The organism is Microbacterium sp. (assembly GCF_047607465.1).
GTDB lineage: Bacteria > Actinomycetota > Actinomycetes > Actinomycetales > Microbacteriaceae > Microbacterium.
In genome coordinates, this window is sequence record NZ_JASGCY010000067.1 from 1 (window position 1) to 55,918 (window position 55,918).

Here is a 55,918-nt window from a genome sequence, read left to right on the forward strand (position 1 = left end):
GTGACCTCGCCCGAGAACGTGACCTGCGCCGAACCGATCCGCACCCGCGCCGACCACGGCGCCACCGTGTTTGCACCTGCGGTGCCGTACGTGACGTCGCCGGTCGTCGAGTTCTGCGTCGCCAGCGGGTCACCGAAGCTCTGGTAGGCGATCGGGTTGCCGTTCACTCCCACCAGTGACGGGATGGTCGCAGGCTCACCCGTGTACGCCGTCGGCGCCGACAGAGTCTGACCCTCCAGCGTCGCCGACCTCACGTTCACAAGCGTCGACAGCGCCGACACATCGCTGATGTGGTTACGCGCCAACTTGAGCCCCGACAACGCCGTCAGCCCAGCAAGATCCGACACATCCGCGATCTCATTGTCTTCAAGGTCCAAGGTCTGCAGGCTGGTCAAGTCAGCAAGGTCGCTGAGATCGCTCACGCCCGTTGAGTCGAGCTCCAGGTTCGTCAGGTTCGTCAAGCCCGAGATCGGGCCGAGATCGCCATTCAGCGGGTTCTCACCCAGATCAAGGCTCCTCAGAGACGTCGCGAACTCCAACCCCGTAAGGTCCTGGATGCCCCTGCCCCGGCAGTCCAGGCTCGTCAGGCTCGCGATCTGCTGCTCCGTCACCACGGCATCCGATGCCACACCCAACGCCTCGACGATGCAGGCACGCAACTCGCTGTCAGCGATGTCTGCGGGTATCGCGATCACCTCGCGGGTGACCTCGCCGCTGAACGTGACCTGCGCCGACCCGATCGTCACCTGCGCCGACCACGGTGCGACCGTGTTCGCACCCGCGGTGCCATAGGTGACAAGACCCGTCGCAGCATCCTGCGTGGCCAGCGGGTCGCCGAAGCTCTGATAGGCCACCGGGTCGCCGTCAACTCCCACCAGCGTCGGAATCGTCGCAGGCTCACCCGTGTACGCCGTCGGCGCCGACAGAGTCTGACCCTCCAGCGTTGCCGCCGTCACGTTGACGAGAGTCGACAGCGCCGACACATCCGCAATGTGGTTGCGGGCCAGCGAGATCCCCACGAGCGAAGTCAGAGAGCTCAGCGGGCCAACATCCGAGATCTCGTTGTCTTCGAGGTCAAGCGTCAGCAGATTTGTCAGGCCCGACAGGTCACTCAGATCGCTGAGACCCGTCGAGTCCAGCTCCAGATTCGTCAGGCTCGTCAAATCCGAGATCGGCCCCAGGTCGCTCAACGGGTTGTCCCCCAGGTCGAGGCTTGTCAACGAGGTCGCAAACTCCAGCCCCGTGAGGTCTTGGATGCCCCGGTCGCGGCAGTCCAGGCTCGTCAGGCTCGCGATCTGCTGCTCGGTCACAACAGAATCGGATGCCACCCCGAGCGCATCGGCGATGCAGGCACGCAGTGCGTCATCGACGATCGGGGCCGCCACACCGATGACCTCACGAGTCACCTGGCCCGAGAATGTCGCGGAAGCCGTGCCGATTGTCACACCGTGCGACCAGTTCGCCACCGTGTTCGCGTTCGGCGTCCCATAGGTCACAAGCCCTGTAGCGCCCGACTGGCTAGCCAGCGGATCGCCCAGATCCGAATACCCGATCTCCGCACCGGTCGGGTCTGTGATCGTCGGGATGGTCGCAGGATCCCCCGTGTACGCGGTCGGTGCCGACAACGTCTGGTCCTCCAGGGTCAACGACGCGAGGTTGACCAGAGTGACAAGGTCCGACACATCCTGAATGTGGTTGCGTGCCAGCTTGAGCCCCGACAACGTCGTCAGACCGGCAAGATCCGACACATCCGAGATCTCGTTGTCTTCCAGGTCCAAGGTCAGAAGATTCGTCAGACCCGACAGGTCGCTCAGGTCACTGAGACCTGTAGAGTCCAGCTCCAAGTTCGTCAGCGTGGTCAGACCCGAGATCGGCTCGAGGTTCCCGTCAAGCGGGTTCTCGCCCAGATCGAGGCTTACCAGCCCGGTCGCGTACTCCAGTCCCGTCAGATCGACGACGCCCGTTGCTCGGCAGTCCAGAGTGATCAGGCTCGCCATCTGCAGCACGTCGATGTCGGAGTCGGCTGACTGCCCCAGAACTCCGTTGATGCAGGCACGTAACGCGTCATCGGGGATATCGACCAGTTGCCCCCACACCTGGCGAGTCAGCACGCCACTGAAGTTGAAGGTCGTCGCCAGTGCGGGAGACGGCCATGACGTCACAGACCAGTTCTCCGTGGTTCCGCTGCGATGCGGCTGCGTGTACGTGACAGTGTTGCTGCCGGCGCTGTAGGTCCCATCAGCAGCCAATCCCGTCAATGGCACGTTTCCGGTGGGCGACTTCACATCGTTGGCATGCGGCACGTTGATCGTGGCCTTACTGCCGGTTGCCCTCTGATTCGTTGCCGTCACTGCGCGGCCAAAGGTCGAGCCTGAGCTGGTCGTGAAGGTTGGCCGTGCGTCAAGACCCGCCAGAGGGGTGAGATCACTGACCCTGTTGAAATTGATGTTGATGTTGATCAGATACTGCAAGCCGGCAAGCGCACTGATATCGGTGATGTTGTTGTAGCGATTCGTGTCGTTCTGGTTGTTGAGAAACAGCACTCGCAACTCTGGAACCTGAGCGAGGGGTGTGATGTCTGAAACCTTGTTTGACGTCAGATTCAGGGAATTGAGTTTCGTGTGGCCGGCCAGAGGACTGAGATCACTGATGCTCTGGCGAGGAGCCGAGAGCGTTTCCAGAGTCGCGATCGTGGCTACCGGAGAGAGATTCGTAATCGGGCCCTGCGCAGGGTTTGCCGGGCCGTCGATGCTCAGCGTTTGGAGCGCCGGATGATTTGCAAGAGCGTTCAGCGATGCATCAGTGATGTTGGTGGTGCCGACATGCAAGAAGGTCAGCGCAGGGAGCGACTGCGTGAACGTCAAGTCGCTGATTTGTGTGCTGTTCAGGTAGATCGATGTCAGCCATGGCATCTGTGCGAGCACTGGCAGCGTTGAGTCGGTGATAGGGTTTTGGCCAACGTTGACGTAGGTGGTGTTCACCGCATACTGCAGACCTTCAAGGTTCGTGATTCCCTTGTTCGCACAGCTAATCGTGGTCGATGGCGCTATGGGGAACGAGGCCATCTGAGCCTCGGTGATCTCCGCATCCGCCGCCTGGCCGAGGGAGGCGTTCAGGCAGGCGCGGAGGTTCGCGTCGGGGATGTTCACCGGGTCGCTCGGAGCGGCCATCGCCGGCGTCGCGCCGAACACGAGACCGCCAACGACGAGCGCTACCGAGAGCGCAACCGCGCCCGCTCGACGCGCAAACGCACGAATATTCACAGAGTTGCCCTTCAGCCACCGACAGTGCCACCGTCGCATCGCGCAGGCGCGCTCAACGCCCCCGAGCACGGTCGGACTCAACGGTATACGGAGCAGCCCCGCTCATACAAGGCCAAGCTGAAAGAAGCCGATGTTTCCGGAATGAGCGTCCTTCGTCTCGCTGCGCTCGCTCAGGAACCACGCAGCGACGAGACGAAGGGCGCTCAGGAACCGGTTATGCGGGGCGTGGCCGGATCACGGGCCTCTTGCCGCCGGTGATCACGGGAGTGGGGGCAGTGGCCACGATCTCTTCGACGTCGGCGGGTTCGACAGAGACGTCAAGGCGAAGGGCCTGGGTCAGCGCGAGCCCATGCCTGGTCGTGAGGATCAGACGACGGTACCCCTCATCCCCGTCGAGATCGATGATCACGCTCGGCCGGCGGCGACGTATCAGCACGAACTCCATGCTGCCTGCGGCCTTCCATGACCCGGCCGCGACCACCCCGGGGATGTGCGTCCCTGGGTTGGGAACCCCTCGGAGCCATGTCCACGCGTCATCCGTCAACTGCACTTTGGTGATCGCATCGCGAGGGATCCGCAGATTGTCCCGGTGAAAGCTCACGGCGCGCTCGAGCGGCGAGAGCACCACCTCGAGCTGCGTCTGATCCAGGAGCAAGGTCACCATGCCCCCAGTCTGCCAGCGCTTTACCTGCGGATGCCTGGAACTTAGCTCACGGGAAGACAACGATCCGTTGTCGGAATCGTCAGATCAGGCCCGAGCCCCCGCCGCCGCGCGCGCCGCCGCAGGGAGCGCGGCTTCGATCAGCCCCAGCTCCTCGTCGCCGTGCGCCGCAGTGAGGAACCACGCCTCGAACACACTCGGCGGCAGCGCAACACCTTGCTCGCGCATCGAGTGGAAGAACGGTGCGTAGCGGAACGACTCCTGCGCCTGCGCCTCGGCGTAATCACGGGGCGCCGACGGTCGGAACGACGCGTTGAACAGATTCCCCGCCTTCGCGACGGAGTGCACGACCCCTGCCTCGACCAAAGCCCCCTCGATCGCTGCGATCAGACGGGTGGATGCCGCGTCTATCCTCTCATACACCTCCGGTGTCGCCAGCCGCAGCGTGGCGAGACCCGCCGCCACAGACAGAGGGTTCCCCGACAGCGTTCCGGCCTGATAGACGGGACCGAGCGGAGCCAGTAGATCCATAACCTCGGCGCGTCCGCCAAGAGCGGCCAACGGCATCCCCCCTCCGACCACCTTGCCGAAAGTGATGATGTCGGGCAGATACTCCTCACCCGCTGCCGCCTGCAAGCCCCAGTACCCGGCTGGGTGCACGCGGAAGCCGGTCAGCACCTCGTCGAGGATCATCAACGCACCGTGCTCGTGCGCGGTGTCAGCGATGAGCTTGTTGAAGCCGGTAACCGGGGCGACCACGCCCATGTTGGCCGCCGCAGCCTCCACGATCACCGCAGCGATGCGCTCTCCATGTTCGGCGAACACAGCGGCCAAACCATCAGCGTCGTTGTAACCGATGACGAGTGTCTGCGCGGCGATCGGCGCGGGAACACCCGCAGACCCTGGCAGGGCGAGCGTTGCCACGCCCGACCCCGCCTCGGCGAGCAGCCCATCGGAATGGCCGTGGTAGTGCCCGGCGAACTTCACCAACAGATCGCGTCCTGTAGCCCCCCGAGCCAGCCGGATCGCCGTCATGGTCGCCTCGGTGCCCGTCGAGACCAGACGAACTCGCTCGACAGGGCGAGCGTTGCCGAACCGCACACGCTCGGCGATGACAGCGGCGAGCTCCACCTCGCCCTCGGTGGGAGCGCCGAACGAGAGCCCGCGGGCCGCGGCCTCCTGCACCGCGGCGACGACCTCGGGATGCGCGTGGCCGAGCAGCGCCGGACCCCACGAGGCGACGAGGTCGACGTACTCGACGCCAGCGGCATCCGTCACCCGTGCGCCGGAGGCGGATGCGAGAAAGCGCGGCGTGCCGCCGACGGAACCGTAGGCGCGCACGGGCGAGTTCACCCCACCGGGCGTCACGGCGCGGGCGGCGGCGAACAGCTCGTCATTGCGGTCGCTCATGAGGACTCCTCTGTGGTGCGTTTCGATAGTGCGTTTCGTCTCGCTGCGCTCGCTCAACGACCTGCGCTCGCTCAACGACCGTCGCGCAGCCATCCGGCGGCCTCGGTCGCCCAGTAGGTCAGCACAGCGTCCGCACCGGCCCGACGGATCGACAGCAGCGACTCCATCACGGCGGCGCGGCGGTCGAGCCAGCCGTTGGCGGCAGCCGCCTCGATCATCGCGTACTCACCCGACACCTGGTACGCCCACACCGGAATACGCACAGCGTCGCGGACCTCGCGCAGAACGTCGAGGAAGGCCATCGCCGGCTTGACCATGACGATGTCGGCACCCTCCGCCTCGTCGACGAGCGCCTCGCGCACGCCCTCGCGGCGGTTGCCGGCGTCGAGCTGATAGGCGCGCCGGTCGCCCTGCAGTTGCGAGTCGACCGCTTCGCGGAACGGCCCGTAGAAGGCGCTGGCGTACTTGGCCGCGTACGCGAGCAGCAGCGTGCCGGTGAAGCCCTCGCCGTCGAGAGCGGCGCGAATCGCGGCCACCTGGCCGTCCATCATCCCGGACAGGCCGAGCAGGTGCGACCCAGCGCGCGCCTGGGCGAGAGCCATCGCGGTGTACCGCTCGAGGGTGGCGTCGTTGTCGACGGAGCCGTCGGCGGCGAGCACGCCGCAGTGCCCGTGATCGGTGAACTCGTCCAGGCAGAGGTCGGTCTGCACGACGAGCGCGTCGCCCGCCTCGCGCACGACGGCTTCGGTCGCGATGTTCAGGATGCCGTGCGGATCGTCGGCCCCCGAGCCGCGCGCATCGCGCACCGCGGGCACGCCGAAGAGCATGACGCCCCCGACGCCCGCCTCCGCGGCATCGGCGACGGCGGCCTTCAGGGAGTCGATCGAGTGCTGCACGACACCGGGCATCGAACCGATCGCGACCGGCGAGGACAGCCCCTCTCGCACGAACATCGGCAGCACGAGCTGGCGCGGCTCGAGCGACGTCTCGCGCACGAGGGCGCGCACCGGCGCCGATTGCCGCAGCCTGCGCAGCCGCGTCTCGGGGAAGCTCACGGCGCGACCTCGTCGGCGGCGTGCGGCAGCGGGAACTGCGAGACCGCCTCGATGAGCGCGTCGACCGTCTGCCGGTCGGCGATCACCGTGATCGGCAGCCCGGCCTTGCGGGCGTCCTTCGCGGTGCGCGGCCCGATCGCGGCGAGGAGCGTCTCGTCGGGGATCTCGGGGAACTGCTCGCGCACCTGCTGGGCGACCGATCCGCTGGTGATGAGAATGGCGTTGATGCGCCCGTTCTGCACGTCGCGCATGATGCGCTCGGTCACAGGGACCCCGACCGTGCGGTAGGCCACGACGCTGTCGACGCGGTGTCCGGCCTCGGTGAGCTTCACGCTGAGCACGGGCTTGGCGATCTCGCTGCGCAGGGCGAGGATGCTGCGCGGCTTGCGCTCGAGGCCGATAAGCTGCTCGGCCATGCCTGCGGCGGAGTTATCGTCGTCGGGGACGAGGGCGACCTCGTACCCGGCCGCCTGGAGTGCGGCCGCGGTCGTCTCGCCGACGGCGGCGATCTTCGTCGTGCTCGGGACCGTCGCGCGATGCGCGAACATCACGTCGACCGTCGTCGCGCTGGTGACCGTCAGCCAGTCGTACGCACCGGCGGCGAGCTTCTCGAGCGCCGCGTCGAGGGTGGCCTGATCGGTTGTCGGAGCGAAGTTGATGAGGGGAGCGACCACCGGCACCGCCCCGCGCGAGCGCAGGCTCGCGGCGACGCCGTCGCCCCACGGGCCCCCGCGGGGTACGAGGACTCTCCAGCCGTTCAAGGGCCGATCGTGTGTATGTTCAGTCATCAAGAAGCTCTCGGAAGGCGAGATCGGCCGCCCCATGATCGAGCAGCCGACGGGCAAGCGACAACCCGAGCTCGCGTGCCGCGTGCATCGGGTCTGCACCATCGGCAGCATCCGCTTCATTGCCACTGCCGTTGCGACGAATATACCCCCCGTTCAGGTCTTCGGTGACGTCGAGACCGATTCGTTGCGCCCCGTCTGGCGCGTAGACGACGCTCCGCACGCGCACCGACGACCCGTCGACGACGGCGTGGGCGGCCATCGGCGCCTGGCATCCGGCATCCAACCCCTCGAGGATCGCCCGTTCCACCGTCACCGACGTTCGGGTCTCGGCGTGGTCCAGCGCGGCGAGAGCCGCGCGCAGCTCCGGCGCGGCATCCGTCGTCGTCTCGACCGCCAGTGCGCCCTGGCCCGGTGCCGTCGGCCACTCGGCGAAGCCGAGGGCCTCGCCGAACAGTTCGACGTCTGGCGACAGGCGGGCGAGTCCCGCAGCAGCGAGGATGACGGCGTCGAGCTCCTCCGAGAGGACCTTGCGCAGCCGCGAGTCGACATTGCCGCGGATGTCGACGACCTCGGCGCGCGGGGCACGGATGCGCACCTGCGCGATGCGCCGAGGAGACCCGGTGCCGACCCGGCTGCCGGCGGGCAGCTCGTGCAGGGGCGTGCCGTCACGGGTGATGACGACGTCGCGCGCGTCCTCACGCGGCGGGATGGCCGCGACGACGAGGCCGTCGGGCTGCGCGGTCGGCAGGTCCTTCAGCGAGTGCACGAGCAGATCGCATTCGCCGGCGACGAGCGCATCGCGCAGCCGGGTGGCGAAGATGCCCTGGCCGCCGATCTCGGACAGCGACGCGCGATTGGTGTCGCCCTCGCTCGTGATCGGCACGAGCTCGACACGGCGGCCGATGACCTTCTCGAGAGCGGCGGCGACATGGCCGGACTGCGCCTGTGCGAGGGCGCTGCGGCGCGTGCCGAGGCGGATAGGGGTGCTCATGACAGCGGCTACTGCAGAACGTCCGCGATCTCGTCGAGCCGGAGCCGGCGCCCGGTGTAGAACGGCACCTCCTCCTTCACGTACAGACGCGCGTCGGTGTAGCGCAGGTCGCGCATGAGGTCGACGAGCTCGGTGAGGTCGTCGGCCTCGAGCGGCAGCAGCCACTCGTAGTCGCCCAGCGCGAAGGCCGCGACCGTGTTCGCGATGACACCAGTGAACGCGGCGCCCTTGCGGCCGTGGTCGGCGAGCATCTTGCGGCGCTCCTCCTCCGGCGCGAGGTACCACTCGGGCGTGCGCACGAACGGATAGAGGCAGAGCCAGTCCTTGGCGTCGACGCCGCGGAGGAATCCCGGCACGTGCTGGCGGTTGAACTCGGCGTCGCGGTGAACACCCATGACGTTCCACACCGGCAGCAGCGAGCGCAGCAGCTCGGTGCGGCGCAGCCGGCGCAGCGAGCGCTGCAGCTCTTCTGCGGTGCCGCCGTGCAGCCAGACCATGAGGTCGGCGTCGGCTTTGAGGCCCGAGACGTCGTAGAAGCCGCGCACGCTGACGCCGGAGTCCTCGATGTGGGCGACGATCGTCTCGAGTTCGGTGGAGTCGGACTCGGTCACCGCGACATCGGGATTTCGTCGCCACACCGCCCAGAGGGTGAAGCCGGACGGGTTGTCTTCGAGCTCTTCAGACATGCGTCCAGTCTGCCCTCTTTGGGCGGAGCGCGCGAACCGGCTTCAGCGGGAGACGGCCCGCGCGATGGCCCAGACCAGTCCGCCGACGGTCGCGGCGACGGCGACGGCCGCCGCGGCCGCACCCAGCGGGTTGCGGTCGGCGAAGCGGCGCAGTCGCACAGCGGTGCGGGCGGATGCCTGCTCGAGGCGCCGCGGGACGTTGCCCTTGATCTCGATGGCCGCGAGGGCGGCCTTGAGCTCGGCGCGGGCGGATGCGACGGGGTCGGTGATGCCGGCCGGAACGGCCGTCTTGGGCAGAACGGAGTCAGAGTTCGTCACGGTCGGATCCCTTCCCGAGCTTGAGGTCGGTGGCAACGGCCTGCGCCGGATTCTCGCGAGCGAGCACGCGGCGCACGCGCAGGTAGCCGAGCAGGCCGAAGAACGCCACCGCGAGGAGGAGGAGGCCGAAGACGGCCAGCGCCGACAGCCAGACGGGCCACCACGACGAGAGCCCGGCGATCGCGAACACGAGGATCACGGGCACCGCCCAGAACAGGAAGAACAGCGCGATGAGGAACCAGACGGACCCGAGGCCGGCGTCCTTCGCTGTCTTGGACACCCAGGCCTTGGCCGCGTCGACCTCGGCCTTGACCAGGGCGGTGATGAGCTCGGGCAGATCGCCGAGCAGCGTCAGCAGGCTGTCGTCGGCGCGATCGCGGAAGCCGCGGACCATCCCGATCAGCTCCCGGACTTCGTCTTCGACGCCGAGGGCTTCTTCGCCGCCGCGGGCTTGCTGCTGGCGGCCTTCGCCTCGGAGACGGCTTTCACGACCTCTTCCGCCGCGTCTTCACCCGTCTCCAGCGTGGCGTCCAGGCGCTGTCCGGGCGTTCCCGGCGCGGTGGCGGACCTTGCGATCTTGACGACCCCGTTCCAGACCACGCCCGGAACGGCCGCGGCCTTTTCACCGACGTAGCCCCTGACCTTGGCGACCTGATCCTGCACGGGGTCGAGGTGCCAGACCTTCAGCCACTGCGTCTTGATCTGCTCGTAGCGCTCGCGTCCAGCGCGCGTGCCGAGGACGTACCCCGCACCGAGTCCGACGACGAGTCCGATCTTCCCCTTCATGGGGTCTCCTCACGTTGTTCCGGCCAGGATGCCAGTCTCCAGAGTAACCCCATATGCCGTTCTCGGCATCAATCCGTCGTGGCGGTCGGCATGGCGTCGAACAGGAGCCGACGACGCAACCGGTCTGCCTCCTCGACGGCATCCGGGATCACCTGGGCGAGTCCGGTTCCGGCGATCCAGGCGCCGACGACGGCCACGCCGTGGACCGCGTGCGCGGCCGCGCGCGCGGCGCTCCGACGCTCGCCCGACCCGATGATCGACGCCGGCTGCGACTGGCTGAAGCGGGCGCGGTGCGCCGCGACGAGGTCGTCCTCGCGCAGCGGGACGCCGAGAAGAGCGGATGCTTCGCCGAGCGCGAGCCGCGCTGCCGCGTCGTCGTCGAGCGCGGCGGTCGCCGCGGGTTCGCCCTGCGCGCCGAACGACACCCGCACGACGTGCCGGTCGCCTGCCGCCTCGCGCACCCAGCGCCATTTCGCGGTGGAGTGGGTCAGCGCCTTCGCGGTGCTGGTGCCGGGGACCGTGAGCACCCCGGTGCCGCGGGGCGCGGCGTCGAGCGCGGGCGCCCGCAGCAGCAGGGTCACGATCTCGATCTGCGGGGAATCGGCGGCGACCGTCGCGGCGAGTGCGGGCACGGCATCCGCGGCGAGCGCACGGGCGACGTCCTCGGAGGTCGCGAAGACGACGGCGTCCGCGTCGATCTCGATCGACGGCGTGGCGCCATCCGGATCGGCATCGGCATCGGCATCCGCCTCGGTCTCGGGCCCCGCATCCCGCTCCTCGGCGACGACCGTCCACCGCTCCCCGCGGCGGGCGACGCCGGTGGCCGGCGTCGCCGTGCGGATCACGGCGCCGAGGTCGGCGAGATCGGCGACGAGCGCGTCGACGAGCCCGCTCATGCCCCCCTCGATCCCCTCGACCGCGGAGCCCGGGGCCTTCGCCGCGCGGGCGGCGCCCTTGTCGCGGAGGGCCTGCACTGCACCCGACAGCGAACCGGTGCTGGTCAGCTCGGCGTTGAGGCCCGGGGCGGCGATGTCGATGTCGATGTCATCGGGCGAGGCCGAGTAGACGCCGGTGGTGACGGGGGCGACGAGACGGTCGCGCACCTTCGCGCCCATGCGCGAGGCGACGAGACGACCGAGACTGTGGCTGTGCCCGATCGTCAGCGGCGGGCGCACCCGGTCGAGGTAGGCGCGCCACACGCCCGACCAGCCGATGATGCGCCGGACGTCCTCCTGGAAGGGGTTCGCCGGGATGCCGAGGATCCCGCCGACGGGCAGGGGCGCAGCCCCCACTCCGGGGATGCCAGCCAGCCATGCGCCCTCAGGCGCCGGCGCGACGATGCGGCCTGCGAGGCCGAGTTCCTCGGCGAGCGAGCGCACGTGGCCGCCGCGCGTCGCGAAGCTCTCCGCGCCGGCATCCACCACGACCCCGTCGAGCTCCGCCCGGCGGATCGCACCGCCGACAGCATCCGCCGCCTCCAGGACCGTGACCCGCATGCCGACCTTCGCGCACTCGCGGGCGGCGATGAGGCCGCTGATGCCGCCGCCGATCACGACGACGTGGAGGTGGGCGGCGCGAGCGGCGAGTGCGGGCGTGGAGCTCATGCCCTCAATCCTTTCAGGCATCCGCGGGGCTTGCGCCGCCGGTGCGCTTGCGCACCTCGCGCAGCACGATCTGCTCGGGGCAGACCGTCGACAGGAAGTCGCCGACCGACAGCGCCAGCCGCTCCCCGACGAGGGAGTAGAGGATGCGGTTCGCATCGCGCCGCTCGGCGACGAGCCCGGCCTGGCGGAGCACCGCGAGATGGCGCGAGATCGTGGGGCCGGAGGCCGGGAAGCGCGCGGCGATCTCCCCCGCCGCGAGTTCGCCCTCTTTGAGGTCCTGCAGGATCTGCCGGCGGGTGGGGTGGGCCAATGCGGAGAAGATGTCGGAGGCGCTGTCTGCCATGTTTGCAATATAGCACCACTGCTAGATAGCATTTAGTCCTAGAGCTAATGAGCGAAGGAGAGCAGATCATGCGCATCGCCATCACCGGAGGGACGGGGTTCGTCGGACGCAACCTCGCCGCACGTCTCGACGACGCGGTCGTCGTCTCGCGCCGCAGCGGCGTCGACATCACCGACGTCGACGCCCTCGCCCGCGCGTTCGAGGGCTGCGACGCGGTCGCGCACTGCGCCGGCATCAATCGCGAGATCGGCGACCAGACCTTCCAGCGCGTGCACGTCGAAGGCACCCGCGCCGTCGTCGAGGCCGCCCGCCGCGCCGGCGTGCAGCGCATCGTGATGGTGAGCTTCCTGCGCGCACGGCCCGACTGCGGCTCGGCCTATCACGAGTCCAAGTGGCAGGCCGAGGAGATCGTCCGCGGCTCCGGCATCGCGCACACCGTGCTGAAGTCGGGCATGATCTACGGCCCCGGCGACCACATGGTCGACCACGTCACCAAGGCCGTGCGCAGCATCCCCTTCTTCTGGACCGTCGGCTTCCGCGAGCGCACCGCTCGTCCGGTGCCGGTCGACGACGCCGTCGACGTGCTCGTCGCCGCGCTCGAGGGGCGCATCGCCGAACCCACCGTCGCCGTCATGGGCGTCGACGAGGTCACCCTCGGCGAAGCGATCCGGCGCATCGCCCGGGTCGCCGGGCGCCGCCCCGCGTACATCCCGATGCCGGTGTGGACGATCCGGGTGCTCGCCCAGCTCACCGAATGGCTGATGGTGGTGCCGCTCGTCGCGAAGGCGCAGGCGCGGATGCTGGCCGAAGGCGTGAGCGAGGCGGCGCCTCCGGCGCCGGAGCCGCCCGTGGGCCTCCGCCCGCACCGCCCGTTCAGCGACGAGCGCGTGCGCGCCGCGCTCCCCGAAGGGCGCTTCGGACTCGCCGACCTGCGGATCAGACTCCCCTGGAAGAGCTGACCCCCACCTTCGCCCGTTCCGGTCGCGAACCTGGTCCTCGTTCGGCGGAATCCTCGACCAGGTTCGCGACCGGAACGGAGGTCAGGAGGCCGAGTGCACGAGCTCGACGATGCGCGTGAGCTGATCGGGGTCGGTCTCTGGGGGCACTCCGTGGCCGAGGTTCACGATGTGCGCCCGCGCGGCGCGGCCGCGGTCGAGCACATCGCGCACGTGCGCCTCGAGCACGGGCCACGGCGCGCCCAGCAGTGCAGGGTCGATGTTGCCCTGCAGGGTGACGCCGGGGCCCACGATGCGCGCGGCCTCGTCGAGCGGCATCCGCCAGTCCACTCCGACGCCGCTGGCTGCGCCGTCGAGTCGCATGTCGGCGAGGAACGGTCCTGTACCAACGCCGAAGTGGATGCTCGGAAGGCCGATGCCCTCGAGGGCCGCTTTCGAGTGCGGGGCGACGAAGGATCGGAAGTCGGCCGTGCTGAGCGACCCAGCCCAGGAGTCGAAGAGCTGCACGACGGATGCTCCGGCATCCCGCTGGATCTCGAGGAAGCGCCGCGAGATGCGCGAGAGCCATCCGGCCAGGCGGTGCCAGGAACCGGGGTCGGCGTGCATCATCGCGCGGGCACGCAGGTGCTCCTTGGAGGGGCCACCCTCGACGAGATAGGCGGCGAGGGTGAAGGGTGCACCGGCGAAGCCGATGAGAGGGGTGGCGCCGAGCTCGTCGGCGACGATCTTCACCGCGGCGGCGATGGCCTCACCGTCGAGGTCGTCCGGGTCGATCGCCGTGACGCGGTCGACGTCGTCCGCCGTGCGAACAGGGTTCGCAAAGACCGGGCCGCGCCCCGGCTCGATCTCGACCTCGACGCCGGCCAGGCGCAGCGGGATCACGATGTCGCTGAAGAAGACGGCGGCGTCGACGCCGTGCCGGCGCACCGGCTGCAGGGTGATCTCGGCGGCGAGGTCGGGGGTCAGGCACGCGTCGAGCATGCGCGTTCCGACCCGCAGCTCGCGGTACTCCGGCAGCGAGCGCCCCGCCTGCCGCATGAACCACACCGGTGTCTGCGCGGGGCGATCGCCGTTCAGGGCGCGGACGAGCGGGGCATCGGAGAGGACCATCCCCCCATCCTCCCACCCCGGTCACGGGCGCTCCGCCTGACCGCTCGCCCGGGAGCGCCGGTTGCCCCGCGAGCGGAGCGAGACGAAACGCGCAGGCGTCCGCAGGCGCGGTAGAATGCTCGGGTGCTGCTGTGTGTGACGGCGAGTCACAAGACCGCCTCCTTCGAGTTGCTCGAACGCCTGAGCCGCACCCCCGACGATGTCGCTTGCACCCTGGTGAAGCTGGCACCGTGCGTGCAGGGTGCGGTCGTGCTGGCGACGTGCAACCGTTTCGAGGCGTACCTGGAGATCGACGAGCCGGTCACTGCGGCTGGCGCCATCGGCGTCGAAGCCTTGCTCGAAGCGGTGGAGTCCGCGACCGGTGTCGCGGCGACCGAGCTCGATGGGGCGTACGACGTGTACTCCGGCCGCCGTGTCACCGAGCACCTGTTCGCCGTGGCATCCGGTCTTGAATCCGTCGTCCCCGGCGAGGGCGAGATCGCCGGTCAAGTGCGGCGCGCGCTGAAGTCCGCGCGCAAAGACGGCACGACGACCCCCGAGCTCGAGCGCCTGTTCCAGCGCGCCAGCCAGGCCCAGCGCAAGGTCAAGAACGTCACCGCCCTCGGCCGCGCCGGCCGCTCTCTCGTGCGCCTCGCGCTGGAGCTCGCCGACAGCCGCATCGCCGACTGGTCGGCCGAGCGCGTGCTGCTCGTCGGCACCGGCGCCTACGCCGCCGTCACCCTCGCCACGCTCCGCGAGCGCGGCGCCGAGAACATCTCGGTGTACTCGCCCTCTGGTCGGGCACAGATCTTCGCCGCGAAGCACGGCATCCGCCCTGTCGCCGAGGCCGACTACGCGCGTACGGCTGCGCATTCGAGCCTGCTGATCACCTGCACCACCGCGACCGAGCCCGTGCTGGGGCCGGAGCACCTGAGGCGCCCCGTTGCTGCCGCATCCGCCGGCTGCCCGCTCGGCCATCGCAACCAGCTGGTCGTCGACCTCGGCATGCCGCGCAACGTCGACCCTGCCGTGGCCGTGCTCGAAGGCGTCGCCCTGCTCGACCTCGAGACGATCCGCCTGCACGCGCCGCTGGAAGAACTGCAGGCGACGGATGCTGCGCGCAGCGTGATCCGCGACGCCGCCGACACCTTCCACCTCGTCGGGGCGCGACAGAGCGTCACGCCCTCGGTCGTGGCGCTGCGCTCGCACATCTTCGCACTGCTGGACACGGAGATCGATCGCGCCCGTGCCCGCGGCGACGAGGACGGCAAGGTCGAGCAGGCGCTGCGCCACCTCGCCGGCGTGCTGCTGCACACCCCCACGACGCGCGCCCACGAGCTCGCCGCCTCCGGCCGTGCCGACGAGTTCACCGCGGCGCTGGCCACGCTCTACGGCATCGCACCCGAAGAGGGCGACGCCGCAGCATCCGCCACCGCCTGAATCGTCGGCTGGTCGTCGGCACTCACGAGCTCGACGAGGATCGATTCGATCGCTGAGCGGATGCGGGGAAGATCGATCCTGAGGGTGTCCCACGCCGCGTCGTAATCGGTCACCTCGTCATGGTCGGCGGCTACGAAAGCATCAACGACCAGGTCAGCGGATAGTCATGCATGGTGGCCAGGATCGTACGACACCAGCACTGCCGATAGCTGGTCGATCAGTCCTGATCCATACGGAGAGCATCTGCACGGAGCGAACCGACATCGAGATCCCCGACGACCTCGCAGATCCGTGTCGCTGCGTCGATCGTCTCTCGAACGAGGAGCAACTCACGCTGCATAGAGCGGCCGCGCATCGTGAAAGATCGCTGAGCGGAGGTGTTCATTCACGCTGTCACGCGCCACCAGATCAACCGGGCGCCCGAACGATTCCGTCAGTTCGTCTTCCAGTTCGAAGAAAGCGAACCCCAAGCGAGTTGCGGGCTTGAGCTCGTACAGCAGGTCGAGGTCGCTGTCGATGCTGTTCTCTCTGCGGCCAACCGACCCGAACACCTCCAGGCGTGCCACGCCAAAGCGCTCACCGATCTCACGGAGTCGCTCCGCGTCGAAGGTGATGCCGCTCATGCCGCCATGATAGCGATTGCGCCTGATCCTGACATCCCGGGCATGCACACGACGATGCAGTCCGCGAGAGACTGGTCGCATGGCCCTGCACATCACCGGAGGCGCTCTGCTCACGGAAAACCTGCTCGCCCTGCGCGTGGGCACGCCGCGTGACCGCCCGGTGCGTTAGCCATGGACAAGACGTCCCCATCGACCACCGGCGTCATCGCCGAGTTCTGGCACGGGGCGCGAGCGGTCGTTCCCACCCTCCCGGAGACTCCGCCGGGTTCGGATCGGATCTGGGGGCTCGGCGCGACCCCCGAGCAGGCCGATCGACTTCTCCTGCTCGTGCTCGCCGGCACGAAGACGGCAACCGCAGGGTACCTGGAGGAGTACGAGGCAGAGGGTGCGGCCGTCGAGCAGATCGGCGACCTCGACATCCTCCTCGACGGTGCGGGAGCGCCGCGAGCCATCATCGAGACCACGAGCGTCGACATCCGCCCCTTTGACGAGGTCACCGCCGAGCACGCGTTCGCCGAGGGCGAGGATGATCGCACGCTGGCATCGTGGCGCCGTATCCACCGCGACTTCTACGAGAGATTCGTCGCACCGGAGTGCGCATTCCGCAACGACATGCCCATCGTCTGCCAGCGGTTCCGCCTCGTCTACCCTAGGAATTTCGCGTAGTCCTGATCGCGGGAGCGACTCGACAACCCGATTCCTGGCGCACTGACCACTACGGCAACAGAGCGCAGTCGGGAGCAGATGCGGCGAGCCGAACGTCGAGCGTCAGCAGTTGGCACGGCACGGCTCGGGCAAGCACGACATACATCGCGTCGTAGGCGCTGATGTTGTGCCGCAGTGAATAGACAGCAGGAAGCAGAGACATCGTCGGAACCTGCTCCACGCCGAGTTCTTCGAACTCACGGAAGGCGCGCAGCGCCTGCTCGTCAGTGATCTGCCCGCTGAGCGACCATCCGCGGATCACCGAGGCGACTTCGGCGGTGAGGTGCTGCGGTGCGAGGAGTTGGTGCCCCTCGAGCAGAGCAGCGGCTCGGCGACCCGCCTCGGTGCCGAACAGGATTTCGGCGACCGCGGACGCATCGACGACGAGAGTCATCGAACGGGCCGTTGTTCCGCAAGCACCCCGGACGACGAATCGAGCATCGCCTCTGGTCGACCAGCGATGCGCTCAAGCAGTTCTGCGCGACTCGGCCGCGTCGCGATGCGGTCGAGCTCGCGAAGCAGGAAATCACTCAACGAGCGCCCCTCGAGCGCAGCCTTCGCCTTGAGGGCACGACTGGTCTCCTCCGACACGTTGCGCACCTGAATCGTTGTCATGCACTAAGCATAGACTGCATGCCAAATGCATGTTGGCATGTTTGCTCCGCGTGCGACACTGGTCGCATGGCCCTGCACATCACCGGAGACACCGCCGCCGACGCCCTGCTCACCGACAACCCACTCGCCCTCCTCATCGGGATGCTGCTCGACCAGCAGGTGCCGATGGAGACCGCGTTCGCCGGCCCCCTCAAGATCGAGCAGCGCACGGGAGCATCGGATGCCGCCGCGATCGCGAGCATGGATCCCGAAAAGTTCCTCGAGGCGTTCCGACAGAGCCCGGCCGCGCACCGGTTCCCCGGCTCCATGGCCACGCGCGTGCAGACGCTGTGCCAGGAGATCGTCGACCATTGGGGAGGGGATGCCGCGAACCTGTGGACGGAGGGCGACCCGACCGGTGCCGAGGTGCTGAAGCGGCTGAAGGCGCTGCCGGGCTTCGGCGAGCAGAAGGCGAAGATCTTCCTCGCGCTCCTCGGGAAGCAGTACGGCTTCACCGGCGAGGGCTGGCGCGAAGCATCCGCTCCCTACGGCGAGGAGGGATCCTTCCGCAGCGTCGCCGACATCGTCTCCCCCGAGTCGCTCACGAAGGTGCGCGAGCACAAGAAGGCGATGAAGGCTGCGGCTGCTCGGAGCTGACCGGCTTCCGTCACCTCGATCCCGACGGACACTTCCTGCGCCTCACCGACCGAAGAGAACGACGTGCAGCCCACCGTCATGAGCTGATCGACACCTCGGCCCCGCCTCGCTCGGTCACCACCGGCGTCGCCCGCTCCGCCCGTTCCGCCCGAACACCGAGCACGATCGCGAGTACGCCGAGCAACAGCATCCCCGCCCCAGGCACCTCGAACAGCACCCGCCGCACGGGGCCGGCCTCGTCGGTCAGCGGCACGACGGCCACGGCCGCCGCCGATGCGAGCGCGGATGCCGCGGTGACGACCGCCGGCGCCCAGCTGCATCCGTGCGGCAGGGCGCCGATGATGCCGATGAGGATGACGGCGGCCACCGTCAACGCGAACACGGCGAAGAAGTACGGCATCATCAGCGCCATGTACGCGTCCTCCTCCTCGTAGAGATTCCCGGTGTCACGAGGGGCGAGGCCGCTGAGGAACGCCGGCAGCAGCGGGCTCGCGACCGCCACCTGCAGCAGCACGACGATCGATGCGATCGGCCGGCGCGCGGTGATGCTCCCCGCCCGGCCGAGACCGATCACGAGGACCGTCACCGCGAGCGCCCACAGGACGTCCTTCAGGAAGTGGAACCGCGCCAGGTCGAACCGGGCGAAGACGCCCACGAGCGCGGTGAGGACCACCAGCACACCGCCGGTCACCCAGGTGCGGCGGCGCGCACGCGCAGCGCGGTGTTCATCGGTCATCCCCTCACCCTATGCTCCCCGAGACCCCGCGCTACGGCCGAGACCCCCGGCTGTTCACACGAACAGCCGGGGGTCTCGGCGGCAAGACGGGGTCTCAGCGGGCGTGCGAAAAGACGCGCGGGCGTCAGGCGCCCTTCAGGCGCTCGGCGAGGTACTGCGGCAGCTCGGCGATCGCGATGCGCTCCTGCGCCATCGTGTCGCGGTCGCGCACGGTGACGGCCCCGTCTTCGAGCGAGTCGAAGTCGACGGTCACGCAGAACGGCGTGCCGACCTCGTCCTGGCGGCGGTAGCGACGGCCGATGGCGCCGGCGTCGTCGAAGTCGATCGCCCACGAGCCGCGCAGGGTGTCGGCGACCTCGCGCGCGAGCGGCGAGAGCTTCTCGTTGCGGCTCAGCGGCAGCACCGCCACCTTGACGGGGGCCAGGCGCGGGTCGAGCTTGAGCACGGTGCGCACGTCGGTGCCGCCCTTGGCGTTGGGCACCTCCTCTTCGACGTAGGCGTCGACGAGGAACGCCATCATCGCGCGGGTGAGGCCGAACGACGGCTCGATCACGTACGGCGTGTAGCGCTCGCCCGATGCCTGGTCGAAGAACGACAGCGACGAACCGGATGCCTCGCTGTGGCTGGAGAGGTCGTAGTCGGTGCGGTTGGCGATGCCCATGAGCTCGCCCCACTCCTTGCCCTGGAAGCCGAAGCGGTACTCGACGTCGATGGTGCCGGCCGAGTAGTGCGCGCGGTCTTCCTCCGGCACGTCGAAGCGGCGCATGTTGTCGGGGTCGATCCCGAGGTCGACGAACCAGTTCCAGCAGGCCTCAACCCAGTGCTCGAACCACTCCTGCGCCTCGGCGGGCGGGGTGAAGTACTCGATCTCCATCTGCTCGAACTCGCGCGTGCGGAAGATGAAGTTGCCCGGCGTGATCTCGTTGCGGAACGCCTTGCCGACCTGGCCGATGCCGAACGGCGGCTTCTTGCGGCTGGCGGTGAGCACGTTGGTGAAGTTCACGAAGATGCCCTGCGCGGTCTCCGGACGCAGGAAGTGCAGACCCGACTCGTCGTCGACGACACCGAGGTAGGTCTTCACGAGGCCCGAGAACGACTTCGGCTCGGTGTACTGACCCTTGGTGCCGCAGTTCGGGCAGGGGACGTCCGCGAGGCCGTTCTCGGCCTTGCGGCCCTTGCGCGCCTCGAAGTCCTCGATGAGGTTGTCGGCACGGAAGCGCTTATGGCAGCTGAGGCACTCGACCAGCGGATCGGTGAAGGTCGCGACGTGGCCGGAGGCCTCCCACACGCGCTTGGGCAGGATGATCGAGGAGTCCAGGCCCACCATGTCGCCGCGGCCGCGCACGAAGGTCTGCCACCACTGACGGCGGATGTTCTCCTTGAGCTCGGTGCCGAGGGGTCCGTAGTCCCACGCCGACCGGGAACCGCCGTAGATCTCACCCGCCTGGAAGACGAACCCGCGATGGCGGGCGAGGGCGATGACCTTGTCAAGACGGGACTGTTCGGCCACGGTGGCTCCAATGGTCGGATGCGGAGAAGAGACCCGTGAACACGGGCTCGATCATTGTATCCGGGGCAATGCGCGCGCTGTCCGCTGAGCACCCGGCACTCTCCGGAACTTTGTTGTCGTACTCGCGTAATGAATCACGCATCCCGTCGTCTCATAGATGTGAGGAGCCCCACGCTCCTCCCATAGCAACACGAGGAGAGCCCCAGGCTCAGCAACCCCACAAAGATGTGAGGAATCCCAGAGTCCGCACATTCATCACCCCACAGATGCCCGCTCCGATTCGCGAAGGAGCGGGCATCACTGCGTGCGGCCCCAGAATCGACCGCCGAAGACGATCCAGCGGCGAGGCGGAGAGCGGATGCCGGGTGACGGCTCAGGCCTCGGTGAAGAGGTACCCGCGCTCGACGTCGAAGCCGGCGATGACGAGGCTCCGACCGAGCAGCGCCTCGATCTCGGAGCGCAGCCGCAGGCGCCACTCATGCGCAGCATCCGGATCCGTCACCCGGAGAGCCTCGATGTCGGCGGGGATGGCCAGCGTCTCGACGACCGCGTCGGATGCCGGGGGCTTGGCGATGTCGGCCAGCGCCCACTCCACGTCGAGCCGGTCGCTCTCGTCGCCAGCATCCCCTCCTCCGAAGATGCCGTACTGGTTCACCGCGTATCCGGTGACCCTGGCGCCGAGCACGGTGAGGAAGAAGTGCGCGTTACGCGCGACGAGCGGGTCGAACGTCCAGCTGATGCGTCCGACGTCGCGCGAGAACGCCCACTGCCGCTGGTGCTCCTTGAGCTCGCGCCCCCAGCCGCGGCCGCGGTACTCCGGTCGCAGCGCCGTGATGTGCGAGTGCATGGCGCGCCGCGCAGGCGCCCCGAAGAAGGCGATCGATGCGCCGACCATGCGCTCCTCGCCGCTCTCGTCGTCGAAGAGGCCGACGACGTAGTTGCCCGATTGCTGCAGGGCGCGCAGGGTGCCGGCATCGATGACCCGTTCGGGGCCGCGGATCGAGTCCAGCAGCGACTGGGCGTCGATGATGAGTTCTACGGTGTCGAGATCGCGGATGGTGCGCACCCTCACAGTCTGTCCCTCATCGCTCGCGACACGAAACCTTCGCCCGGGGTGTCAGCGGTTCGGGAAGGCTTCGCCGCCTCCCGCGGCGAGCGCGCACGCCACGGTCTCGAGGTTCTCGCGCATCATGTCGTCGGGCATCGCGGGCAGGCACTGCTCCCAGAAGGGGAGGATCGCGCCGCGGCCCTGCATCATGCCGGCCGGCCGTGCGTACGCCCACAGGTGCAGGCGCGCGGATCCGTCGTTCCACCGCGAGAAGTGCACGCGTGCGACAGCGGGAATCGCCTTGCCTGCCTCGGATATCCGCTGCAGGAGGGGAACGAGACCGGCGAGCACCTCGATCGGCGCATCCTCCAGCCGCACGTGGCTGCGGGGCGCGATGGCACCGATGAACGGCAGCCCGCTCGGCCCCGCGAACCCCGCGCTCACGCGCCACTCGTCGTCCTGCCAGATCGTGTGCTCGGAGGGACGGCAGTGCCCGCACTCGGACGGATCGAGCTCGCCGCCGCGCGGCTTCTCGGGAACGAGCATCGGCGCCAGCGGCTGCAGTCCGAAGGCCGCGACGCTCATGCCGGAGAGCCCCTCCAGCACTCCGCTGCTGTCGAGGGTCTCGCCGATCGGTGCCCAGCGGTGCCAGCCGGTGTCAGCCGGGTGCTGTTCGTGATCGCTCATGCGCCCATCGAACCACGCCGGTGCGGTGCGCCGCGAATGGGGCGGATGCTCGGGACACTTCACCGATCCCGACGGCTTCCGCTGGGAGACCGCGGGCGATCCCGGCGAGAGCGGGGAGTTCGTGCTCCCGGCCTGAACGACGGCGCCCCGCCCCGCGGAACGCCGATAGCCTGAAGCGATGGGAGAGAACGACGACCGGGCACGCAGACGGCTGTCGCGCACCCCTCCGAAGTGGGCGATCGTCGCGGTCCTCGCGTTCGCCGGACTCTGCTCGTCGTTCATGTTCACGCTCGTGGTCCCCCTGCAGTCCGAGCTCCCCCATCTGCTGAACGCCTCCCGCGAGGAGACCACCTGAGTCATCACGATCACGCTGCTCGTCGCTGCCGTCGCCACGCCGATCTCCGGCCGTCTGGGCGACATGTACGGCAAGCGCCGGGTCATCATCGTGCTCCTCGCCCTGCTCGTCGTCGGCTCGGCGATCGCGGCGCTGTCGGGGACGATCGTCGGCGTGCTCATCGGCCGCGCCCTCCAGGGCGCCGTCACCGGGGTCGTGCCGCTCGGCATCGCGGTCATGCGCGATGCGCTTCCGCCGGAACGGCTCGGCACCGCGGTCGCGCTGATGAGCGCCACGATGGGCGTCGGGGCAGCCCTGGGGCTTCCGGTCGCGGCCCTGCTCGCCGAGAACGCCGACTGGCACTGGCTGTTCTGGCTCGCCGCCGCCGTCGGCGCCATCGGACTCGTGCTGGTGCTGGTCACCGTCCCCGAAGACGTGCTCCTCTTCCCCGGCAGGCTCGACGTGCTGGGCGCGATCGGACTCGCGGCCGGGCTCACCGGCATCCTGCTGTTCGTCTCCCGCGGCGCCGAGTGGGGATGGACCGCGCCGATCACCCTCGCGTGCATCATCGGCGGCGTGCTCGTGCTCATCGTCTGGGCCTGGTACCAGCTGCGCACGAAGGACCCGCTGCTGGACCTGCGCGTCGCGGCCCGCCCCGCGGTGCTCTTCACGAACATCGCCGCCATCGGCATGGGCTTCGCCCTGTTCGCATCGAACGTGACGTTCCCGCAGCTGCTGGAGATGCCGACCGCATCGGGGGCGGGCTTCGGGCTCGACATGGTGTCAGCCGCGCTCGTGATCATGCCGGCGGGCCTGGTGATGATGGTCATCTCGCCGCTGTCGGGGTGGCTGGAGCGCACCGTCGGCCCTCGTCCGCTGTTCACCTGGGGCGCCGCCGCCATCGTGCCCGCCTACGTGTTCGTGCTGCTGTGGTCGAGCGAGGCGTGGCACATCTTCGTCGCGAACATCCTCATCGGCATCGGGATCGGCTTCACGTTCGCCGCAATGCCGATGATCATCATGCGCTCGGTGCCGGCGAGCGAGACCGGGGCCTCGAACGGCCTGAACGCGCTGTTCCGCTCGGTCGGCACCTCCAGCGCGTCCGCCGTCATGGGCGGTGTGCTGGCCGCGATGAGCGTGCAGATCGACGGCGTCGCCATGCCTACGCGGGCCGCCTTCGACGTGTGCTTCTGGCTCGCGATCGCCGCAGCGGACATGACCGTGGTGCTGTCGCTGTTCATCCCCCGCCAGCGCGCGGCGGAGCAGCATCCGTCGATCCCCGGCTGAACGTCAGCGCGAGATCTCCCGCGGATCGGGGTCGCCGTCGTGCGGCGGGCGCAGACGGTCGGGGATCGGCCAGGCCAAGGTGAACCGCGCCGTCGGCGGCCGCGTCATGTCGCCGAAGTCATCGACCTTCACCACGATCCGGCCGGGCGTTCCCGCCTCGTCGGGTGTCACCTCGACGATGCGGACGCGCAGCGGACGATCAGCCTCCCCCTCCAGCATCCACGGGTCGGCGAGCCAGGCGATGCCGTGCGCTTCGAGGGCGGCCTCGGCATCGAGCCACTCGCCGGGAGCGGATGCCGGGCGGCCGAGCACGTCGACCGCCACCCAGTCGTCGCCTTCGGGGTGGATCCAGCCGAGCAGCTCGCCGTCGTCGCGGCGATGCGGCGTCCAGTCGTCTCGGGGCATGTCTCGACCCTACGCCCCCGGGTCCCGATGTCAGTGCGTGTACTCCATGAGCTCGATCCCGAGCACACGAAAGACGTCATGAGCCCGAAGCCGGTGCGCGATCGAGAGATCGTCGAAGCACACGACGAGCGCGTAGGCCACGCCCGCCCTCGGGCCCGCGAGCACACCGGCCTCGACGCGCACCCCGCGGTCGCGACCGGTCTTGTTGATGAACAGCAGTCCGTGGGCGTCGTGCTCGTGCGCGAACGGATCAAGGCCCGTGGAGGCGGCAGCGAGGCTCAGATCCTGGTTGAGGCTCAGCCATTCGGCGACCTGGGCGCTGACAGCCGCGTCGACCACCTGCGAGTTCACCAGCGCCGAGAAGAGGCCGGCAAGCTCTCTCGTCGAGCCGACCGCGACGTGCGGGGCGTCGTCGGGACCGCGCTGATCGCGGAACCGGTCGAGCAGCGCAGTGCGCCGCAGCCCCAGCGACTCCAGGCGCTCTCGCACCCGGTCGTGCCCGACCCGCTTCAGCAGCACGTTCGCCGCGATCGGGTCGCCGCTCGTGGCCACCAGCACCGCCAAGTCCTCGAGGGGCAGGGCCGGCGCATGCAGATGCCGCCACAGACCAGAGGTCGTCACCTGATCGGCATCGGAGCGCTCGACGATCTCCAGCGGGTCGAGCGTGCCCGACTCGAACCCCGCCGCAACCTCGATGAGAAGCGGGACCACGCCGAGCCCGGCCACGGGAAGGGTCACATGGTCATCGCCGGAGAGGACATGCACATGGGAGTCGAGGTCGACGACGTGCACCGAGACCCGGGCGCCGGCATCCGCGAGCTCCTCCAGCGCGCGCACCGTCGAGGTGAACGAACGCCGCCCGACGGCGGCGCGCCGCGGCAGGCGCCGACTGGCGCGCTGCGCCCGGCGTCCGGGCGTCGCGTCGGAGCCCGACGAGTTGCGGAAGCCTTCGACAGGCTCGGAAGTACCCACGCGTGATCCTTTGAGGGGGAGGGATGTGCGGGATGCGGGGAGGGCGTGCTCCCCAGCAGCATGGTTATCGTAACCCGCCTGCGCGGGACCGCTCACTCCGAGCGCGGAATGCTCACCAGATCGTGACACGCCGTTCAGCCGGCAGCCAGAGGGCGTCGGCCTCGGTCACGCCGAACGCCTCGTAGAACGCATCGATGTTGCGCACGATCTGATTGCAGCGGAACTCGCTCGGGGCGTGCGGATCGATCGTGAGCAGCCGCAGCGTCTCGGCCTCGCGGCTCTTCTGCTGCCACACCTGCGCCCACGACAGCAGCAGCCGCTGCACGCCCGTGTAGCCCTCGATCACCGGGGCTTCCGCTCCACCGAGCGAAAGCTCGTACGCCTTCAGCGCGATGCCGAGACCACCGAGGTCGCCGATGTTCTCACCGATCGTGAGCGCACCGTTGACGTGGTGCTCGGGGTCGAGCCCCTCGGGTACGAGCGCGTCGTACTGGGCGATGAGGGCCTCGGTGCGCTCCTCGAAGGCGGCCCGGTCGGAGTCGGTCCACCAGTCGTCGAGCTTGCCGGTGCCGTCGTAGCGGCTGCCCTGGTCGTCGAAGCCGTGACCGATCTCGTGTCCGATGACCGCGCCGATGCCGCCGTAGTTCGCAGCCGCGTCGCGGGTCGCGTCGAAGAACGGATACTGCAGGATCGCCGCCGGGAAGACGATCTCGTTCATCGACGGGTTGTAGTAGGCGTTCACCATCTGCGGAGGCATATGCCACTCGGTGCGGTCGATGGGCCGACCCACCTTGGCGATGTGGCGATCGTGCTCGAACATCGCGGCGCGGCGCACGTTGCCGAGCAGGTCCTCGCGATCGATGACGAGCGTGGAGTAGTCGCGCCACACTTCGGGGTGGCCGATCTTCGGCGTGAACGCGTCGAGCTTGGCGAGTGCGCGCTCGCGCGTCTCGGGCGTCATCCACTCGAGCGTGGCGATGCTCTGCCGGTACGCCTCGATGAGGTTGCCGACGAGCTCGTCCATCGCCGCCTTCGCGGTCGGCGGGTAGTGGCGCTGGACGTACAGTTCGCCGATCGCCTCGCCGAGGGCGCCCTCGGTGACCGAGACGCCGCGCTTCCAGCGCTCGCGGATGCTGGGCACCCCCGACAGCTCGGTGCCGTAGAACGAGAAGTTCTCGTGCACGAGGTCGTCGGTGAGGTACGGCGCCGCCGTGTGCACGACCTGGGCCCGCAGCCAGGCCTTCCAGTCGTCGAGCCGGTCACCGGTCAGCAGCGTGCCGAGCGCTTCGAAGAAGCTCGGCTGCGACACGACCACCTCTGCGAACGGGTCGGGGTCGCCGGCCTCGCGCAGGGATGCCGGGCTGACGCCCTCCCGCCACGGTGCGAGATCGACCCCGACGAGCGCCTGCAGCTGGTCCCACGTGTTCAGGTTGTACGTCTCGACGGCATCACGGCTGCGCACGTTGTCCCAGTGGTGGCCTGCGAGCTCGTGCTCGAGGGCGATGGCGCGGTCGGCGTCGGCTGCGGCCTCCTCGACCCCGGCGAGCGCGAGCAGGCGCTCGAGGTGCGCGCGGTACTTCGCGCGCGTCTGCTCGAAGGCGTCGAGGCGGTAGTAGCTCTCATCGGGCAACGAGAGCCCGCCCTGCAGCAGGATCGGCAGGTAGCGCTCCGGGTCGCCCGGGTCGCCGTTGACGTAGAGCCCGATGAGGTGCGCGCGGCCGTCGCGGTCGTAGGCGCCCGCGGTGCGCAGGAACGCGGGGATGCCGTCGATCGCATCGATCTCGGCGAAGGTCTCGGCGAGCGGGGCGATGCCGGCGGCCTCGATGCGCGCCGTGTCCATGAAACTCGCGAACAGGTCGCCGATCTTGCGTGCGAGCGTGCCCTCCTCGGCATCCTGCGATTCCTCGATGATCGCGCGGACGTCTTTCTCGGCCTGCTCGGCGAGCATGTGGAACGCACCCCAGCGCGCCTTGTCGGCGGGGATCTCGGTGCGGGCGAACCAGGTGCCGTTCACGTGACGGTACAGGTCGTCCTGCGGGCGGATGTCGGAGCTGAACTCGGCGATGGCCAGGCCTGCGGGGAGAGTCATGCGAACAGCCTATGCGGGACGTGGGACATCCGGAGAAGCGCCGGGGCCGGGGCGGGATCGGACGGATGCCAGGGCGGGCGCGACGGCGGATGCCGGGGCGGCGTCACCGATGTCGGTGCCTCCCCCTAGGCTCGAATGGTGAGCCTGAACCGCGAGATCCTGCGCCTGGCCGTGCCCGCCCTGGGCGCGCTCATCGCGGAGCCCGCGTTCCTCATCGTCGACGCCGCCCTCGTCGGCCACCTGGGCACGACGCCGCTCGCGGGACTCGGCATCGCCGGGGCCGTGCTGCAGACGATCGTCGGGCTCATGGTGTTCCTCGCCTACTCGACCACGCCCGCGGTCGCGCGCCGCTTCGGCGCCGGTCGCCCTGGCGAGGCCGTCAGCGTCGGCATCAACGGCATGTGGCTCGCCCTCGGCCTCGGTGCCGTGCTCGCCGCGTCCGGCGCGGTCGCATCGCCCTGGCTGGTGTCGCTCTTCGGCGCCGACGCGGCCGTGTCGGCCGAGGCGAACGCCTACCTCATGATCTCGATGTGGGGGCTGCCCGCCATGCTCATCGTGTTCGCAGCGACCGGGCTCCTGCGCGGCATGCAGAACACCATGACACCGCTGTGGATCGCGGGTCTCGGCTTCGCGGCCAACGCGGTGCTGAACGCCGTGTTCATCTACGGATTCGGCTGGGGCATCGCCGGCTCCGCGGCGGGCACCGTCGTCGCGCAGTGGGGCATGGTCGCCGCCTACGTCCTCGTCGTGCGCCGCCTCGCCGCCGTGCACAGCGCGTCGCTGCGGGCCCGGCGCGACGGCATCCGCTCCACCGCCCGCTCCGGCGGCTGGCTGTTCCTGCGCACGGTGAGCCTGCGCGCAGCCCTGCTCACGACCGTCGGCATCGCCACCGGCATCGGCACCGAGGAGCTGGCCGGCTGGCAGATCGTGTTCACGATCTTCTCGGCCGCGGCCTTCGCCCTCGACGCCCTCGCGATCGCCGCGCAGGCGCTCATCGGCAAGGAGCTCGGTGCCGGAGACGAACGGCAGGTGCGTCGGGTGCTGGCCCGCACCGTCGCCTGGGGCGCTTGGTTCGGCGTGATCGTCGGGGCGCTCATCGCCGCGCTGTCGGGGGTGCTCGGCATCGTCTTCACCGGCGACGCCGCCGTCGCCGCCCTCGTGCAGCCCGCCCTCCTCGTGCTCGCCATCGCGCAGCCGATCGCCGGCATCGTGTTCGTGCTCGACGGGGTGCTCATGGGCGCCGACGACGCGAAGTATCTGGCGATCGCGGGCGGCATCAACCTCGTGCCATTCCTGCCAGCGCTCTGGATCATCTCGGCCACCGGGGTGGCGGGCGCCGCCGGCCTCCTCTGGCTGTCGGCCGCCTTCTTCGGCGTCTATCTGCTCGCCCGCCTCGGCACGCTCGGGTGGCGCGTGCGCTCGGGGCGGTGGGTGTCGGTGGGAGCGTGAGCACGCTCATTCTTCCTGCACGACGACCCGAATCCGCGCGTTCCGCACAGGCACCGCGACTCCCAGTCCCTCCGCGGTGCCGGACGCGGGAGCCCCTGGCGGAATCACTGCCACCGGATCAGAATGAGGGGGTGATCACCATGACCGAACCGCAGGTGTGGACGCTGATCGGCGTCTTCGCAGCATCGCTGTTCGGAGTTCTCACAGTGATGTCGACCATGTTCGTCCGCATCCTGCGCACCGAGATCGGCGGCGTCCGCACCGAGCTCGAGAGCGTGCGCACCGAGATGCGTACAGAGTTCCAGAGCGTGCGCACCGAGATGCGCGCCGAGATCGGCGGCATCCGCACCGAGATCGGCGGCATCCACTCGCGCCTGGACCGGCTCGACGCCGACGTCAACGCGCTCATGAAGCACGCCTTCGGCATCGATCGCGGCTGACCCGGGCGCTTCAGGCGTAGCGGCGGCACCATTCGTACATGATCACGGCGGCGGCGGCGCTGGCGTTGATCGATCGCGTCGAGCCGTACTGCGTGATCTCGATGCAGGCGGATGCCGCGGCGAGCGCTTCGGGCGAGAGCCCGGGCCCCTCCTGGCCGAACAGCAGCACGCAGCGCTCCGGCAGGTCGGCTCGGTCGACGGGCACGGCATCGCCCACGTTGTCGACGGCGATGATCGGCACTCCGGCATCCGCCGCCCACGCGGCGAACGCCTCGACCGTCTCGTGATGCACGACGTGCTGGTAGCGATCGGTGACCATGGCGCCGCGCTTGTTCCAGCGCCGCCGGCCGATGATGTGCACGGTGTCGGCGAGGAACGCGTTGGCGCTGCGCACGATCGAGCCGATGTTCATGTCGTGCTGCCAGTTCTCGATCGCGACATGGAACGGATGCCGGTGCCGATCGAGCTCGGCGACGATCGCCTCCATCCGCCAGTACCGGTAGCGGTCGATGACGTTGCGGGTGTCGCCGTGCTCGAGGAGTTCGGGGTCGTACTGGTCGCCCTGCGGCCACTCGCCCGGCCACGGGCCGACGCCGTGACCGGGCTGCGGGGAGTCCTGGGTCGCCGGTTCGGGCTGGGTCGCCGGTTCGGGCTGGGTCGCCGGTTCGGGCTGGGCGTCGTCCATCACGCCAGGCTATCGGCGCTCTGCCCCGCGGCTGCACTGCCCCCGGCTACACTGCCGCCGACGCCCCACCTCAGCTGCGACGCCCCACCTGGGCCGCGCAGCTGAGGTGGGGCGTCGCGGCCCAGGTGGGGCGCCGACAGCATCCGATCCGGGCAGGCCCGAAATCTTTAGGTGAGCCGAAAAATCAGCTATGGTTTCGGTATGCCTAAAAATGCCATGACCGTCGGTGCCCCCCGAGCCGCCGCCCCGCGGAGCCTCTGGCTGCTGGGTCCCGCCCTCGTTGCCGGCGTCGCCTACCTCGACCCCGGCAACGTGGCCAGCAACATGACCGCCGGCGCGCAGTACGGCTACCTGCTCGTCTGGGTCGTGGTCGCAGGCAACGTCATGGCGTGGCTGATCCAGTACCTCTCTGCCAAGCTCGGCGTCGTGACGGGACAGAGCCTTCCCGAAGTTCTCGGCACACGGCTGCGCAACCGCTGGGGCCGGCGCGCGTACTGGCTGCAGGCCGAGCTCGTCGCCATGGCCACCGACCTCGCCGAGGTGATCGGCGGCGCGGTCGCGCTCAACCTGCTCTTCGGCGTGCCGCTGCTCGTGGGCGGAATCATCACGGGAGCGGTGTCGATGACGCTGCTCGCCGTGCAGAGCCGCCGAGGGCCGCGACCGTTCGAGTTCGTGATCGTCGCTCTGTTGGCGATCATCACGATCGGCTTCGTCGCGGGGGTCTTCGTCGCGCCGCCGGATCCGGCCGGGATCGCCAGCGGCATGGTGCCCCGCTTCGAGGACACCGGATCCGTCCTGCTGGCGGCATCCATCCTCGGGGCGACAATCATGCCGCACGCCATCTACGCGCACTCCTCGCTCGCCCGCGACCGCTTCGGCGCCGCGCAGCCGGGAGAGGCGGATGCCGCACGCACCGAACCAGCGCGCATCCGCCGGCTGCTGAAGTTCACCCGCTGGGACGTGACGATCGCGATGATCATCGCCGGATCGGTGAACCTCTGCATCCTCCTGCTCGCCGCGGCGAACCTCGCCGGCGTCGAAGGCACCGACTCGCTCGAAGGCGCCCACGCCGCCCTCGCTGCCGGCCTCGGACCTGTTGTCGCCACGTTCTTCGCGGTGGGGCTTCTGGCATCGGGCCTCGCGTCGACCTCGGTGGGGGCGTACGCGGGGGCCGAGATCATGCACGGCCTGCTGCACGTGCGCGTCCCGTTGCTCGCGCGGCGCCTGGTCACGCTGATTCCGGCCCTGCTCATCCTCGGCCTCGGCGTCGACCCGACGCTCGCGCTCGTGCTCAGCCAGGTGGCGCTGTCATTCGGCATCCCGTTCGCGCTCATCCCGCTGGTGGTGCTCACCGCTCAGCGACGTACCCTCGGGGGCTACGCGAACCGCGCCTGGACGACCGTCGCCGGCGTCGTGGCGACGGTCCTGCTCATCGCACTCAACACCACTCTCCTCTACCTGCTCCTCAGCGCCTGACCCTGCCCCCAGGGTTCCGGTCGCGAACCTGGTCGGATTTCCTGCGATTCCTCGACCAGGTTCGCGACCGGAACGGGGCGGGGATGTGCGCTTAGGGTGGAGGCGTGGCATCCCCCGCAGCTGACGACTACCTCAAGACCGTATACGCGCACACGGAGTGGCAGGACGCGCCGATCACGCCGTCGGTGCTCGCCGCGAAACTCGGCATCGCGCCGTCGAGCGTGACCGAGATGGTCAAGAAACTCGCCGCCGCCGGTCTCGTCTCGCACGTCCCCTACGGGGCGGTGCGGTTGACGGATGCCGGCACCGAACGGGCGCTCGCGATCATCCGCCGGCACCGGCTCATCGAGACGTGGCTCGTGCGCGAGTTCGGCTACGGCTGGGACGAAGTGCACGACGAGGCCGAGGTGCTCGAGCACACCATCAGCGACCGACTGCTCGAGGGCATCGACGCGCGGCTCGGTCGGCCCCGCTTCGATCCGCATGGCGATGCGATACCGGATGCTGAGGGGCGCGTCGACCGCGAACCTTTCGTGCTGCTCGCCGAAGCCGTCGAGGGACATGTCGGGCGGGTGCTGCGAGTCGACGACCGCGACCCCGAGCTGTTGCGCGCCCTGGAGTCCGCCGGCGTGAGCGTCGGCCGCACGGTCACCGTGCACGGCGACGGGATCGTTCTCGACGGCGAAGCCGACACGGCGAACGGCACGGCCGACGGTGCCGAGGTGGCAGGCTCGGTCGTACCCCTGACGACCGAGGCCACCGCGATCATCTGGCTCACCGCCTGACGGCAGGGACCGCCCTCCCGTCGCGCCCTGACACTTCGGGAGCCGATGGGCGACCACCGGGCGGGAGCCGTCGTGCACAGACGTGCGGAACCATCGCCGCCGCAGGGCGACGGCCGTAGGCTGGGCGCATGGCGCAACGCGACGACATCGAATGCTGGCTCACCGATATGGACGGCGTGCTCGTCCACGAGAACGACGCCATCCCGGGGGCATCCGAGCTGCTCGCCGGCTGGGAGAGCTCCGGCATCCCCTACCTGGTACTCACGAACAACTCGATCTTCACCGCGCGCGACCTCTCCGCGCGCCTGCGCACGAGCGGACTGCACGTTCCCGAGGAGCGCATCTGGACCTCCGCCCTCGCGACGGCGGACTTCCTCAAGCAGCAGCTGCCCGGCGGCTCCGCCTTCGTGATCGGCGAGGCCGGCATCCTCACCGCCCTGCACGAGGCGGGCTTCATCATGACCGAGACGGACCCCGATTTCGTCGTCGTCGGGGAGACCCGCAACTACTCGTTCGAGGCGATCACGAAGGCGATCCGCCACATCATCGGCGGCGCCCGCTTCATCGTCACCAACCCGGATGCGACCGGCCCCAGCGCCGACGGCGTGCTGCCGGCGACCGGTGCGATCGCCGCGCTCATCACCAAGGCCACAGGCAAGGAGCCCTACGTCGTCGGCAAGCCGAACCCGATGATGTTCCGCTCGGCGCTGAACAAGATCGGCGCGCACTCCAAGCGCACCGGCATGATCGGCGACCGGATGGACACCGACGTCGTCGCCGGCATCGAGGCGGGCCTGCACACCGTGCTCGTGCTCACAGGCATCAGCGACCAGGCCGAGATCGAGAAGTACCCGTTCCGCCCGGACGAGATCGTGCAGTCGGTGGCCGACCTGCTGCCCCGCATCACCGAGACGATCCCGACGATCCCGACGAAGAAGCGATGAGCGTTCGCGATTCGAGCGAGCCCCTGCGCGCGGCGGATGCTGCGGAAGGACGGTGCCCGTGAGCGATCGGGACCTGCTGTTCCTCGTGATCACCCTGATGCTGTCGACCTCGGTGATCCTCATGATCGTGCGGGCGGTCGGTCGGCGCCGCGGCGGCGGTTCCGCCGACGGAAAGGCCGGCTGGTGGGAAGGCCCGTGGGAGGACGACGACCGCAAGCGGTGACGGCCCGCTGCGATGTCGCGGATGCGCGCGACGGCGTTCTCAGCGGCGTGTGCAGAACTCATGCTCTGCACATCTCCGCGATCAATCGGATTCTCCACAGATCCCGGCAGTTCCGCGGATCTCCGCTCCCCCGACAATCGGGCGGTCGCGTGGCGTCATTGTCCGAGTCCGATAGCGGATGCAGAATGGAGGCATGTTCGTGTCGGCAGAGATTCTCGCGATCGTGCTCAGCGCGATCGGGATCGTGCTGAGCCTGGGGACGAGCATGTTCGCCGGTCTGGCCTGGGTCGTGCGACGCATCGATTCCGTGGAAGAGAAACTCACCGCGCGCATCGACGCCGTCGACCTGAGGCTGAGCGCGCGGATCGATGCGCTCGCGGCCGAGACGACAGAGGTCAAGATCGCCGTGGCGCGCCTGGAGGGCCCGCCGCGGCACCTGTACGTATCCGGGCGCTGAGCTTCAGCGATCAGCGCAACACGAACGCGGCGGCGCCGATGAGCGGGCCTTCGTCTCCGAGCCCGGAGCGCACCACGCGCGTGCGGCGCGAATACTCGTGCGCGGCGCTCGCGACGAGCGCCCGCTGCACGAGCTTGACGTAGTCCGCCGACACCCGCGAGAAGCCGCCGCCGATGGCGACGATATCGAGGTCGACGAGGGTCGCGGCATCCGCCAGCGCCTCGCCGACGGCGCGCGCCGACCGTTCGATCGAGGCGCGCGCGATCGCATCTCCGGCGGCCGCGTCCCTCGCGAGGTCTTCGCCCGTGCTCCCCGACCAGCCCTGCGTCCGGGCCCACGCGGCACTCGCGGGCCCCGAGGCGATCTCCTCGAGGGTCAGACCGCCCTCGCGGCGCACCTGACCGAGGTGCCCGGCGTTGCCCGACGCGCCTGGGACGTACGCGCCGCCGACGACGAAGCCGCCGCCGACACCCGTCGACACGACGATCGACAGCGACGAGCGGGCCTCCTTCGTGGCGCCGAGCCAGGACTCGGCGAGGGCGAGCGCACCGCCGTCGTGGCCGAAGACCGTGGGCAGCCCTCGCCCGAGGAGCCCGGACGCCGTCGTGCGCACCGCGTCCGCGAGCGCGTACCCGCGCGCGGCGGGCATGTTCACGGGGAGGATCCGGCCAGCGCTCCGGTCGATGGGACCGGCGCTGCCGACGCCGGCGCCCACAAGCTCAGCGTCGTCGGGAAGACGGGAGAGCGCGTGGGAGATGACCGTCGCGATCGCGTCATCGAGCGACGCGGGGGTGGCGTCCCGGCCCGTCGCCCGGCGGCTGCGGCTCCCCCGCACGAGAGTTCCGTCCGCGCCGACGAGCGCGGCCTCCAGCTTCGTGCCGCCGACGTCGACGGCCAGCGCGAACCCGCTCATGCCGGCATCCGCCCCGCCTCGACGGGGGACGCGCCGGTTCCGGTTGCGGCGACGGCGCCGATTCCGGATGCACGATCGGGGAACGGATGCACGACCGATGCCGGCATCCGGTCGTGCGTCCGTTCCCGGGTCGTGCGCGTGCGCCCGATCACTGCGGGTCGAGGCCGAGGTCGTCGAGATCGAACGCCGCCCGCCACTCCAGGCCATCGGCCTCGATCGCGCCCTGCGCACCGGTCTTGCGATCGACGATCACGGCGACGGCGACGACCTCGGCGCCCTCGCGGCGCAGGGCTTCGACGGCCTTGAGCGCCGACTGCCCGGTGGTCGAGGTGTCCTCGAGGACGACGACGCGCCTGCCCTTGACGTCCGCACCCTCGATCTGGCGGCCCCGGCCGTGGTCCTTCGGCTCCTTGCGCACCACGAACGCGTCGAGCGGGGCGCCTGCTGCGACCGAGGCGTGCATCACCGCGTTCGCGATCGGGTCGGCGCCGAGGGTCAGTCCGCCGACGGCAGCCGCATCGAGATCGGAGATGAGATCGAGCATGATCCGGCCGATCGCGGGAGCGGCGCGGTGATCGAGGGTGAGCTTGCGCATGTCGACGTAGTACGTCGCCTTCTTGCCGCTGGAGAGCGTGAAGTCGCCGTGGAACACCGCCTCGTCAGCGATGAGGGCGAGGAGGGACTGGCGGTCTGCGTCGAGTGCGGTCACGAGAGCAAGTTTACGAGGACGGGTGCTGGATTCGCCGTCGGCCGCGGCCTATCGTGACAGCGAACGAAGGAGTCGACATGTTCTCTTACAATCCGTACGCCGCTCTCGCCGAGCTCCGCCCGATCGCGCCGCTCGAGCTGACGAGCCCCGATTTCGAGGCCGGCGGCCGGCTGCCGCTGTCGGCCTGGTCGACGAGCAGGGGCGGCGATGATCTCGCACCGCGCCTGCAGTGGTCGGATCCGCCGGCCGGCACGAAGAGCCTGGCGCTGTCGTGCTTCGACCCCGATGCGCCGACCGGCTCTGGCTACTGGCACTGGGCCGTGTTCGACCTTCCCGCAGGCCTGCGCGCACTCGACGCCGGAGACGGCTCGACCGACGCGCTGCCCGACGGCGCCAGAGTGCTGCCCAACGAGGAGCGGCTGCGCCGCTTCATCGGGGCGGCCCCGCCCGCCGGCACCGGCGTGCACCGCTACTTCTTCGTGATCGACGCGCTCGACGTGCCTGCGCTGGAGATCGATGCGGATGCGACGCCGGCGGTGCTCGGCTTCAACCGCCACTTCCACGCGCTGGCCCGAGGCATCCTCGTCGGCACCGCCGATCCGACCGAGCGCTGAACTGGACATCCCGCGGTTCGATGTCATAAAGTTCCATCATTCGAAATCGATTATTCGCATGATGGTAGGAGGCACGGATGTCGGCTCACCGGGAGATCTCCGCCCTCACCAGCCGGACGGCGGCGCGCACCGTGACCGTGCAGCGCCTCGGCGTTCGAGCAGAAGGACGGGAATCATGACGTCGTACCTCACCAGAGCAGACCTCTCGGTCGCCACTCCCATCGTCGAGTTCGCCGAATCCACGCTGGCGGACCGCGGCCGTGACGTCGACGCGTTCTGGTCGGGGGCGAGCGCGCTGATCCACGACCTCGTGCCGCGTAACGCCGAGTTGCTGCGCATCCGCGACGAGCTCCAGCAGAGGATCGACGACTTCCACCGCGCGAACCCCGGCATGCCCGACAAGGACGCCTACCGCGCGCTGCTCACCGACATCGGCTACCTAGTGCCCGAGCCCGAGCACGTCGCCGTCACGACCGAGAACGTCGATGCCGAGCTTGCCACCATGGCCGCCCCCCAGCTCGTCGTGCCGCTGCTGAACGCCCGCTTCGCGATCAACGCCGCCAACGCCCGCTGGGGCTCGCTCTACGACGCCCTCTACGGCACCGACGCGATCAGCGAGGAGGGCGATCTCGCCCCCGGTGACGAGTTCAACCTCATCCGCGCCGCCGAGGTCGTCGCGCGGGGCCGCGAGGTGCTCGACGAGATCGCTCCCCTCGCCGAGGGCTCTCACCGCGACGCCACCGGCTACCGCGTCGACGCCGACGGACTCGTCGTCGGCACCGCAGACGGCGAGCGCCGCCTGCGCGACGGCGCCGCCTTCGTCGGCTACACAGGAGAAGCGGATGCTCCCACCGCCGTGCTCCTCGTGCACAACGGCCTGCACGCCGAGATCGTGATCGACCGCGCCGGTCGCATCGGCGAGACGGATGCCGCGGGCGTGCAGGACATCGTTCTCGAATCCGCCGTGACCGCGATCCTCGACCTCGAGGACTCGGTGGCCGCGGTCGACGGCGACGACAAAGCGCTCGGCTACCGCAACTGGCGCGGATTCATGGACGGCACGCTCAGCGAGTCGGTGACCAAGAACGGCCGCACCTTCACCCGCACCCTCGCCGACGACCGCACCTACACGACCGCCGACGGCTCCGAGGTCACGCTCCCCGGCCGCGCCCTGCTGTTCGTGCGCAATGTCGGCCATCTCATGCGCACCGACGCGGTGCTCGACCGCCACGGCGAGCCGATCTTCGAGGGCATCCTCGACGCGATCATGACCGCGGTCGGCACGCTGCCCGAGCTCGAAGGCCCGAACGCCGGCCGCAACTCGCGCACCGGGTCGATGTACATCGTCAAGCCCAAGATGCACGGCCCCGACGAGGTCGCCTTCGCCGCCGAGCTCTTCGGCCGCGTGGAGCAGCTGCTGGGTCTGCCCGCGCACACGATGAAGGTCGGCATCATGGACGAGGAGCGCCGCACGTCGGTGAACCTCGCGGCGGCCATCGCCGCGGCATCCGATCGCGTCGTCTTCATCAACACCGGATTCCTCGACCGCACCGGCGACGAGATCCACACCTCGCTGCACGCCGGCCCCTTCCTGCCGAAGGCGCAGATCAAGCAGCAGCCGTTCATGGAGGCGTACGAGGACCGCAACGTCGCCATCGGCGTCGCCTGCGGCCTCGACGGCCACGCGCAGATCGGCAAGGGCATGTGGGCCGAACCCGACCTCATGCACGACATGCTCGAGAAGAAGATCGCGCACCCGCAGTCGGGAGCATCCACCGCCTGGGTGCCCTCCCCGACCGCGGCGACCCTGCACGCGCTGCACTACCACCGGGTCGACCCGTTCGCGGTGCGCCGGGCGCTGCCGCCGATCGGCGACGACGCCTTCGATGCCCTTCTCGTGCCGCCGCTGGCCGGCAAGGGCGACCTCACGCCCGAGCTCGTGCAGGGCGAGATCGACAACAACGTGCAGTCGATCCTCGGGTACGTGGTGCGCTGGATCGACCAGGGCATCGGCGTCTCGAAAGTGCCCGACATCAACGGGATCGGGCTCATGGAGGACCGCGCGACGCTGCGCATCTCGAGCCAGCTGCTCGCGAACTGGCTCACCCACGGCGTCATCACCGAGGAGCAGATCGACGACAGCGTGCGGCGTCTCGCCGTCGTCGTCGACGAGCAGAACGCGGGGGATCCGAACTACGAGCCGCTGGCCTTCGACGATGGCGAGAAGCCGGGCATCGCGTTCACCGCGGCCCGTCGCCTCATCGTCGAGGGCGCGGCGCAGCCCAGCGGCTACACCGAGCCGTTGCTGCACGGCCTGCGCCGCGAGAAGAAGGCCGAGCAGGCCGCGCGCGGGTGAGCGCCGGGGCGCCGACCCTCGCGGCGAGCGCCCCCGCTGCGAGGCACGCGCACAGGTCGGTCCGGGTCAACCGGAAGCCTTCTTCCTCCGCTTCTGCACCTCAGGGACGACCAGCGTCGGAACGGCGCGGAGCATGAACTTGTCGAAATCGGGCACCGTGAACGCCGCGTACCCGTGCTCCGGGGTGTAGAGCAGCCCCATGTCGATGAGCTCCGCGCGCGTCGGACCGAGCTGCGTGGATTCCCGCCCCATGATCCGCGCGACATCCGCCGCCTTCTGGGCTTGCGGACCGAGTTCTGCCATAGCGCGCATGTACGCGCTCTGCAGCGGCGTAGCCCGATCGAGCCGCACCCGGAAGAACGAGCTGTCCAACTTGGCCTCGTATCCTTCGCGCGCGATCTCGACGTCTTCCCGCGTGAGCGGGGATCGGTCAGCGGTCTCCCACACCTGATAGCCCAGCTCCTGGATGAAGAACGGGTAGCCCTTCGTGATCTCCACCGCCAGTGTCACCGCGTCGGGTTCGTACACGACCCCTTCGGCCATCGCCGGCGCGGTCAACGCTTCCGCCGCATCCTCGTCGCCCAAGGAGTCGATCTTCGGGAACTGGAAGAGCCGTTCGGCATACGATTTCGCATCGCCTGCGAGCTCGGCGATCTGCGGCAAGCCCGCACCGACGAACGTCACCGGCAGCTTTCGCTGCACTGTCTTGTGGATCGCCTGGATCAACGCTTCCAGCTGCCGTGCGCTGAGAAACTGCACCTCGTCGATGAGAATCGCGACCCCGCGCTCCCGCTCCTTCGCGATCTCCCCGATGGCCACCAGGACATCGGTCAGGTCCATGCCCAGATCGCCGTGGTCGGCGAATCCTTCTTCGGGCTCCACATCCCAAGCCAGCGACCACGTGCCCTGCTGATCGACGGAGAGGGCGAAGGATGCCACGACCGCGGCCGCCCTGCGCGCCCTCTGGGTCCATTTGGCGCGAGGGGAGAGTCTCAGCAGAACCGCCTTGAGCAACGACGCCAGCGCCTGCCGGAACCGCGTGTCGTCATGCTTGCTCGCTTCGAGTTCCAGCACCTCCCAGTTCTCGGCCCGCGCGATGTCGCCGAACTCATTGAGCAAGACGGTCTTTCCGACGCCTCGAAGGCCCGTGATGATCATCGACTGGTGAGTGCGCCCTCGGGAGAGTCGGCGGAGCAGGGTTTCGAACGCCTTCGTCTGTTCTTGCCGTCCGACGATGATGTCCGGGGACGCACCCGCGTTCGGGGTGTACGGGTTTGACACGCTGTCCATGGAGACCTCCTCGCTTTACACCGCTTACACTACTTTATTCCTTTTACATAAAAAGTAATAAAGTTCAAAAGGAACAGTGGTCGCCACGGCATCCGCTGTCCGCCCCCGCAACTAGGCTGGAGCCATGCGCCTGGCCACCTGGAACGTCAACTCGATCCGCACCCGCGTCGCCCGCACCGTCGAGTTCGCCGTCCGTGAGGACATCGATGTGCTGGCCATGCAGGAGATCAAGTGCAAGCCGGAACAGTTCCCCTACGGACCGTTCGAAGAGGCCGGCTACCACGTCGAGGCGCACGGACTGAACCAGTGGAACGGGGTCGCGATCGCGAGTCGCCTGCCTATGACCGACGTGCAGACCTCGTTCGCGGGAATGCCCGGTTTCGCGAAGGGCCACGAAGGACCGGATGCTCCGCTCGAGGCCCGCGCGATCGGTGCGCTCATCGACGGCGTGCGGGTGTGGAGCCTGTACGTTCCCAACGGCCGCGCGCTCGACGATCCGCACCTGGCGTACAAGCTGCACTGGCTCGACGCGCTGAAGAAGGCGACGGCGGCGGAGCTCGAGGCCGACCCGGAGCTGCCGCTCGCCCTGGTCGGCGACTTCAACGTCATCCCGTTCGACGACGACAACGGCGACCCCGACATCGTCGTCGGCCGCTCCACGCACGTCTCCCCCGAGGAGCGCGCCGCGTTCTTCGCCCTGGCGGAGGCCGGCGTGAGCGATGTCGTGCGTCCGCTGCTGCCTGCGGGCTACACCTACTGGGACTACCAGCGGTTGAAGTTCCCCCGCAACGAGGGCATCCGCATCGACTTCATCCTCGTCTCGAAGACGCTCGCCGACGCCGTCACCGGCGCCTCGATCCATCGCGACGAGCGCAAGGGCGAGCAGCCCAGCGACCACGTGCCGGTGGTGGTCGACCTCGACTTCGGCGGCGGCGAGGACGACGACGACCTGCCGATGATCTTCTCCTGAGCCGCATCGGTTCCTGAGCGCCCTTCGTCTCGTCGCTTCGCTCCTCGCTCAGGAGCCGGACCCCGCATCGGTTCCTGAGCGAGCGGAGCGAGACGAAGGACGCCGATGACTCCCCGACTGATCGCGACCGACCTCGACGGCACGCTGCTCGACTCCACGCCCACGGTGACCGCGCGCACGCGCCGCGCGCTCGACGCCGCCCGCGCACGCGGCATCCGCGTCGTCCCCGTCACGGCCCGGCAGCCGATCGGGTTGCGCACGGTCGCCGCCGACGCCGGCTTCGACGACTGGGCGCTGTGCGGCAACGGCGGCTACGCCACGAACCTCGCCGACGGCCGGATGCTGTTCGCCGAGGAGCTTCCCGCCGAGACCATCCGCGTCCTCGCCGAGGCGCTGCGCGCCAGCATCCCCGGTCTGCTGTTCGCCAGCGTCCGCGACGGCGGCGAGACCTTCGTCGCCCAGCACGGTTACGCCGAGATCGCACGGCTCGCCGACCACAAGCGCGACCCGCGCACCATGGGCGGCGCCCCTCTCGAGCAGGTGCTGGGCGCGCCCAGCCTGAAGCTCGTGATCCGGCATCCTGAGCTCGCGCCCTCCGTGCTGTACGACACCCTGCGCGATCTCGGTCTCGGCGGCTTCGAGGCGACGCTGTCGGGAGCGCCCTTCGTCGAGGTGATGGCCGAGGGCGTCACGAAGGCGACCGGTCTCGCGCGCCTGTGCGAGCACCTCGGCGTCTCACGGTCGGAGGTCGTCGCGTTCGGCGACGCGCTCAACGACCTCGAGATGCTGCGCTGGGCAGGCCACGGCGTCGCGATGGCCGGTGCCGCCGAGGTCGTGCGGGCAGCGGCCGACGAAATCGCCGCATCGAACGACGACGACGGGGTCGCCCGCGTCATCGAGCGGATGCTGGGCTGACGAAGTATCGACTTCAGCTCCGACGAAACATAGACTTGAAATCCGACGAAACATAGACTTCAACCATGACGAACTATCGACCTCGCATCGTCGACGAAGAGCTTCGATGGCGCATGTCAGTCATAGGCGCGATGCTCGTGGACGGCCCCAAGGCGGTCGGGAAGACAGCAACAGCCTCTCGGATCGCACGAACGGTTGTTCGCATGGACACCGATCGCGCGGCTCGCGCGGCCCTCGACGCATACCCCGAGCAGCTCTTCGCTTCTCCCGGTCCGATCCTGTTCGATGAGTGGCAGGAGACCCCGGAACTGTGGAATCTTGTCCGTCGTGCCGTCGATGACCGATCCGACAAGGGTCTCTTCCTCCTCACCGGATCCGCACGACCGCGCGACGATGCACGCATGCATTCGGGCGCGGGCCGTATCGGGCTCCTGCGAATGCGACCGATGTCGCTGTTCGAGAGCGGACATTCGACTGGTGACGTCAGTTTCGCGGCACTGATGAAAGGCGAAGATCCGTCCGGTCGTCCTGCAGATCTGAGCGTTCCCGACATCATCGAGAGAATGGTCATCGGCGGGTGGCCTGCCCTGCTCGGGCAGAGCGAGCGGGAAGCGCGCTCGTGGATATCGGACTACCTCCGAACCGTCGCCGAAATCGACGTTCCTGGTCTCGGACCACGGCGGAACCCCGGCAACGTGATGCGCCTGCTTGCTGCGCTGGGTCGGGCGACCGGCACACCTGCGAAGCGCACAACGCTCGCAGCCGAAGTCGGCGCACGACACGGGCCGATCGCGGCCGAGACCCTGTCGAATTACCTCGACGCGCTCGACCGCCTCATGCTGATCGAACCACTCTCCGCCTGGCGACCGCATATGCGCTCTCGAAGCAGGCTGCGCGCGTCAGGAGTGCAGCACTTCGTCGACCCCTCCATCGGGATCTCGGCACTCGGGATCGGCAGCCAGGAGTTGCTCACCGATCTGGAGGCGGCCGGCCTGCATTTCGAGTCACTCGTGACTCGCGATCTGCGCACGTACTCGCAAAGCCTGAATGCGACGCTCTCATCTTGGCGCGACTCGCAAACCGGCGCAGAAGTCGACGCGATCGTCGAACTGCCCGACGGCAGCTGGGCAGCATTCGAGATCAAGATGGGCGAGGCCGCGGCAGACGCCGCAGCATCCTCGCTCCTTGCGTTCGCGAACAAGGTCGACACCAGTCGGCACGGTGAGCCTTCGGCCCTTGTCGTGGTCACCGCCGGCCGGTTCGTCTATCGACGCCCCGACGGTGTCGTGGTCGTGCCCATCACCGCCCTCGGCCCATGATTGGGACCATCTCAATGATTTTGATGCTCCTATTGTTGTCAAGCGGCAGTGCCGCACGTCGATGGCCTCACCTCATCGACCGGTCGCGAGCGCAGCCGCGACGGCCTCCTCGACCCGGGCGTCTTCGCGCTCCTGGCGCGCGGCCGCCCTCACCCGCAGCATCCGCGGGATGAAGACGATCGCCGCCACCACGAGCACGACCAGCGCGAGCAGCAGCCACGGCACCGCCCAACCAGTGCCGCTCGCGACGACAGGCGCCAGCGAGGCGGTCGTGCCGGCGGCATCCGTCGACGCCGGGATCACCGTCGCCGTCGCCGTGAGCAGCACGAGGGCGGCGAACCCGGGCACCGTGACCCTCTGCGTCCACGTCTCTCCCGGGAGCAGCTCCGGAGCCTCCGCGACATCCGCGGCATCCGTCGCCAGCATCCCGAAGGGACCAGCGACCGTCACGCCGGCGACGGAGCCGATCGTCGTGTTGCCCGTGTTCTTCATGGTGAACGCGACGTCGACATCGCCCGAGAAAAGGTTGAGGCCGCCGCCCCAGTCGACGCTCACGCCGCCGACCGCGAGGGCGGGGGTCAGCTCGCCGTCGACACGCACGCTCATCCGGATGCCGAGCCGACGATCGACGGAGACGCCGTCGGCGTTCTGCCCCGGCACCGCCAGCGACGTCACGACCCCCGCGCCGTAGTCACCGGGCGTCGCGTTCTGCGGCACCGCGATCGTGAACGGCACGGTCACCGACGCGCCGGGCGCGACCGACACGGAACCGCCGTCGGAGACCGTCACCCAGGTGCCGAGCTTCGCCGACGCCTCGCCCGCAGGCAGCAGGTCGAATCCGCCGTCCTCGGTGGTGAACCCGTCGGCCGCGTAGACAGCGAGGTCGACGGGCTCGGCCCCGCGGTTGGTGACGACGATGCCGTCGGCGATCGTCTCGCCGGGGCTCAACGTGTACTCGTAGCCCGCGCGATCGGCGCCGAGACGGTTCGACTCGGTGCGGACGGTCCAGGTGACGTCGTCTTCGGCGGCGGTGGCCGCCGGGGCGACGAGCAGGGCCGCAACGGCGACGAGGGCCGCGGTGACGCCCGTTCGGCGGATGAAGGAGTGGATGCTCATGATGGTCCTCAGCAAGGGGAAGGCGGATGCCGCGGGCGGGTGCGCCGCCCACGGCATCCGTGTGCGTCCGCCGGTGTCAGCCGGCGAGCGCGGTGAGGGTCAGGGTCGCGCGGTACGCGCCCTTCTCCGTGGTGTTCGGGAAGGTCAGCTCGAGCCCGGCGCCGACCTTCGATGCGCCCAGCTCGTGGCCGTTCCACGCCCCCGCGAGTGCACGCGACTGCGACAGACCGGTTCCGCCGGTGTAACCCGAGGCGACCGGGGTGCCGGCGATCGTGCCCGCGCCCTCCTCCTTCACCGACGGGGTCCAGCCGAGATACTTGCCCGAGAGCACCTTGGTGCCGTCGGTGAAGTCGCCGACCGAGGCCGAGATCGACCAGCCCGAGTGGGTCTTGCGCGTGTCGGTGACGGTGATCGGGTTGATCTCGCCGGATGCGGTGAAGTACGCGTTGTCCTTCTCCTCCGCGGTGCCGAGATCGACGAGGCGGTTGGTGCCGTCGATCGTCCAGCCGAACTCGCCCGGTGCGCTCTCCGGCACGTCGACCTGGATGTCCTGCCCGTCGCCGTGGTTCGCATTGATCGTGACCGAGTCGACCACCGACAGCACCGGGTTGGAGCCGGATGCCTCGCTGCGGATGTCCTCGACGATCAGCTTGTCGTCGCGGACCTTGACCTGCACGTACGAGCGGGTCCTCTCCTGGCTCTGCACCGAGTTGTACCAGTAGCTGGACGGGTTCAGCGGGTCGGCGCCGTTCCCGGCTCCGCTCGTGCCGGAGGTGTCTGGGGCGGTGATGTCGTAGTACTTCGAGCCGGATGCCGAGTTGGCGGTCATGTAGACGACACCACCGGGGCCGACGAAGATCTCGTCCTGACCTGGCTGCTCGTCGGGGTTCGCCTTCTCGCCGTTCTTGATCTCGTAGCTGCGGGTGTAGACGTGGTCGTGGCCCTGCAGCACGAGGTCGACGCCCAGGTTCGAGAACACGGTCGGGAAGTCGACACGGCGGACCTTGTTGTCGGCGTCCTTGGCGTGCGACGCGGCCGAGTAGATCGCGTGGTGGTAGACGAGCACGGTGTGCTTCGCCTCGGCCCCGTGCTGGTTGATCACGTCGGTCACGTAGGCGACGTGCGCAGCATCGCCGTTCGTGCCGTCGGTGGTCTTGTAGCTGTTGCTGTTCAGATCGATGAACAGCACGTCCTTGTAGATGAACCAGTAGTCGCCGCCCGAGGTGTTCGAGGCCGGGTCGCCGTTGGCGTAGTACTGGGCGCTGCGGTCGGTGTTCGGGGTGTAGAGGTGCTGCTCGTAGGCCTTGCCGCCCACGTCGTGGTTTCCGATGGTGGCGACCCACGGGTACTGGCGCAGCTTGTCGGAGGCGAGGAACGCGTCCCACTGCGCCTCGGTGTTGGCGGTCTCGACCTGGTCTCCGCCCGAGACGAGCAGCTCGGCGGTCGGGTTGGCACCCAGAGCCACATCGAGCGTGTTCGCCCAGCCCGCCGCGTCGTTCGCAACGTTGCCGGAGGCGCCGATCTGCGGGTCGCCGAAGAACAGGAAGTCGAAGTCGCCGTCGAAGGACTGCGTCGTGAACGAGTACGCCATCGACCAGTTGCCCTCGGACCCGACGCGGTAGGTGTACGCCGTGTTCTCCTCGAGGCCGGTGAGGGTGGCGTGGCGGTTGACGCCGCCGACGGAGGTGATGTTCGCAGAGCCTGCGGCGGTGAACGTCTTCGCGGTGGCGGGGAACTCGCCGTTCACGACGGATGCCGACGGCGCCAGCTGCACGAGCTGCTCCTCGTCGGCGGTGCTGTACCAGGTGACGATGCGCTGCGACTCGGTCGCGCCGACGCCGAGGATGATCCCGGTGTACTGCGCGGTGGACGCTGCCGTCGCGGGCGCCGCGACGAAGCCGCTGAGTGCCAGCGACGCGCCGACGGCCGCGGCGGCGATCCACGCACTGGTACGGCGCGCGGGTCGCCGGTGAGCGGATGCGGTGAGGGAGGACATGGGGTATCCGTTCTCTGATCGATGGGGGGGTCGCGACCGCACGTGGGCCGCTCGCCCAGACTTCGCCGGTCACATGGCCGTCAGGTGAATATCCGGTGCCCGGCAGGCGATGCGTTGGCGAACGGCATCCGCTCTGCCCATTCCCGGTTCCGTCACGCTCCGAGCAGCCGTTCGACGAACCAGTACAGACCAGCGGCGGTCACGCCGGCCGCGACGAGGGCGGCGACCCCCATCCCGGTCTTCGGCGCCCGACGGCGCAGCAGCACGAGCAGGGGGAACACGACGAGGATGATGCCGATCTGCACGGCCTCGATGCCGAGGTTGAACACGAGCAGCGACCACAGCAGCGTCCACGACCAGGGCTGGTCGATGCCGAGGGCCGCGGCGAAGCCGAGGCCGTGCACGAGGCCGAAGACGAAGACCACGGCGAGGCGCAGCCAGCCGGAGCGGTCGATGCCGAGCGGTCCGCTGCGCCGCTCGAGATCGTCCGCATGCTCGCGCGTGCGCCCGAGCCGCAGCAGATACCAGACCGCGACCACCGCGATCGAGAGCGCGATGACCGGCTCCACGATCGCGGCTGGCACCGAGACCACGCCGATCGCCGCGAGGATGAACGTCAGCGAGTGCGCGATCGTGAACGAAGTCGCCGCGAGCACGATCTCGCGCAGCCGCCGCGAGCCGACGATCAGGGCGAGCAGGAACAGGATGTGGTCGAGGCCGAACAGCAGGTGCTCCGCCCCCAGCACGATGAACGACCAGAAGCGCTCCCAGCCGGTCTGCTCGGTGTCGAAGGACGGATGCTGTGCGTCGAGCGCCGCGCTGCCGTGCTGCAGGTCGAGGTCGTAGGTGACGATGGTCTTCGTGTCGCGCACGTAGCCCTCGTCGTCGGCGAACAGGGCGCTGGTGATGACGTGGCCGTCGTTCGTCGGGGCGCAGTCGCTGACCACGGTCAGCTGCACGTAGGGCACGCCATCGGCGACCGTCATCTCGAGGTCGTCGCCGAGACGGGCCGGACACACCTCGCCTCCGACGGCCGCGGTGAAGCCGGCGGTGACGTAGGCCTCGACGGAGTCGAGATGGTCTTCGAGCGCCTGGAGCTGGAGCTCCTCGTCCTGCGCTTCGAAGGCGTAGGTGCCGTCCTCGAAGAGCGGGTCGTCGCCCCCTGCATCCGCCGCCGACACGATCAGCAGGTCGTACTCGAGTTTCAGTTCTGAGACGACGACACTGCCCTCCGAGGTGACATCGGCGTACACCACCGAGGTGAACCCGTGCGCCGCAGCCGGTGCGGCGATGGCGAGCGTTCCGGCTGCGGCGACGAGGCCGACCGCTGCGGCCAAGCGTGCGCGTCTCATGTGTGTCTCCTGAGGTTCGGGGCGAGCACTTCGGGCTCTTTCGTGCACCCGGAGCAGGTTGGCGCGTCGTGGTGAACGCTCGGAGAAGTCCGGGGGAACAGGCGGAGAACGACGACGTGAACCAGCGGATCGGATGCCGGCGGTGCCGCACAGTAGAGGCATGCGTGCCCATCCCGCTCTCTTCGCGGCATCCGTCGCTCTCTCGTCTGTCGCTCTGGCGATCTCCCTCGCCGGGTGCGCATCTGCCGGCTGGGATGAGCCGCGCCCGATGCCGGCCCCCGTGGGTACGGCGGCCGCCGGGTTTCTGCCCGAGGCGCAGCCCTCCCCCGAGGCCACCATCGAGCCGGAGGCGGGGTCGTGGGAAGGGCTGAGCCCTGCGCCCGGCTTTCGCGTCGTACTGCTGACTGCGGGGGCGGACGCCCCGACGCGGACGATCGCGCATTCGGTACGCGACTGGGCGGCAACGGCATCCGTCGATCTTCGAACGGTCGTCGCCGACGAGAACGACCCCGTCCCCGGCATCGTCGACGCGATGGAGCGCAACCCCGACCTGGTGATCGTTGCGGGCGAGCAGCTCATGGACCCGCTCGCGATCGTGTCGGCGAACCACCTCGACCGCAGCTTCCTCATCGTCGGCGCCGAGATCGCAGAGCCGACCGAGAACGTCACGGCGGTCGACTGGAGCGGCGCGGCGTTCCGCGGCGAGGGGCTGGGCTCGGCATCCGACTACGACCCGGCGAGCTTCACCGCAGAGCGCACCGGCGCTGCGGTACGGGCCGGGGTCGCGGCCGTGCTGAGCGGCCTGAACGGACTGGTGATCTGGATCTGATTCTGGGCGTCACTCCCAGACGGGGGCGAGCAGTTCGTCGAGTGACGTATTGAAGGCCCGCGCAAGCTTCATCCACGTCTTGAGATCGCCGTTGTACTTCCCGGAGGAGATGTTCAGAAGAGTCTGACGGCTGACCCCGCTGCGTTCTGCAAGCTCCTCGTACGTCCATCCGTGCGCATCGCGCTGCGCGACGAAGATGATGCGCAGCCTGGTGAGATCGGGGTCGGCGTGAGAAGACACCGTTCCAGTCGATTCGGTGCAGCTTCCCACCACAGCACAGCATCCTGTACTTTCAGTACAAGGTGCTGTGCCGAAAGTCGGCTACTCGCGCTGACCGGAGACACCATGACCAAGCAAACGCGCGCTCTTGCGCTATCCCTGTCCTGCGTGCTCGTCGCACTCTCGTTGGCGGGATGCGCCCCCGGGACGCCAGAAGCAGAGGCTGTGCTCAAGGAATACTTGACAGACATCTCTGCGGGGCATGGGAGCGATGCTCTCAAGCTCATCGCTCATGCCGGTGAAGCGGACTCGACCCTCCTCACAGATGCCGTGCTTGCGGGCGCATCGGAGCGCATTTCGGACATCAAGGTCGGCAAGGATGCTGCCCCCGAGAGCACCGTGTATGAGGTGACCGACAAGGGCGGCAGCATCCCGTACTCGTACACGCTCGGCGGCGAGACCTTCCACGGCACTGCACCGATCTTCAAACGCAAGGACGGTACCTGGGCAGTTGACGGGCTTCCGGGTGACGGATCGATCCTCGGCAGTGTCAGCGTGAGCGCGCAACCGACCCAGGTCGCCACCTCCGCAACGGTCGGTGGAGCGACGATCGACCTCGGCAAGCCGCAGCTCCTCTTCCCCGCCGTCTATGAACCGACCATCGTCACCAAGGAGGGCTTCGCCGTGGAGCCGATCGAGCCCGTGCGGGTCACAGGTGATGACAAAGCCGCTGTCGAGGCGAAGGCGACCGCGAAAGACACGCAGGTTGCCAGCGCCGTAGGCGTGGCGCAGAAGTTCGTCGATGCCTGCGGGACCACAGCGATCCCCGAGCCGAACTCGGGCGGCGTCGCATGCCCGTTCAGTGTGGCGAGCGTTTATGGCACTCCCAAGGGAACCCAGATTTGGAAGGATGCTTCGTCGTTGGCAACCGGATGGACGGGCGTCGAGAAGGTTGACGCCGACAGGTGCGTGCAGAGCGACACAGCGAGTGAATATCGAGACGGACTCTATCTCCTCTGCGACTACGAGGCGCCGTCGCTGACGTTTACGCGGGCCCCCGCGGCAAGCGACTTCCTCCAAGTCGGGCAGGTGTCGCGAGCAGCAGACGGGGACATCTGGTTCGGCAAGATCACTGTGGATCTCGTGACGCTGAGCGTGGTGTTCTCGTGAGGAGAAGGCCATTCTGTATCGCCGCTATCGCCGCCGCGCTCGTACTCGTACTGACGGGATGCGGTGTTCCCGCCGCAGAGACTTCGGAAGCCGAGATCGTCAAGCGCGCCCTGGAGTCCGGCTCTGCGGACGGGTGGTGCGACGGAAGCGGCACAGGGAACTTCGCGTACAGCGACGTGACGGTCGCTGAGAGCGGTAATGGCACGTTCTCCTGGACGGACAAGAACGGCTTCCGAGGAACTGCGTACGTGGATAGCGCGCGAGCGTGCGTCACGTCAGCCCAGGCAAGCCAGTGACTGAGGGAACGTCCGCGGCATCGCGCAGGGGCGCAGCCATCCTCATCGGCGTGGGGGTCATCGTGCTCGCCGCGGGCGGGTTCCTGGCTGTGGGCTCGATCGCTGCCAAGCAGGAGCGCCAGCGTGCGTTCGATGCCGCCTCGCAGGAGTGGGACACCGCTCATAAGGACTACAAGACTGCGGTGATCGCTCTCGACGACGCGAACAAGTCCGCCGTGCAGGCTCGTACGGATGCTCAAGCGCTCGTCGCGACCGCTCAGGCGTACACCGCTGCGGCTCCGGGAGCAGCGGGTGACCCCGGTTACGTCAACCTCGGCAAGCTCGTCGAGGAGGTCAAGACGAACCTCGATCTCCACCCGGAGTACGGTGTCGTCGCGGATGCGAAGGATGCGGCCGCAGGCGCGGCCGCGACTGCGACGCCGGAGCAGACGCGCAAGAGCGAGGGCACCATTCCGACGACGAAGCCGGACACCGTCGAGGCGATGAACGCCGACGTGAAGGTCTTCGAGGCGGAGACGAAGCGACTCGACGGCGAGACCGACTCCATAGACAGTTGGGTGAACAGCATAGACATCGAGCACGGCGAGGAGACGATCGGCGCGAGCGCGATCTCCATCGCGAACGTCGTGGCGACCTCCTCGGAAGCAGGCATCGCCGCTTCCCCCTCCGCGACCCCGGAGTCGATCGCTGCCGCGCAGAAGGCGATCGCAGACCTCCGTGATGCGGTGAAGGACGACAAGGTCACCCCAGAACTCGTCAAGGGCGCTGTGGACACCTCGGCAGCCGTCACGCAGTCACACTCCGACGCTGTCGCCGCTGCCGAAGCTGCGAAACGCGCTGAGGAGTCGTCGCGGAACACGTCAGGCAATCTCGGAGGCTCTAGCAACGGCGGTTCATCTGGCAGCACCGGCGGCACTGGCGGCACCGGCAACACCGGCAACACCGGGGGCATTGGGAGCACGGGTGGCACCGGTAGCACGGGTGGCACTGGGAACACCGGCTCCACCACCCCGCCTTCCCTGACAGTGACGGGCGATGCTTCCGAGGGCAAATCCGGCCAGTGCGCCAAGATCGGCTGGGCTACCTCGACGGGTGGTTCGATCTTCGCTCCTTCCGGTGTGACGAACTACACGAAGTCGTGGGACGGCTCGCAGTGGAACGTGGCGTGGTACGTCTGCCAGTGACCTGACGCCAAGTCCAAAGTCGCAGCGTGAATCGGAGTTACGCCGAAAACCGCACAGCCCCCAGCCCGCGCCATCATCCAGCCGAGCATGCTGCCGTCGTCCCGATGGATCGCGAAGCATCCTGGAAACCGGCTGTGTTCGCTACCAGACGACGACGCTGAGGATAAATATCCAGAAACACCATCCGCACCCTCTTGCCCTATTCGAAGATATCTACTGTGTATCTGCTTAGGTCAAGTTCTCGCGTAAACTTGCGGCATGGCGGAGTATCCGGTCGGTGGGGTGGACTATCCGAGGACCGTTTTGGAGTTCCAGGATTGGTTCGCGACGGACGCGGCGTGCCTGGATTACCTCGCGCTGCTGCGCTGGCCGGACGGGTTTGTGTGTCCGAAGTGCGGCGTGAGCGCGCAGGCGTGGCGGATCGCGGGTGGGCTGTGGATGTGCCGGGCGTGCGGTCGGCAGACGAGCGTGACGGCGGGCACGATTTTCGACCGCACCCGGTCCCCGCTGCGGATGTGGTTCCACGCCGCCTGGTACATCACGTCGCAGAAGACCGGGGTCTCTGCGCAGGGGCTGCAGCGCATGCTCGGGTTGCGGTCGTACGAGACCGCGTGGGCGTGGATGCACAAGTTCCGACGCGCGATGATCGTCCCCGGCCGGGAGCTGTTGCACGGCACGGTTGAGCTCGACGAAACCTACGTCGGCGGGGTCAGCCGGGGGCACTCCGGGCGCAGCAGCACCAAGGTCGGGGTCATGGTCGCGGCTGAGATGCTCGGCGTCAAGAAGCTCGGCCGGATCCGGCTCGAGCCCAGCCCGCACGAGAGCCTGCAGCTGATCAGCTTCGCGCAGCGGGTCATCGAGCCCGGTGCTCTGATCCGCACGGACGGTGCGCAAGAGCTGAAGCGCCTCGTGAAGCTCGGATACCAGCACGAACGCCACGTCGAGCTCGGCTCCGACGTCCCGGCCCATGTGTCCCTCTACGGCGTGCACACGATCGCGTCACTGCTCAAGCGGTGGCTCGAAGGAACTCTGCATCAAGGCATCAGCAACGACCACCTCGGCTACTACCTCGACGAGTTCACCTTCCGATTCAACCGTCGCGCATCCCGCAGCCGAGGACTGCTGTTCTACCGCCTCCTGCAGCAGGCCATGCACACCGATCCCGCGCCGCTACCCACGCTCGTCGCCGCCATCGACGAAGAAGAGCCCAACACGAACTTGACCTAAGCAGATACCCAGTAGACCGAGTCGATCGAGTTCGACGACAGCGAGGGCGTCGTGCGCGCTCTCGCGTTCGCCGAGGAGGGTGCCGACTTCGCCGACGCGCTCATCAACAGCACCATGGAGCAGTTCGGCGCTGCGGAGACGGTGACCTTCGACAAGAGCGCGTCAGAACGGCTGGGGTGGAGGCTGCTGGGCGCGTGACGCCCGCTAACCTCGGAGTCATGCCCGAAGCCGCCCCGCTGACCCGACCGATCCTGGCAGGGATCGTCACTGCGCTCGTCGGCTTCACGAGCTCGTTCGCCGTCGTGCTCGCCGGGCTCACTGCCGTCGGCGCGTCACCGGCGCAGGCGGCGAGCGGGCTCCTCGCCGCCAGCATCACGATGGGCCTCGCCTGCGTCGTCCTCGCGTGGCGGTATCGGATGCCGATCACCGTCGCCTGGTCGACGCCCGGCGCCGCCCTGCTCGCCGCGACCGGAGCCGTCGAGGGCGCCACCAGCGCAGCGGCGGACGAGAGGTGGCCCGCGGCGGTCGGCGCCTTCCTCGTGGTCGCGGCGCTGATCCTGCTGACCGCCCTCTGGCCGGCGCTCGGGGATCTCGTCGCACGCATCCCGTCGTCGATCGCGCAGGCGATGCTCGCCGGCGTCCTGCTGCCGCTGTGCCTCGCGCCGATCACCGGTCTCGTCGAGAACCCCTGGGGCGTCGCGCCGGTCGTGCTCACGTGGCTGATCGTCGCGCGCCTCGCACCGCGCTGGGCCGTGCCCCTCGCCTTCGTCGCCGCCACGGTCGTGGTCACCGTCGAGCTGATCCGCGAAGGGGCGTCTGTCGACGCCGGCATCCTCCTCCCCCGCCTCGAGCTGACCGCGCCGACCTTCACCGTTGGCGCCCTCGTCGGTCTGGCCCTGCCCCTGTTCATCGTCACGATGGCCTCGCAGAACGTGCCAGGCATCGCGATCATGCGCAGCTTCGGCTACGAGGTGCCGTGGCGTCCGTCGATGCTGGTGACCGGCGTCGGCACCGCCCTCGGGGCCACCGCCGGCGGCCACGCGATCAACCTCGCCGCCATCAGTGCGGCACTCGCGGCATCCCCCGACGCCGACCCCGACCCGAAGCGGCGCTGGGTCGCCGGCGTCTCCACTGGTGTGTCGTACCTGCTGCTCGGCGGATGCTCGGCGGCGTTCGCCGCGCTCGTGCTGCTCGCCCCGCACGCGGTCATCCCCGCCGTCGCGGGACTGGCGCTGTTCGCAGCGTTCGGCTCGGCGGTGCAGCAGGCCATCGACGACCCCAGCGAGCGCCTGCCGGCCGTGGTCGCCTTCCTCGTCGCGGCATCCGGCGTCTCGCTGCTCGGGGTGAGCGCCGCGTTCTGGGCGCTCGTGGCGGGTCTGCTGGTGCGGACGATCCTGCGCGCCGGGAGGCGGGACCCGCGTTAGCGTGGAGGAATGACCGCCCCCGGATTCTTCGACGCCCGCCCGCTCGTCGAGCCCGTCGACCCCGCGGAGGTCGCGGCGTTCACCCGGGGCCGGCCGGAGGCCACAGGGTCGTCCGCGGGGATGATGATCGTGCTCGTCCTCCTGCTGGTGATGTTCGTGCCGATCCTCGCCATCATGACGCTGGGGCTCGGCTATGCGATCGGGCGCGGCACCGGCGTCGCCGTCGCAGCGCTCCTCGTCGCCGTCGTGGTCGGCGGCACCACGACCTTCGCCGTGATCGGCATCCAGCGTCTGCGCGCCGCACGGCGGGTGACCACCTTCCGCCTCAGTCGCTTCGCCGCCGCGAACTCGATGGAGTACATCGAGCGGATCGATGCGCCCCCGCTCCCCGGAATGATCTACACGAGCGGCACCGGACGGATGGCGACGGACGTCGTGCGCGGCACCGCAGGGCGCTTCGTCGAGTTCGGCAACTACCAGTACACGACCAGCAGCGGCAAGAACTCGACCACCCACCACTGGGGATACGTCGCCATCAAGCTCGACGCACCCCTGCCGCACATCGTGCTCGACGCGCTCGGGGACAACACGCTCGGATCAGACGTCGCCGCCGGGTTCTCCCGCGATCAACGGCTCTCGCTCGAGGGCGACTTCGACCGCTACTTCTCGCTGTTCTGCCCCTCCGGCTACGAGGCCGACGCGCTGTACCTGTTCACGCCCGACGTCATGATGCGCTTCGTCGACCACCTTGCGCACCTGAACGTCGAGATCGTCGACGACTGGATGTTCTTCTACACCCGTCGCGCCGTATCGACGCTGGACCCTGCCACCTGGTCGTGGCTGTTCGGCGCGGTCGCCGCGATGATGACGAAGCTCGACCAGTGGGCGCGCTGGCGCGATGACCGGCTCCTCCAGACGGATCCGTTTCGTCGCGCCGCGCTCGCGGAGCGACCGGAGGAGCCGAGCCTGTCGAAGGGCCCGGGGGCCGCGGCATCCGCCCTGCCGTTCGCGGTGCCGAGCGGACCGCTCACGCCGCCGCCTCCCGGGGCCGCCCCGCCGGGGCGCCGGCTGCGCACCCGCAGCCCGTGGCTGATCATCGGGATCGTGCTGGCCTTCGCCGTGGGGGCTGCACTGCTGCCGTTCGCGTTCATCGTCGCGGCGGTGATCTTCTCGGGATGATCCCCCGGGAGGCGGATGCTCGACGGATCCGCCCTGCGGGGGATGCCCGGCCCGCGGGCTGCGCCATAGCGTGATGGCATGCGAACAGGAACGCTCCGCCTGAGCGGAATCACCAAGAGCTACGGAGATCGGCGCGTGCTCGACGACGTGTCGTTCGAGGTCGCCCCCGGACGGCTGACCGGCTTCGTCGGCGGCAACGGTGCAGGCAAGACGACGACGATGCGCATCGTGCTCGGGCTGCTGTCGTCCGATGCGGGCACCGTGACGATCGGCGACGCGCCCCTCGACCCCGACGACCGCCGCCGCTTCGGATACATGCCAGAAGAGCGCGGCCTGTACCCCAAGATGAAGGTGCTCGAGCAGATCGTGTACCTCGCGCGCCTGCACGGCTTCGACAAGGCCGACGCCACCGAGCGCGCGAAAGCCCTGCTCGACGAGCTCGGACTCGGCGAACGGCTCGACGACACGATCGAGTCGCTGTCGCTGGGCAACCAGCAGCGCGCGCAGGTCGCCGCATCCCTCGTGCACGACCCCGAGGTCCTCATCCTCGACGAGCCCTTCTCGGGGCTCGACCCGCTCGCCGTCGACGTGGTCGCCGGTGTCCTGCAGTCCGCTGCCGCGCAGGGCGCCTCCGTCCTCTTCTCCTCGCACCAGCTCGATGTCGTCGAGCGCCTCTGCGACGACCTCGTGATCCTCGCCGGCGGCACGATCCGCGCGGCCGGCTCCCGCGACGCGCTGCGCGCCGAGCACGCGAGCGCCCGCTACGAGCTGCGCGCGTCGACGGATGCCGGATGGGTGCAGGCCGAGCCCGGCGTCGCCGTGATCGACTTCGAGGGCGGATACGCGCTGTTCGAGGCCGACAGCGACGAGGCCGCGCAGCGCGTGCTGCGCGGAGCGGTCGAGCGCGGCGAGGTCGCGCGCTTCGCGCCCGTGCATCCGACCCTCGCCGAGATCTTCAAGGAGGTCATCCAGTGAACACGACACAGCCCCCGCGTCCGCCCGCAGGAGCCACGGGCAACTCGCCGACGCAAGCCGTCTGGCTCGTCGTCGAGCGCGAGATCGGGTCGAAGCTGCGCAGCAAGACCTTCATCATCTCGACGGTGATCCTGCTGGCCATCGCGCTCGCCGGCATCCTCATCGGAGGGTTCGCGAGCAAGAATCCGGAGGCGACGACCGTCGCGGTCACGGGGGAGACGGCATCCGTCGTCGAAGCGCTGCCGAACGTCGAGGCGACCGAGGTCGCCGACGATGCCGCCGCCGAGGCGCTCGTGCGCGACGGCACGGTCGAGGCGGCCGTGCTGGTCGGCGACGGCCCGAACGGCTTCACCGTCGTTGCACTGTCCG

General features: G+C 69.0%; 58 protein-coding genes and 1 pseudogene (1 of these 59 cut by a window edge). 27 read left to right on the top strand and 32 right to left on the bottom strand.

Annotated features, from left to right (window positions below; genetic code table 11):
- From QM568_RS09400 to QM568_RS09455, 12 genes are all read right to left on the bottom strand, one after another.
- Positions 1-3,263, bottom strand: a 3,263-nt coding sequence (locus QM568_RS09400) for a leucine-rich repeat domain-containing protein (protein WP_415138135.1), incomplete at its 3' end; no start/stop codon positions are given.
- 214 nt (positions 3,264-3,477) lie between these two features.
- A complete protein-coding gene (locus QM568_RS09405; protein ID WP_415138137.1) occupies positions 3,478-3,927 on the bottom strand; it encodes a hypothetical protein in 450 nt (149 codons plus the stop codon).
- 84 nt (positions 3,928-4,011) lie between these two features.
- Entirely contained in the window at positions 4,012-5,334 is a 1,323-nt protein-coding gene (locus QM568_RS09410) for a glutamate-1-semialdehyde 2,1-aminomutase (protein ID WP_415138139.1), read from the bottom strand.
- Positions 5,335-5,405: 71 nt separating this feature from the next.
- The gene (gene hemB / locus QM568_RS09415; RefSeq protein WP_415138141.1) at positions 5,406-6,389 is read right to left on the bottom strand and encodes a porphobilinogen synthase; all 984 of its coding nucleotides are present in this window, start codon (positions 6,387-6,389) and stop codon (positions 5,406-5,408) included.
- Complete coding sequence (locus QM568_RS09420) at positions 6,386-7,177, bottom strand: uroporphyrinogen-III synthase (protein WP_415138143.1); 792 nt, start codon at positions 7,175-7,177, stop codon at positions 6,386-6,388. The genes hemB and QM568_RS09420 overlap by 4 nt, the downstream gene beginning before the upstream one ends.
- A complete protein-coding gene (gene hemC / locus QM568_RS09425) occupies positions 7,170-8,168 on the bottom strand; it encodes a hydroxymethylbilane synthase (protein ID WP_415138145.1) in 999 nt (332 codons plus the stop codon). The genes QM568_RS09420 and hemC overlap by 8 nt, the downstream gene beginning before the upstream one ends.
- An 8-nt stretch (positions 8,169-8,176) precedes the next feature.
- Positions 8,177-8,854 (bottom strand): hydrogen peroxide-dependent heme synthase, encoded by a 678-nt coding sequence (gene hemQ, locus QM568_RS09430; RefSeq protein ID WP_415138147.1) that lies wholly within the window; start codon positions 8,852-8,854, stop codon positions 8,177-8,179.
- Between the two features lie 42 nt (positions 8,855-8,896).
- Complete coding sequence (locus QM568_RS09435) at positions 8,897-9,172, bottom strand: hypothetical protein (protein ID WP_415138149.1); 276 nt, start codon at positions 9,170-9,172, stop codon at positions 8,897-8,899.
- Positions 9,159-9,566, bottom strand: a complete 408-nt coding sequence (locus QM568_RS09440; RefSeq protein ID WP_415138150.1) for a phage holin family protein — start codon at positions 9,564-9,566, stop codon at positions 9,159-9,161. The genes QM568_RS09435 and QM568_RS09440 overlap by 14 nt, the downstream gene beginning before the upstream one ends.
- Positions 9,567-9,571: 5 nt before the next feature.
- The gene (locus tag QM568_RS09445; protein ID WP_415138152.1) at positions 9,572-9,958 is read right to left on the bottom strand and encodes a hypothetical protein; all 387 of its coding nucleotides are present in this window, start codon (positions 9,956-9,958) and stop codon (positions 9,572-9,574) included.
- Positions 9,959-10,026: 68 nt separating this feature from the next.
- Positions 10,027-11,562, bottom strand: a complete 1,536-nt coding sequence (locus QM568_RS09450) for a protoporphyrinogen/coproporphyrinogen oxidase (protein WP_415138154.1) — start codon at positions 11,560-11,562, stop codon at positions 10,027-10,029.
- 13 nt (positions 11,563-11,575) lie between these two features.
- Entirely contained in the window at positions 11,576-11,905 is a 330-nt protein-coding gene (locus QM568_RS09455; RefSeq protein WP_415138156.1) for a metalloregulator ArsR/SmtB family transcription factor, read from the bottom strand.
- A gap of 68 nt (positions 11,906-11,973) precedes the next feature.
- Between QM568_RS09455 and QM568_RS09460 the strand changes: the two genes are divergently transcribed.
- Positions 11,974-12,864, top strand: coding sequence for an NAD(P)H-binding protein (locus QM568_RS09460; RefSeq protein WP_415138158.1), 891 nt, complete (start codon positions 11,974-11,976; stop codon positions 12,862-12,864).
- Between the two features lie 81 nt (positions 12,865-12,945).
- On the opposite strand, the gene hemE is transcribed toward QM568_RS09460, so the two are convergent.
- The gene (gene hemE, locus QM568_RS09465; protein ID WP_415138160.1) at positions 12,946-13,971 is read right to left on the bottom strand and encodes a uroporphyrinogen decarboxylase; all 1,026 of its coding nucleotides are present in this window, start codon (positions 13,969-13,971) and stop codon (positions 12,946-12,948) included.
- A 123-nt stretch (positions 13,972-14,094) separates the two neighbouring features.
- On the opposite strand from hemE, the gene QM568_RS09470 reads away from it, so the two are divergent.
- Positions 14,095-15,390 (top strand): glutamyl-tRNA reductase, encoded by a 1,296-nt coding sequence (locus QM568_RS09470; protein ID WP_415138162.1) that lies wholly within the window; start codon positions 14,095-14,097, stop codon positions 15,388-15,390.
- Here the strand turns inward: QM568_RS09470 and QM568_RS09475 are convergent.
- A complete protein-coding gene (locus tag QM568_RS09475) occupies positions 15,339-15,503 on the bottom strand; it encodes a hypothetical protein (protein ID WP_415138164.1) in 165 nt (54 codons plus the stop codon). The genes QM568_RS09470 and QM568_RS09475 overlap by 52 nt on opposite strands.
- 216 nt (positions 15,504-15,719) lie before the next feature.
- Complete coding sequence (locus QM568_RS09480; protein WP_415138166.1) at positions 15,720-16,013, bottom strand: nucleotidyltransferase family protein; 294 nt, start codon at positions 16,011-16,013, stop codon at positions 15,720-15,722.
- Between the two features lie 171 nt (positions 16,014-16,184).
- Between QM568_RS09480 and QM568_RS09485 the strand changes: the two genes are divergently transcribed.
- Complete coding sequence (locus tag QM568_RS09485; RefSeq protein WP_415138168.1) at positions 16,185-16,679, top strand: ASCH domain-containing protein; 495 nt, start codon at positions 16,185-16,187, stop codon at positions 16,677-16,679.
- Positions 16,680-16,728: 49 nt separating this feature from the next.
- On the opposite strand, the gene QM568_RS09490 is transcribed toward QM568_RS09485, so the two are convergent.
- Both QM568_RS09490 and QM568_RS09495 read right to left on the bottom strand, forming a co-directional pair.
- Positions 16,729-17,112, bottom strand: coding sequence for a type II toxin-antitoxin system VapC family toxin (locus tag QM568_RS09490; RefSeq protein ID WP_415138170.1), 384 nt, complete (start codon positions 17,110-17,112; stop codon positions 16,729-16,731).
- Positions 17,109-17,333: a FitA-like ribbon-helix-helix domain-containing protein gene (locus tag QM568_RS09495; protein WP_415138172.1), complete on the bottom strand. Its 225-nt coding sequence runs from the start codon at positions 17,331-17,333 to the stop codon at positions 17,109-17,111. The genes QM568_RS09490 and QM568_RS09495 overlap by 4 nt, the downstream gene beginning before the upstream one ends.
- Positions 17,334-17,399: 66 nt before the next feature.
- Here QM568_RS09495 and QM568_RS09500 point away from each other — a divergent pair, with 66 nt between their 5' ends.
- Positions 17,400-17,969 carry an HhH-GPD-type base excision DNA repair protein gene (locus QM568_RS09500; RefSeq protein ID WP_415138174.1) on the top strand — a complete coding sequence of 190 codons (570 nt, stop codon included), beginning with the start codon at positions 17,400-17,402 and terminating at the stop codon, positions 17,967-17,969.
- A gap of 76 nt (positions 17,970-18,045) precedes the next feature.
- Here QM568_RS09500 and QM568_RS09505 read toward each other — a convergent pair whose 3' ends face one another.
- The 4 genes from QM568_RS09505 to QM568_RS09520 form a co-directional block, all read right to left on the bottom strand.
- Positions 18,046-18,705 (bottom strand): hypothetical protein, encoded by a 660-nt coding sequence (locus QM568_RS09505; RefSeq protein ID WP_415138176.1) that lies wholly within the window; start codon positions 18,703-18,705, stop codon positions 18,046-18,048.
- 124 nt (positions 18,706-18,829) lie between these two features.
- Positions 18,830-20,215, bottom strand: coding sequence for a glycine--tRNA ligase (locus tag QM568_RS09510; protein WP_415138178.1), 1,386 nt, complete (start codon positions 20,213-20,215; stop codon positions 18,830-18,832).
- A gap of 373 nt (positions 20,216-20,588) precedes the next feature.
- Complete coding sequence (locus QM568_RS09515) at positions 20,589-21,281, bottom strand: GNAT family N-acetyltransferase (RefSeq protein ID WP_415138180.1); 693 nt, start codon at positions 21,279-21,281, stop codon at positions 20,589-20,591.
- 51 nt (positions 21,282-21,332) lie between these two features.
- Complete coding sequence (locus tag QM568_RS09520; RefSeq protein WP_415138182.1) at positions 21,333-21,950, bottom strand: hypothetical protein; 618 nt, start codon at positions 21,948-21,950, stop codon at positions 21,333-21,335.
- Between QM568_RS09520 and QM568_RS09525 the strand changes: the two genes are divergently transcribed.
- Together QM568_RS09525 and QM568_RS09530 are read left to right on the top strand one after the other, a co-directional pair.
- A complete protein-coding gene (locus QM568_RS09525; protein ID WP_415138184.1) occupies positions 21,949-22,086 on the top strand; it encodes a hypothetical protein in 138 nt (45 codons plus the stop codon). The two genes, QM568_RS09520 and QM568_RS09525, sit on opposite strands and share 2 nt — an antisense overlap.
- Before the next feature lie 42 nt (positions 22,087-22,128).
- Positions 22,129-23,571, top strand: a pseudogene (locus tag QM568_RS09530) (MFS transporter).
- A 3-nt stretch (positions 23,572-23,574) separates the two neighbouring features.
- On the opposite strand, the gene QM568_RS09535 reads toward QM568_RS09530, so the two are convergent.
- From QM568_RS09535 to QM568_RS09545, 3 genes are all read right to left on the bottom strand, one after another.
- Complete coding sequence (locus QM568_RS09535) at positions 23,575-23,976, bottom strand: hypothetical protein (RefSeq protein WP_415138186.1); 402 nt, start codon at positions 23,974-23,976, stop codon at positions 23,575-23,577.
- 30 nt (positions 23,977-24,006) lie between these two features.
- Complete coding sequence (locus tag QM568_RS09540; protein ID WP_415138188.1) at positions 24,007-24,948, bottom strand: serine hydrolase; 942 nt, start codon at positions 24,946-24,948, stop codon at positions 24,007-24,009.
- A gap of 112 nt (positions 24,949-25,060) precedes the next feature.
- Positions 25,061-27,037, bottom strand: a complete 1,977-nt coding sequence (locus tag QM568_RS09545) for a M13 family metallopeptidase (RefSeq protein ID WP_415138190.1) — start codon at positions 27,035-27,037, stop codon at positions 25,061-25,063.
- 138 nt (positions 27,038-27,175) lie between these two features.
- Here QM568_RS09545 and QM568_RS09550 point away from each other — a divergent pair, with 138 nt between their 5' ends.
- Together QM568_RS09550 and QM568_RS09555 are read left to right on the top strand one after the other, a co-directional pair.
- Complete coding sequence (locus tag QM568_RS09550) at positions 27,176-28,486, top strand: MATE family efflux transporter (protein ID WP_415138192.1); 1,311 nt, start codon at positions 27,176-27,178, stop codon at positions 28,484-28,486.
- Between the two features lie 140 nt (positions 28,487-28,626).
- Positions 28,627-28,926: a hypothetical protein gene (locus QM568_RS09555; protein WP_415138268.1), complete on the top strand. Its 300-nt coding sequence runs from the start codon at positions 28,627-28,629 to the stop codon at positions 28,924-28,926.
- 10 nt (positions 28,927-28,936) lie between these two features.
- Here the strand turns inward: QM568_RS09555 and QM568_RS09560 are convergent, their stop codons facing one another.
- On the bottom strand, positions 28,937-29,611 hold the full coding sequence (locus QM568_RS09560) for a TrmH family RNA methyltransferase (RefSeq protein WP_415138194.1): 675 nt from the start codon (positions 29,609-29,611) through the stop codon (positions 28,937-28,939).
- A gap of 201 nt (positions 29,612-29,812) precedes the next feature.
- Here QM568_RS09560 and QM568_RS09565 point away from each other — a divergent pair, with 201 nt between their 5' ends.
- The 5 genes from QM568_RS09565 (at position 29,813) to QM568_RS09585 (ending at position 33,496) form a co-directional block, all read left to right on the top strand.
- Positions 29,813-31,087 carry an Nramp family divalent metal transporter gene (locus QM568_RS09565; protein WP_415138196.1) on the top strand — a complete coding sequence of 425 codons (1,275 nt, stop codon included), beginning with the start codon at positions 29,813-29,815 and terminating at the stop codon, positions 31,085-31,087.
- Positions 31,088-31,191: 104 nt separating this feature from the next.
- A complete protein-coding gene (locus QM568_RS09570) occupies positions 31,192-31,872 on the top strand; it encodes a metal-dependent transcriptional regulator (protein ID WP_415138198.1) in 681 nt (226 codons plus the stop codon).
- A gap of 128 nt (positions 31,873-32,000) precedes the next feature.
- A complete protein-coding gene (locus QM568_RS09575) occupies positions 32,001-32,816 on the top strand; it encodes an HAD-IIA family hydrolase (protein ID WP_415138200.1) in 816 nt (271 codons plus the stop codon).
- A 58-nt stretch (positions 32,817-32,874) separates the two neighbouring features.
- Complete coding sequence (locus QM568_RS09580; RefSeq protein ID WP_415138202.1) at positions 32,875-33,039, top strand: hypothetical protein; 165 nt, start codon at positions 32,875-32,877, stop codon at positions 33,037-33,039.
- A 193-nt stretch (positions 33,040-33,232) separates the two neighbouring features.
- Positions 33,233-33,496 carry a hypothetical protein gene (locus QM568_RS09585; protein ID WP_415138204.1) on the top strand — a complete coding sequence of 88 codons (264 nt, stop codon included), beginning with the start codon at positions 33,233-33,235 and terminating at the stop codon, positions 33,494-33,496.
- A gap of 10 nt (positions 33,497-33,506) precedes the next feature.
- Here QM568_RS09585 and QM568_RS09590 read toward each other — a convergent pair whose 3' ends face one another.
- Positions 33,507-34,409: an ROK family protein gene (locus QM568_RS09590; protein ID WP_415138206.1), complete on the bottom strand. Its 903-nt coding sequence runs from the start codon at positions 34,407-34,409 to the stop codon at positions 33,507-33,509.
- Between the two features lie 148 nt (positions 34,410-34,557).
- Positions 34,558-35,118, bottom strand: a complete 561-nt coding sequence (gene pyrE, locus QM568_RS09595; protein ID WP_415138208.1) for an orotate phosphoribosyltransferase — start codon at positions 35,116-35,118, stop codon at positions 34,558-34,560.
- Positions 35,119-35,195: 77 nt separating this feature from the next.
- On the opposite strand from pyrE, the gene QM568_RS09600 reads away from it, so the two are divergent.
- Positions 35,196-35,732 carry a YbhB/YbcL family Raf kinase inhibitor-like protein gene (locus QM568_RS09600; protein WP_415138210.1) on the top strand — a complete coding sequence of 179 codons (537 nt, stop codon included), beginning with the start codon at positions 35,196-35,198 and terminating at the stop codon, positions 35,730-35,732.
- A gap of 175 nt (positions 35,733-35,907) precedes the next feature.
- The gene (locus tag QM568_RS09605) at positions 35,908-38,088 is read left to right on the top strand and encodes a malate synthase G (RefSeq protein ID WP_415138212.1); all 2,181 of its coding nucleotides are present in this window, start codon (positions 35,908-35,910) and stop codon (positions 38,086-38,088) included.
- A gap of 66 nt (positions 38,089-38,154) precedes the next feature.
- Here QM568_RS09605 and QM568_RS09610 read toward each other — a convergent pair whose 3' ends face one another.
- Positions 38,155-39,378, bottom strand: coding sequence for an AAA family ATPase (locus QM568_RS09610; protein ID WP_415138214.1), 1,224 nt, complete (start codon positions 39,376-39,378; stop codon positions 38,155-38,157).
- Between the two features lie 124 nt (positions 39,379-39,502).
- Here QM568_RS09610 and QM568_RS09615 point away from each other — a divergent pair, with 124 nt between their 5' ends.
- The 3 genes from QM568_RS09615 (at position 39,503) to QM568_RS09625 (ending at position 42,582) form a co-directional block, all read left to right on the top strand.
- Positions 39,503-40,348 carry an exodeoxyribonuclease III gene (locus QM568_RS09615; RefSeq protein WP_415138216.1) on the top strand — a complete coding sequence of 282 codons (846 nt, stop codon included), beginning with the start codon at positions 39,503-39,505 and terminating at the stop codon, positions 40,346-40,348.
- Positions 40,349-40,453: 105 nt separating this feature from the next.
- Positions 40,454-41,263, top strand: coding sequence for an HAD family hydrolase (locus QM568_RS09620; protein ID WP_415138218.1), 810 nt, complete (start codon positions 40,454-40,456; stop codon positions 41,261-41,263).
- Positions 41,264-41,376: 113 nt separating this feature from the next.
- Positions 41,377-42,582: an ATP-binding protein gene (locus QM568_RS09625; RefSeq protein ID WP_415138270.1), complete on the top strand. Its 1,206-nt coding sequence runs from the start codon at positions 41,377-41,379 to the stop codon at positions 42,580-42,582.
- Between the two features lie 72 nt (positions 42,583-42,654).
- Here QM568_RS09625 and QM568_RS09630 read toward each other — a convergent pair whose 3' ends face one another.
- The 3 genes from QM568_RS09630 to QM568_RS09640 all read right to left on the bottom strand — a co-directional run bounded on the left by QM568_RS09630 (position 42,655) and on the right by QM568_RS09640 (position 47,046).
- Positions 42,655-43,698, bottom strand: coding sequence for a DUF916 domain-containing protein (locus QM568_RS09630; protein WP_415138220.1), 1,044 nt, complete (start codon positions 43,696-43,698; stop codon positions 42,655-42,657).
- Between the two features lie 76 nt (positions 43,699-43,774).
- On the bottom strand, positions 43,775-45,694 hold the full coding sequence (locus QM568_RS09635) for a fibronectin type III domain-containing protein (RefSeq protein WP_415138222.1): 1,920 nt from the start codon (positions 45,692-45,694) through the stop codon (positions 43,775-43,777).
- Between the two features lie 152 nt (positions 45,695-45,846).
- Positions 45,847-47,046 (bottom strand): HupE/UreJ family protein, encoded by a 1,200-nt coding sequence (locus tag QM568_RS09640; protein ID WP_415138224.1) that lies wholly within the window; start codon positions 47,044-47,046, stop codon positions 45,847-45,849.
- A 160-nt stretch (positions 47,047-47,206) separates the two neighbouring features.
- Between QM568_RS09640 and QM568_RS09645 the strand changes: the two genes are divergently transcribed.
- Positions 47,207-47,875, top strand: coding sequence for a hypothetical protein (locus tag QM568_RS09645; RefSeq protein WP_415138226.1), 669 nt, complete (start codon positions 47,207-47,209; stop codon positions 47,873-47,875).
- A gap of 9 nt (positions 47,876-47,884) precedes the next feature.
- Here QM568_RS09645 and QM568_RS09650 read toward each other — a convergent pair whose 3' ends face one another.
- Positions 47,885-48,115 carry a helix-turn-helix transcriptional regulator gene (locus QM568_RS09650; RefSeq protein ID WP_415138228.1) on the bottom strand — a complete coding sequence of 77 codons (231 nt, stop codon included), beginning with the start codon at positions 48,113-48,115 and terminating at the stop codon, positions 47,885-47,887.
- A gap of 204 nt (positions 48,116-48,319) precedes the next feature.
- On the opposite strand from QM568_RS09650, the gene QM568_RS09655 reads away from it, so the two are divergent.
- The 8 genes from QM568_RS09655 to QM568_RS09690 form a co-directional block, all read left to right on the top strand.
- On the top strand, positions 48,320-49,264 hold the full coding sequence (locus QM568_RS09655; RefSeq protein ID WP_415138230.1) for a hypothetical protein: 945 nt from the start codon (positions 48,320-48,322) through the stop codon (positions 49,262-49,264).
- Between the two features lie 292 nt (positions 49,265-49,556).
- Entirely contained in the window at positions 49,557-50,744 is a 1,188-nt protein-coding gene (locus QM568_RS09660) for a hypothetical protein (protein WP_415138232.1), read from the top strand.
- 258 nt (positions 50,745-51,002) lie between these two features.
- The gene (locus tag QM568_RS09665; RefSeq protein ID WP_415138234.1) at positions 51,003-51,971 is read left to right on the top strand and encodes an IS1595 family transposase; all 969 of its coding nucleotides are present in this window, start codon (positions 51,003-51,005) and stop codon (positions 51,969-51,971) included.
- A 51-nt stretch (positions 51,972-52,022) separates the two neighbouring features.
- Positions 52,023-52,169: a hypothetical protein gene (locus QM568_RS09670; protein ID WP_415138236.1), complete on the top strand. Its 147-nt coding sequence runs from the start codon at positions 52,023-52,025 to the stop codon at positions 52,167-52,169.
- 20 nt (positions 52,170-52,189) lie between these two features.
- On the top strand, positions 52,190-53,395 hold the full coding sequence (locus QM568_RS09675; RefSeq protein WP_415138238.1) for a benzoate/H(+) symporter BenE family transporter: 1,206 nt from the start codon (positions 52,190-52,192) through the stop codon (positions 53,393-53,395).
- A gap of 9 nt (positions 53,396-53,404) precedes the next feature.
- Entirely contained in the window at positions 53,405-54,574 is a 1,170-nt protein-coding gene (locus QM568_RS09680) for a hypothetical protein (protein ID WP_415138240.1), read from the top strand.
- A gap of 78 nt (positions 54,575-54,652) precedes the next feature.
- Positions 54,653-55,549 (top strand): ABC transporter ATP-binding protein, encoded by an 897-nt coding sequence (locus QM568_RS09685; protein WP_415138242.1) that lies wholly within the window; start codon positions 54,653-54,655, stop codon positions 55,547-55,549.
- Positions 55,546-55,918 carry the 5' end (the start) of an ABC transporter permease gene (locus tag QM568_RS09690; protein ID WP_415138244.1) on the top strand. It continues 743 nt past the right edge of the window, so 373 of the gene's 1,116 nt are visible here — the first part of the coding sequence; the start codon lies at positions 55,546-55,548; its stop codon lies beyond the right edge, outside the window. Before QM568_RS09685 ends, QM568_RS09690 begins: the two co-directional genes overlap by 4 nt.

Excerpts from the sequence above, each read along its gene's own strand:
- hemE (WP_415138160.1), bottom strand. The coding sequence starts at position 13,971 with ATGGTCCTCTCCGATGCCCCGCTCGTCCGCGCCCTGAACGGCGATCGC.
- QM568_RS09630 (WP_415138220.1), bottom strand. The coding sequence starts at position 43,698 with ATGAGCATCCACTCCTTCATCCGCCGAACGGGCGTCACCGCGGCCCTC.
- QM568_RS09600 (WP_415138210.1), top strand. The coding sequence starts at position 35,196 with ATGTTCTCTTACAATCCGTACGCCGCTCTCGCCGAGCTCCGCCCGATC.
- QM568_RS09665 (WP_415138234.1), top strand. The coding sequence starts at position 51,003 with ATGGCGGAGTATCCGGTCGGTGGGGTGGACTATCCGAGGACCGTTTTG.
- QM568_RS09420 (WP_415138143.1), bottom strand. The coding sequence starts at position 7,177 with ATGACTGAACATACACACGATCGGCCCTTGAACGGCTGGAGAGTCCTC.
- QM568_RS09545 (WP_415138190.1), bottom strand. The coding sequence starts at position 27,037 with ATGACTCTCCCCGCAGGCCTGGCCATCGCCGAGTTCAGCTCCGACATC.
- QM568_RS09525 (WP_415138184.1), top strand. The coding sequence starts at position 21,949 with ATGCGCCCATCGAACCACGCCGGTGCGGTGCGCCGCGAATGGGGCGGA.
- QM568_RS09460 (WP_415138158.1), top strand. The coding sequence starts at position 11,974 with ATGCGCATCGCCATCACCGGAGGGACGGGGTTCGTCGGACGCAACCTC.
- QM568_RS09625 (WP_415138270.1), top strand. The coding sequence starts at position 41,377 with ATGTCAGTCATAGGCGCGATGCTCGTGGACGGCCCCAAGGCGGTCGGG.
- QM568_RS09605 (WP_415138212.1), top strand. The coding sequence starts at position 35,908 with ATGACGTCGTACCTCACCAGAGCAGACCTCTCGGTCGCCACTCCCATC.
- QM568_RS09535 (WP_415138186.1), bottom strand. The coding sequence starts at position 23,976 with ATGCCCCGAGACGACTGGACGCCGCATCGCCGCGACGACGGCGAGCTG.
- QM568_RS09590 (WP_415138206.1), bottom strand. The coding sequence starts at position 34,409 with ATGAGCGGGTTCGCGCTGGCCGTCGACGTCGGCGGCACGAAGCTGGAG.
- QM568_RS09585 (WP_415138204.1), top strand. The coding sequence starts at position 33,233 with ATGTTCGTGTCGGCAGAGATTCTCGCGATCGTGCTCAGCGCGATCGGG.
- QM568_RS09440 (WP_415138150.1), bottom strand. The coding sequence starts at position 9,566 with ATGGTCCGCGGCTTCCGCGATCGCGCCGACGACAGCCTGCTGACGCTG.
- QM568_RS09410 (WP_415138139.1), bottom strand. The coding sequence starts at position 5,334 with ATGAGCGACCGCAATGACGAGCTGTTCGCCGCCGCCCGCGCCGTGACG.
- QM568_RS09615 (WP_415138216.1), top strand. The coding sequence starts at position 39,503 with ATGCGCCTGGCCACCTGGAACGTCAACTCGATCCGCACCCGCGTCGCC.
- QM568_RS09480 (WP_415138166.1), bottom strand. The coding sequence starts at position 16,013 with ATGAGCGGCATCACCTTCGACGCGGAGCGACTCCGTGAGATCGGTGAG.
- QM568_RS09560 (WP_415138194.1), bottom strand. The coding sequence starts at position 29,611 with ATGGACGACGCCCAGCCCGAACCGGCGACCCAGCCCGAACCGGCGACC.
- QM568_RS09645 (WP_415138226.1), top strand. The coding sequence starts at position 47,207 with ATGCGTGCCCATCCCGCTCTCTTCGCGGCATCCGTCGCTCTCTCGTCT.
- QM568_RS09405 (WP_415138137.1), bottom strand. The coding sequence starts at position 3,927 with ATGGTGACCTTGCTCCTGGATCAGACGCAGCTCGAGGTGGTGCTCTCG.
- QM568_RS09620 (WP_415138218.1), top strand. The coding sequence starts at position 40,454 with ATGACTCCCCGACTGATCGCGACCGACCTCGACGGCACGCTGCTCGAC.
- QM568_RS09455 (WP_415138156.1), bottom strand. The coding sequence starts at position 11,905 with ATGGCAGACAGCGCCTCCGACATCTTCTCCGCATTGGCCCACCCCACC.
- QM568_RS09485 (WP_415138168.1), top strand. The coding sequence starts at position 16,185 with ATGGACAAGACGTCCCCATCGACCACCGGCGTCATCGCCGAGTTCTGG.
- hemQ (WP_415138147.1), bottom strand. The coding sequence starts at position 8,854 with ATGTCTGAAGAGCTCGAAGACAACCCGTCCGGCTTCACCCTCTGGGCG.
- QM568_RS09450 (WP_415138154.1), bottom strand. The coding sequence starts at position 11,562 with ATGAGCTCCACGCCCGCACTCGCCGCTCGCGCCGCCCACCTCCACGTC.
- QM568_RS09495 (WP_415138172.1), bottom strand. The coding sequence starts at position 17,333 with ATGACAACGATTCAGGTGCGCAACGTGTCGGAGGAGACCAGTCGTGCC.
- QM568_RS09680 (WP_415138240.1), top strand. The coding sequence starts at position 53,405 with ATGACCGCCCCCGGATTCTTCGACGCCCGCCCGCTCGTCGAGCCCGTC.
- QM568_RS09500 (WP_415138174.1), top strand. The coding sequence starts at position 17,400 with ATGGCCCTGCACATCACCGGAGACACCGCCGCCGACGCCCTGCTCACC.
- QM568_RS09490 (WP_415138170.1), bottom strand. The coding sequence starts at position 17,112 with ATGACTCTCGTCGTCGATGCGTCCGCGGTCGCCGAAATCCTGTTCGGC.
- QM568_RS09565 (WP_415138196.1), top strand. The coding sequence starts at position 29,813 with ATGCCTAAAAATGCCATGACCGTCGGTGCCCCCCGAGCCGCCGCCCCG.
- hemC (WP_415138145.1), bottom strand. The coding sequence starts at position 8,168 with ATGAGCACCCCTATCCGCCTCGGCACGCGCCGCAGCGCCCTCGCACAG.
- QM568_RS09555 (WP_415138268.1), top strand. The coding sequence starts at position 28,627 with ATGACCGAACCGCAGGTGTGGACGCTGATCGGCGTCTTCGCAGCATCG.
- QM568_RS09575 (WP_415138200.1), top strand. The coding sequence starts at position 32,001 with ATGGCGCAACGCGACGACATCGAATGCTGGCTCACCGATATGGACGGC.
- QM568_RS09445 (WP_415138152.1), bottom strand. The coding sequence starts at position 9,958 with ATGAAGGGGAAGATCGGACTCGTCGTCGGACTCGGTGCGGGGTACGTC.
- QM568_RS09610 (WP_415138214.1), bottom strand. The coding sequence starts at position 39,378 with ATGGACAGCGTGTCAAACCCGTACACCCCGAACGCGGGTGCGTCCCCG.
- QM568_RS09635 (WP_415138222.1), bottom strand. The coding sequence starts at position 45,694 with ATGTCCTCCCTCACCGCATCCGCTCACCGGCGACCCGCGCGCCGTACC.
- QM568_RS09685 (WP_415138242.1), top strand. The coding sequence starts at position 54,653 with ATGCGAACAGGAACGCTCCGCCTGAGCGGAATCACCAAGAGCTACGGA.
- QM568_RS09520 (WP_415138182.1), bottom strand. The coding sequence starts at position 21,950 with ATGAGCGATCACGAACAGCACCCGGCTGACACCGGCTGGCACCGCTGG.
- QM568_RS09505 (WP_415138176.1), bottom strand. The coding sequence starts at position 18,705 with ATGACCGATGAACACCGCGCTGCGCGTGCGCGCCGCCGCACCTGGGTG.
- QM568_RS09640 (WP_415138224.1), bottom strand. The coding sequence starts at position 47,046 with ATGAGACGCGCACGCTTGGCCGCAGCGGTCGGCCTCGTCGCCGCAGCC.
- QM568_RS09675 (WP_415138238.1), top strand. The coding sequence starts at position 52,190 with ATGCCCGAAGCCGCCCCGCTGACCCGACCGATCCTGGCAGGGATCGTC.